Genomic DNA, 56,434 nt, shown 5'->3' on the forward strand with positions numbered 1-56,434 from the left:
CCTGATCCTCGTTCCTGATCATCTCGACCTCCTCGCTCATCGAGGGGGTCAGGTCCTCATGGCGTCAGGGGGTCAGTTTGCCGTGTCGCCTGACACCGCAGGAAAAGTCGGTTCCGTCTTCCACCAGCCTGGGCCTACGCCCTGTGCCAGGCGGCCTGAATGGCCAAAGTTGAGCTAAGATAGGTCGAGATCGGGCGTCGGATAGGGTCCGCTTACCTGCGCCACCCGCCGGAACCTGACAAGCCACAGACGGCCAGATTAAGTCATCGATCAAACGGCCGCTTTTCTGACTTCCGCGCCGCAAAGCGGACCAACTGAAAACCACCCTTCGCGGACGCCCCGAGTAGGTGCCAGGCGTTAGATTTTGAGCACTATAAACAGGAGTGCTGCACGCGCTTGGAATACCGCCCACCGGCACCCGTTGAAGATCAAGTCACTCAATTCACACTAGGGGTCTAGCCCCTTCGGGACCTAAGGGTCTCTCTCCAACGTCGCGCAAGCGAACCACGCAGCCCTAAATAACAGCTCTGACGACCGCTCCGTGGCGCTGGTAGGACTATTTTTCTACTTCAGACAGCTGCGCCCCGTTCACCGGAAAAAGTTCATCCTGGATTTTTCGGCGGCAGCCCCTTTTGCGGAAAAGGCCCTGGGGTGGGGGTCGAACAGGTTTTCCGGCGGAACTGGCGGGTAGGTTTCGCGTGACCACCACTGTAGCAGTCGGCCTGAGCCTCCTGGCCGGGGCGGGGGGCTAAATTGATATTTTCGCCTGAAGTTCAGTTCAGCGGGGTGCCAGGCCCAGTTCAAGTTGTCCGGTCCAGCACGCGCTTAACCTGCACGGCTGACCACTCGCCCCCGCGAGCTGCAGGGATGCCCCGCTCGTTAAGACCTGCCGCGATCTGGCGGAAAGACGCGGCGCCGGCTGCCTGGGCCTCAGCGATGACCGGCAGTAGGTCAACCGCTCGACCGGCAGCCTTCGCGACACGCGCCTTGACGCTCTTGGCCCGTGCATCAGCCGAAACGACGGAGCCGCGGTCTCCCCCCAGCTTCACGCCCCGGGCCTTTGCTGCGGCCAGCGCCGCCTTGGTACGAGCGGAAATCGCTCGGCGTTCCTCGTCAGCCACAAGGGCCATGATCCCGACCGTCAGGCGGTTGGCGTGCGGGTTGTCGGTGGCGACAAATTCGATGCCGGCCTTTTCCAGACCTAGCAGGAAATGCGCGTCGCGGCTGAGTCGGTCGAACTTCGCGATGAGGAGCTTGGCGCCAAAAAGTCGGCAGGCCGCAATAGCGCGCTGAAGCTGTAGGCGGTTCGTGTCGCTCTTGCCGCTCTCAACCTCGACGTACTCGCCACAGACCGTCCAGGCGCCGCCGTTGAGGTAGGTCTCGACGGCCGCCCGCTGAGCCTCAAGCCCGAGACCGCTATTACCCTGTCGCTTGGTGGAAACCCGAAGGTAGGTGACGAACTTGCCTTCGGCCATCGCCGGATCACCTGTTACGTCAATGACTACGTTCGATGACACAAATGTAACGGCCGGTCTCACCGTCCGCAAGCCCTCGCGGGCGAGTTTCCGCGCATCACCGGCTTAATTCGGCACCGGGCTCCAAATCGGTTTGCCGGCCGCCCGCGGTATCAAGCGCCCGGGGCCTGAATTAGCGGCGCGGGTCATAATTATCAGCTCGGGCGCGAACGCCCCTAATTACCACCGATCACGCGCGCGGACCCCGCACCGGACAAGGGGGGACAAGGGGGGACAAGGGTTTCGGCCGCGGCTGGCCGGGCCTGCGCACGACCCCAAACCGGTTTTGGTCGCGCTCGCGTTAGATTTGCACGTCGCAAATAGCCTCCTTTCTGATTTATCATTCATATCAATGGCTTGGCACAGAAACACCCTTGTCCCGATCCTTGTCCGAACCATGTCCGAACCTTGTGCCGACCCTTGTCTGTACCCTTGTCCGGTCGCGGAAACTCACCGTGCCGCTATTTCCGGAGATCGCGGGCGCCCTGCACAACCCGACCCGAACTATTTAATTTAGCAGCATCGGCCGATCGGGGCTTAATTAGCCGGACACCGCCGAGCCGGGCTTAACTAGCGATGGCTCACCCGCGGTGCTCGATCCGGGTGGGCATGGCATGGAGGGGGCATGTTCCCAACTGCACCGGAAAACTACCGTGTCGAAGTCAGCCACCGCGACCCGGCACCCAAGCCGTACCATTGGGAGATTTATCGCGGGGCTGATCCTCTGCCGATTGAGCGCTCTGCCGAGACGTTCCGCTCTCAAGGCGCTGCTGAGCGCGCCGGGCGCGAGGCTTTGATGCGTCGGGTCAGCGAACCCAAGGCGCCTATCGCCCAAGGCTGGACCTGATGAGCACGGCGCGAGCCCCCGAGGCGCCCCGGAGGCCCGCGCATGTCACCAGGATCGCGGTAGGCGCCTACCAGCTCCCCCCGTCGTCATCGTCCGACCGCGGCGGGTAGGCAAAGGCCGGCAAGGGGTGTTCCTCCGTCAGCCGGTGCCGCTCCCGATCGCGCTCTAGAGCGTCCTGCACTTCGCGGCGCCCGGCCCCTATAATCCGCCGAGCCGCTTCCGTGCCATTGATGGCGTAGACGGTCGGCAGGCGCGTTTTACCGTCAGCGCTCTTGAAGCTCTTGAGCTTCGTGACACGGCTGGCGAAGTATTGCAGCGCCGCCTGTTCCTGGCCGGTCGGCGCTCGCAGGCCATATTGCTTCCGGTCGTCCACTGTACCGCTGGAATTCCGGCACTCGTTGTCGCTCATATCTGACGCAAGTCTGGCCAATTCCAGCGCATCAAATATTCCACGACCCGATGCTACAAACAGCTCGAATGCCGCCGCAAAATGCCGTTCCGCGGGGTTTGGCATTTCGCAGATTTGGGCCTGTAGCTTCGCGTTCGAGACCGGGGGAGCCTTCGCAGGATTGTAGCCCCCGATATCCCGCTCATACAGCAGATATCGGTAAAAGGCGGCCAACCGCTCAGGGTCGCCAATGACGGCATTAATCCGATCATAGTAGGCCTGGACGGGCTTATTATCGATTGTGATACCGCAGCGAACATAGAGAATGCGTCGGTCGTTTTTCTCTACCTTCAGCGCTGTTTCGTAATTCGAGGCGATAACAAACCGACCATGATTTTCGATAGTCTCACTGTTTTTGCCCTTTTTCTCGATCGTGACGTAATCCGCGTCCCCACTGATATCGACGTGCTGCTTCAGCGTGGACGTAATTCGGGACATTGCAGTAGACGACGTGCCCTCCGGCAATTCCCGGACACTAATGATGCGGCACCCCTCGATACCGGCCAAGGCAAACCGCATGGCACTGTCATTCACCAGCTTCGTGCCGTCGATCTGGCCGCCCATATTTCGGCCGATCCCGTCGAACATGGTTCGCAGCAGCAGGACGTAGGTGGATTTGCCGACACCGCTATCCCCGACCAGGAATAGCAGGTTGCCGGGGCGCTTTCCCGTTTTCGCCATGTGCGCGAGGGTATCCAGCTCATAGTCAGCCAATTCGCCGAAAACCCGCCTCGTAAATTCTAGGACGGTTTCCACATCCGCTTGAGCCTGCTGCCGGTTTTTCGGCGGCCTTTGCGCATAGCGGATTGCCTGCGATTGGAACCGCATGTTGAGCTTTTGCGTCGTGGTACCATCGGGGTTTGTCTCGACCACGATTTCCCCGCGGTCGTAATTTGGGTGCAGGGTTTCACCGTTGAAAAAGCTTTTTGGACTGACCTTTTTCAAGTCGCGAAGCATAGTCCAAAAGCCGGCCTCGTTCGGCTGGTAGCACCCGATGCCCCGCAATTTCTCGACCGTCGCAACGTCCGCCCAATCGACGCGGTGCATCCATAAATCGAGACCCCGTACCGCCACATCCGGCTTTGCCTTTCGGCGGATTTCACAGATGGGGTTATTCGTGGCGAGGTTGACCCGACCGACAAGGTATTTCTCACCGAATTCCGCAAGGTAGATTTCCGCACGGGTCCGTTGCTCTTTTGCCTCTCTTTTGTTGGCTTCGATGTTATTCCGGTCGGCCTGTGTTAGGGGTTCCCGAAAATCCTGTCGTGCGCCTTCGAAAATGCCGTGGTCGCGGAAAAATAGCTCCAGTGAATTTCGACCTTGCTGCACCCCGCTGCTGAAACTTTCCCAGGTCTTTTCGAAATAATCATGCGGGCATAGCTCCAAATCCTCGCAAGCCCATTCTTCCACCCTATCGCGTTCGGCCTCCGCCTCGCATCCGAGAGCCGCTAGGATTTTGGCTAGAACGGCCACGAAGCTTTCGTGCGTCGGGAAGTCGGCTCGCGTGTTCGGAAGGCGCTCCAGCCCCCGGAAAATGGCCTCTACGGGCAAGGCAGGTTCGTCAGCCGTATAGTCGCGCAGTTCGCCTCCGCCGCTGCCACGGCCTCCTTGCTGCACTTCCCCGCCCACAGCCTCGATTATCTCGACCAGGACAGCCCGAAACCCGTGCATCCCGGCGTTGTCGATGCGCGCAAGCTTTTCCCGGTGGTATAAGTCCCGCAGGTCGTACCCCTGGCGCCACTCGTACAGATCGAGTCCGTTTTGATGGACACCAGCCGCCACGAACTGCTTGCCGTACCCGATGAAATCCACCCCGTGCGGAAACTCGCCTTCGGGATCATGAGGAAGCCGATACTGTAGCTTCCGGCAATGCACGCGGGCGATCGGGTCATCAGGATCGGTGCATTCGAGGGCATAAAGTCGGCGGGGCCCGGCACCGCGCAAGCGCTCGGCCACATAGTTCGCGTCCTCAGCGAAGAACTGCTCTAGCGCTTTCTCCACCACTTTGCGGGCGCCATCGCTGGCCGCATCGCTGTCGATTGCAGGGATGTACCGGCCAAGCACGCCCACGTTGGGAGTCGGCCACGTCGCACACGTCCGCACGTCCTGCGCGGTGCCGCCTTCCAGAATATATCGAGCACCGGTACTGTTATTCGCGAGACCGCACCATGCTCGTTCGCTTGGCAGATAGCGCCCGGGGGCTTTTCCAAGGCTATCGGGATGCAAATTGCCCTTACTGGAAATCTCCGCACCGGGCGGCGCGATAGGTATTAAGGCGTATTCAGGAATTCCAGCGTCACAAAAACGGTGTGTGGCTTCGCCGAAATTCGGCGTTGACTTGAGCGGGGCGTTCATTAGGGTAATTTCCGGTTACGAGAGCGGGCTTTAGCAAAGGTCTGTGCTCAGCGTGCCTTGGGGGCGGGGGCTTGTCTTAGCGGACAGGCCCCCGTTTCGTTTGAGCGATAGTCAGCTCAAGGCGGATGAGTGGAAGACCGTCGTCGCGCTCGGCGGCGAACCGGCGCAAAGCCCTTTCTCGACTGGCAACGTCCTGTGGTGTCCGGGGCTGGAACAGGCACAACAATAGGAAAGCCCGCTGCCGACGCTGCCTCACCTTCAGTTCGGTTATACCGGGAGCCAGCACGGTACGTGGCTCCTCCCAGTCACTCCCTTCCGTTTGTACGTAATATCCTTCGTAGAAAGCACATTCCCGACTTAGCGCAAGTTTCAACAGCTCTTCGTCAGTGATTTTATCTTCAGCGTTTTGTCCGTAATCTTCAAAGCACCAGCGATTTGACATGTGAAATCTTTCTGCAGACTAGTTCAAGTTTTGCTTGAGCCATCATGCGGAATGATCGTCGCACGCGAACGCTCGGCCAGCGCGATATGCGGTATTCAGTTACCACAATTGTCGCGACTGGATCTATTGGTTACACTAATTCTACGCCTGATAGAAGACGGAATGGAAACGGATCGTTGAGCAGCGAGGCAAAGCAGCCAAGCAAAAATGCTCGTCGAATTTCACATTAAGCTTTGCACAGGACGATTTAAGAAGGGGGCCGTTTAGCGCCCCATAAATGCCCCCTACGGGTTGCTTGCCTAAGCCGACGCTACACCGGTCGTGTCGCACGGGACCTCGACAATCGCCGCCGCGGTTTTCGTCTGGTAAAGCGTAATGCGATCAGCCGTACGGAGGGCAAATGTGCCAGCGGGAAGCTGCGGGCTGAGCGCGAACGAGCCCCCGCCGAATTCCCTGACGTGCGCTGTCCGAATGCCCCTCCGGATGATCCTGGCGAGGCTGCGGGAAATGAAGTCGATAGTCATATCCTCGCGCCCGGCGCCGAGCACGCCGTCAACATGCTGACCGCGAGCTCGATATGTGAGCACAGGGGCATTCTCGATCCCGGCCAGACGCCTTGGCGGCGATGTGACTTTCGGTGCCGGTGTATTTCTTGACCCTGAGTTGTTGCGCGCGGCGGGCTGTAGGTTTTCCATGGGCGTACCGTTCCCTTGTCGTACCAAGGCTGTGCGGTAGGCGCCGGTCTGATGTTGGAAGCATTGGCCGGCGCCGCTTCAGCGGTGAGGCGGCTCGGTCGCGCTTAGACCGGCGCTCACGGCTGTCGAAGTGGCCTCAGGCGAGGGAAGGGGCATCCTCGCGTTTGCGGCAGTTGGGGGCGCTTTGTGGGCCTGTGTGGCCCGCGGCATCAGCCTGCGCGGTGTGTGATGAAGTCTACCAGGGCGCCTTGCTGCCAGCCTAGCTTGCTCCCGCTCAGCCGCACGGCCTTGGGGACCTTGCCGGCACGATTGAGGCGGAGCCAGTGCTGGACGGAGAAGCCACAGAAGGCGGCTGCCTCCGCCGCGCCGACTACGCGCTTCCGCGCCATCTCGGGCGGCAGGCTGTCGAGATAGGCGCGGGCTACAGCTTCACTCCGGGGGGTAGGACGAGACATTCTCTTGCTCCGGGCCTCACATCACCGTGAGGCTTGGAGCAAGCTGCCGCGTTTGAGCGCCCATTGCAAGCAAAAACATTGATGGGACAGTCGGATGTTCTGCCTACAATGGGCTGATGAGGCGGTATCTATTGTGGTCAGATTTTTCTAGTGGCTCATTTTTCTCGGTAGGTGCGAATTAATTCGGCGACGTAATTCGACCAGGAATTCAATGCGGCCTTTTTCTCTGTCGCATAGGATGCTCGATTATAGACCCCGGCCACGCCCATTTTCGCGGGCCCCGTAACGTGATTTACGACGGCCTCGACCACGTGCGGCAAAATTCCAAGATTTTCGTTCATATGCGTGACGACGGTCCGCCGCAGGTCGTGAAGGCGCCACGGAGAAATGCCGATCGCGCCGTGTCCGAAAGTCCAAATTCGAGATTCGTTTATTCGATTGTCGAGCGAGATTTTCGCTCGGGACCAGCCCTGAAATGGGCCCTCTCGATCGCCGAAAATCAAATCCTTTGCATTTCTTATGGGTGCGCCGTCCAAAATGGCCATGGCATCCCCTGACAAAGGCACATCGTGCGGGAGGCCGTTTTTCGTGCGTTCAGCGGGAAGGCGCCAAAGGCCGGCGGCGCGATCAATCTCCGACCACCGTATCCCTGCAACCTCATTCCGACGCTGGCCAGTTAGCAGGAGCAAGCGCACGATGCGGCCGTGGTCGTCGTCACGACAAGCAACCCAAATTTGCCCGATCTCCTCCCGGGAAAGCACGCGGGTGCGGCTTGTTTCTTCGACGGCTTTCCCGGTTGCCACGACCGGGTTTAATTCGACCAACCCTTGCCGCATTGCCCACGAAAAAAGGGCAGACAGGCACGTGCGCCCGCGATTCGAGGCGTGGAGGCCATGTTGTGCGGCGACCTCGTTTAGCCATGCTGCTACGTCTCGGCGGGAAACCGAATGGGCCGGCATGTCGTGCAAGGAAACCAGATAGCGGCTTAGGTACCGGTCGGCTTCCGCATATGAAGTCGGCCGCAGGCGACTTTTCGCCTGTTTCAGGTAGTCCGTCGCAATGCCGGATAGGGTGACGGCAGCACGGGCACGGGCCTGCATTTTCTCCGTCTGCGGATCGCCCCCGAGCTGCGCCTTGGCGAGAATGTCCTTTGCGCGCTTGCGGGCTTCCTCGGGGTCAAGAGCGGCGGCGTTCGCCAGCGTAACCCGGCGGTGTTTGGTGCCAGCCCGGTACTGCACCACCCATGTGCGCTTCCCGCCCGCCCTGAGCCTAATCCCGAAGCCGGGCAGAGCATCATCAAAAACGATGCGCTCGCTTTTTCCCGGCGGAATTTCGAGCGTGGCGATATTAGCGCGGGACAGACGCATGGGGACTCGACTGGGAAGCATATGGGAAGCATGGCAGCGCTTCCCAGGTGCCCTTAAATGCCGCCGTTTGCTCTCGCCTGGAAGATGGTATGCCGTCCAACCCCTTGGCGCAGCGCAATTAAAATCAGCGGAAAATGCGGCGTGATGCCGAATGATCACACCGGCTCTCGGCTTTACACGGAGAGGGTCGGGGGTTCGAGTCCCTCACCGCCCACCAAGATTGTTTCTCGTTTTCCATTGTTTGCTGATGTGAGGCCGGCAAATTCCGGCCTCAACAACCGTTCTGACGGCGCCTTACGGCACCGTGTTCCGGCTAGGCCGCGGCCCACAGGAGAGGACTGGTGAAGCCGCGGTCGACGGCTCGAGCGCCTCGGTCATCTTCTGGCCGTCGCGCTTGCGCTGCTGCGCCTAGGACACGCCGAGCCGAACCGAGCTGGTGCGCCTCAAGGGCGAGATGAAGGCGCTGGAAAAGGTCTCCGTCCAGAAGACATGCGGGATTAGTTCGAGCGGCAGGCTGCCCGCTGACCGGCTTGGCGGGGCGTGCTAACCTAAGCCGCATGCCCCGCTGGCTCCAATTCGCCCTCGGCCTCGTCACGCTGATCGCGCTCGCCGCGGGCATCGTGCGTACGCTCGTGCGTCACATGCCGGGCGCGGTCGCATCGTGGCTCGGGCCGTGGGCTTACGAGGCGTTGATCCTGCTGCTGGCCGTCAGCGTCGTGGCGATCATCGTGCGGGCCGCCCAGGGCTATCGCTCTCCTCGATCTGATAAGGTGCGGTAATGCTCCGCCGGCTCGCGATCCTCCTCCCTTTGCTCGTCTCCACGGTCGCGCACGCTGCGGGCCCCGGAGCCAGGGCGGTGGGCACCTTCGAGCACCAGGAGGACGGCTACGAGCAGGGCGTCGAGGTGAAGGCCGCGGGCGCAGCCGGCTTCACGGCCCAGTTCTCAACGGGAACCAAGGGCTGCGGCGGTGAGGTGACGATGAAAGGGCGGCCGACCGGACCCGACACGGTCGTCTTCAGCAAAACCAACGGTGGGCAAACCTGCCGGATCACCGCCCGCTACGCTTCGGATTTCCGGTCCGTCGTCCTGGAAGAACAGGGCTGCACGATGTGGCACGGCGCCTCGTGTGAGTTCCAAGGGACGTTGAAGCGAACGGGACGCTAGCTGCCCCGCTACGAGGCGGCGCGCCTGTGGAGGCACCGATAAATCTGACGAGGGCGAATATCAGTACTAGGACACAATTACAGAGTGGGCCTGTTGCAAAAGCAGGAGGATCTACGGATGCTTCGCCCTGATTCGAGGGCGGGCTCACGTGTCGATGGCGTTCAATCAGATTTTATTTTCGATTTTTGTGTATCTAGGTGCCGCTATTTGCGGGGCAGTGGTGGGTGGAATACTGGGTTTTCTCGTCGGTGCTTGGTATGTTGACATCATGAAGGTAACTCAGCGAGAAGGCACGGCCGGCTATATGGTCGTTTTGCTTTTCACGCCAATCGGGGCGTCCTTGGGAGCCGTTGCTGCCCTCATCGCGCTGATCATTCGCCGTCACTATTATTGATGAGTTCAATCAGGCATTGTCGGGCGCCAACTCGACCTGGCTGAACTGCCGCGCGCACTGCGCCACACCTTCGCGACGGGGGGCATGAGGGCGGGCGTGCCGTTCGGCAAGGTTGCTCGAGCACTCGGCACCAACGAGCAGGACGTGGAGCAGGTTTATGGCCACCACCTCCCGGAGCATCTGCGCGGCGTTGTGGAGACCGTGTCTCGGGGTGGTCGGGCGGAAGGCAGACAGGAACTCCATCGAAAAGCGACACAGAATCATGCACATAAGTGCAGAATAACAATCTTGATTACGGCTTAAATATTACTTTGGCCGCGCTTTTATCACATGTTGAACTGAAAAAAGGGCGGGCGCGATCCTGCAGAGCTGGCCGAGCACAAAACTCTTCTGATCTTGAGGGAGAAAGCGAAAGGGCGTGTAGCGGTATACGCCCATCCAGCCACCCGCGGCACCGCGAATATCTTCAACTTCATATCCCGCCGCCTCGAACAAACGACGTACACTCCTGCGCGTGAACCATCGGAGATGTGTGGCATCCATTATCCCGGTCGGCTTGTAGTTAAAATTTCCGAATAATAATTGCGCTCTTACGGTCCAATGCGCAACATTTGGAATAGAGGCCAGCACGCGACCATCTGGCGCCAGCGAATTTTTTACTTCTCTCAACATTTCTGCTGGGTCTACAAGATGCTCTAAAACGTCTGCAAATAAGATGTAGTCAAATTTCTCGTTTCTCTGTGCGAAAGTTTGATCATAAACACCAGTGATGACATTTAATCCTTCTGTGCGCGCTTGCTCGGCTCTCTCGGGATGAGGCTCAACGCCAACTACATCAAGAGAGAGAGCGTCTCTCAGTGTGGATGTGATCGTCCCTGTTCCGCATCCAACATCTAATAGCTTTTTGTTTTTTTTCATAAACGAAATCAATAATCCCGTGCTTTCGTATCGATTATTGTTTCTGCTGTTATACCTCAGAGAAGAAACATTCTGTTTGCTGAGTCCGGCGACGGCCTCTCGAGTATGTGTCATGTTCGGAAGCTCCATTCTGTCGCCTGCGTTGTTATAGGCATTTTCGGAATCGGCTTAGGGCCGATCCGTCAGCAGATTTTGATGCTCAAAAATATGGAAAAATCAGCATTCATGAGTGACAAATAAACAAACAACAGTCAAGAAGTCAGAGGTCCGCCAATAGGGTTTTTCAATCGTCCATAGGTCTATACGAGAGCTTGCCGACAAGCTGGCCGAGATCCGCGCCGGGGTCGCGCAGTTGGAACGGACTGCGGCGATCGCGACGTGCCGGGAGGTCGGGTGCGATATACGGCGCGCCGGCGGGCGCAATGTGGCCGGCGGCGTCAGGTGCTGTTCCGCGCTCGACAGCGTCTGTACCCGGTGCGGCGATAGAGACGATGGCGACAAGGCCGAAGCAGTCGAGCGACAAGCCGGGTGCGACGACCGCGTGACCAATTACGGGCCGACATGGGTGCGCTGTAGAACACAGGGAGCATCCGACGAACCGGCCCGGAACAGGTCTCCGGACATTTTCCGGAAACGAAGGCCCGACGGGCCTCCAGATGGCCCGCTACGTTTTTTTTCCTGTGCCGTCGCTCTACGGCCTGGGAATGCCAATCCTTCCACGGAGAGGGTCAGGAGTTCGAGTCCCTCACCGCCCGCCGGCGCTCCGGCGCCCGCCTCCGTCGACGGTGAGGGCGGGCGGCTACCGGTAGCCGCCGTTCGGCAGCCGTCCGTGATACGGCGTGTTGCGGCAATGGCCCCACGGTCCGCGCCAGTAGCCGGGCGGGCAGCCGTTCCCCGCTCGCACCTGATACCAGCCGCCGGGCAGCGGACCGACATAGGGCGTGCTGCGGCAGTGGCCCCAGGGGCCGCGCCAGGCGCCCGGCCCACATCCCCCCGCCACGAGCGTGATCGGCGCCGCGAGGCCCGGATCGGCCACGACCGGCATCGCCTGCGCGGCCGAGACCGGCAGCGCCGCCAGGGCTACGGCCGCGGCAGCTTTCGTTAAGATATTCATCATCACTCTCCGGGAAATCGGTCCGTATTGATCGCCCCGATCTTTCACAGAACTCATCAATACCCCCCGCAGATGCATTAAATATCGGCCATGAAAGAAAATGGTTCCGGAAATGCGATCAATCCGATGCATTGGCGCGGCGCTTCCGCGCCGGCATCGCCGGTCAGCGGGAGCGCCGCTGGCGACCGGCAGCCGCGTCCGGCCCCGGAAAGAGCTGCAACCGGAAATCTCAACCGGAGGTGGTTCATGATGAAGCTGAAGGCAAATGCCTGAGGCCGTGACGCTCAGTCATACCTAAGAATCGGTACTGTAAGCCTCGGAATAGACGTGGGCATCTTCGCGGAATCACTTCGAAGCGGAGAGTGCGATGCCAGTCACGATTCCGGATCGCCTGGGGCTCGGCGTCGCCGATGCCGGGAACGGCCTCTCCGCCCGCGCGGCCGAGGCACGGTCGCGGCTCGTCCGCTGGATCGTGGGTAATCGCGCGCAGGCGCGCGTCCCGACGCGGATCCTGACCGACGACGAGATCGCCGCGTTCCGGCGCAACGGGTTCGTCACCGTCCCGGCGATCACTACCGCCGAGGAGCTCGACACCCTGCGCGGCGCCTATGACCGTCTGTTCGAGGAGGCGCGCGGCTGGAAGGACGGGAGCCTGTTCGACCTCGTCGACGTCGACCGCGGCGCCAGCGAGGCGCGCTCGCCCCAGCTACTCAACCCGTCCCGCTTCGAGCCGCTCCTCCGGGACATCCTGTTCCGGGCCAACGCCCAGGCCATGTCGCGCCAGCTCCTGGGGAACCGCGCGGCCCTCGTCTTCGAGCACGCGATCCGCAAGCCGCCGAAGATCGGCGCCGCCACCGCGTGGCACCAGGACGAGGCGTTCTACGCCGCCTACACGAATTACCGGGCGATCACGGTCTGGATGCCCCTGCAGGACGTCTCGCCGGAGAACGGCTGCATGCTCTACGTCCCGGGCAGCCACCGTGAGCCGCTCCTCCCCCATCGCAGCATCGGCGGCGACCCGCGGATCCACGGGCTCGAGGCCCTCGGCGTTCCGGTGGAGCGCGCGGTCCCGTGTCCGCTCCCGGCGGGCGGCGCCACCTTCCACGATTGCCGGACCCTGCACTGCGCCGGGCCGAATCTCAGCGCCGGACCGCGGCGCGCCTACGCCCTCGGCTTCGGGGTCCGCGCGCCGGAGCACACGCTCCGCCACGAGCATCCCTGGAACGCCGAGAAGCGCACGCTGCGGCAGGAGCGCGAGCGGCAGGCCCGCGGCGGGCTGGCCCGGTTGAAGGCGGGCGCCAAACAGCAGATCAAGGCGCTCATCCGCTGAGGGAGGCCCCGCCCGCGGGGCTCGTGACCGGGTCCGTCAGGCCTCCGACCGCACCGCCAGGGCCGCGCGCACGACCGCGTCGGTCTGCAGGTGGTGCAGCATGTGGCCGGCCCCCGGAAGGGACTCGAATCGCGCCCCGGGGATCAGGCCGGCCGCGCGCCGGCCGTGCAACTCGGTGTTCACCACCAGGTCGGCGCTGCCGCCCAGGATACGGGTGGGCCGGCGCAGGGACCGGTAGCCGAGGACGCTACGCGCGAGCCCCGGCCAGAGCCAGCCCGCATCCTCGCCCTCGGCGGTGATCTGCGCCGGGCGACCCGCGAGGGCGAAGGGGAAGTCCCGCGCGAAGCGCGCCGGCATCGCCTCGGGGAAGAACATCGCGTTCCACAGGAGCGGGAGCAGCGCCCGGTCGCTGCTGGCGCCCAGGAACGCCGACAGCGCGTCGCCGCCGAAGGGCAGCGCCCGCGGCCCGAACAGCACCTGCTCCAGCCGCGGCTCGGGGAAGCAGATCGGCGCCAGGGCGACGATGCCGGCCACCTCGTTCGGATGGAGCATGCCGTAGGCGAGGGCGACGGCGCCCCCGAACGAGTGGCCCAGGATGACCGGGCGCTCCAGGCCGAGGCGCCGCACCGCCTCCCGGATGGACGCCGCCTGATCCCAGATGTCGGCGCCGCCGCCGCGCGGCCGGCGGCTGAAGCCGTGGCCCGGGCGGTCGACGGCGACCACGCGGAAATGCTCGGCCAGAGCCGGCACGGGCCCGAGCCAGACGTCCTCCAGGCACATCAGCGTGCCGTGGATCGCCACGAGGTCCGACCCGGCGCCGGTCTCCGCGTAGGCGATCGTCCGGTCGTCGGCCAGGGACACGATCCGGCGCGGCACGATCCGGGGATCGGCCTCGGTGCCGGTCCCGGCCTCCCGCGCCGGTCGGGCGGGGCCGGGCAGGGTCTCCGTCGCGACAGCCATTTACAGGCGCCGCCGGCGCCCGGACGAGGTGCCGAGCACCGCGAAGGCCGTGGCCGCGCCGACGCCGAGGAGGCCGGCCGCCGCCGCGAGGGGGTGCAGGGTCGCGCGGGTATAGGCGCTGGTCCGCATGACCGGGACGGGCGGGTCGCCCCGCGTCTCGCCCGCCGAGACCGGCGAGTGCAGCGCGCCGTCCGGGTTGCGGGGCGCGCTCCGGCGCTTCTGGAGCGCGATGATGGCCGGGCCGAGATAGTCGTAGGCGCCGGGCGCGAATTCCTTGCCGGCCACGAAGGCCTTGCCGGCCCCGCCCACGAAGATGTCGCGCTGCGGGTGGACGGCCGCGTGCAGGATGGCGTTCGCCACCTCCTCCGGCGGGTAGATCGGCGGCGGCAGGCTCGGCTCGCGGTCCATGTAGTTGCGCGCCCGCTGGGGCAGGGGGGTGTCGATCGAGGCGGGCTTGATCAGCGTCACCGAGATCGGTGCGTTCTCGTCCATCAGCTCCATGCGCAGGGCGTCGGTGAAGCCCTTCACGGCGTGTTTCGAGGCCGCGTACATGCCCTGGAACGGGAAGGCGAGGTCGGAGGCGATGCTGCCGACGTTGATGAGGGCGCCGCCGTGTTGGCGCAGGTGCTCGGTCGCCACGAGGGAGCCGTAGACGGTCCCCCAGAAATTCGTCTGGATCAGGCGCTCGTGGTCGGCGTCGCTGATCTCGCGCAGCCGGCCGTAGATCGAGCCGCCGGCCACGTTCACCCAGGTGTCGAAGCCGCCGAAGGTCGCCTCGGCCCGGTCGGCGACCGCCTGCACGTCGGCCCGCCGGCCGACATCGGCGACGACGTCGATCGCCTTGCCGCCGACGCCCTCGATCTCGGCGCGGATGCGCGCCAGGGCGTCGCCGCTGCGCGCCGCCAGCACCACCCGGGCGCCGCGCTCGGCCGCCATCCGGGCCGTTGCGAGACCGATGCCCGACGAGGCGCCGGTGATCACGATGACCTGCTCGCGGAGCGGCTTGTGCTTCATGCGGTATCCCCAGCGCTGCGGCGCGGCCGCACGGGAGCGGCCACACGCTAGGCTATCGATCGGGGTGGCCGCATGTTCCGGGCGCGCCTGCGGGTGATCGGGTCGCAGGCTGCCCGGCCGGGCGCTCAGCGCCCGTAGATATCCTCGACGCGGATGATGTCGTCCTCGCCGGTGTAGGAGCCGACCTGGACCTCGATCAGCTCCAGCGGGATCTTGCCCGGGTTGGCCAGCCGGTGCATCGAGCCGATCGGCAGGTAGACCGCCTCGTTCTCGTGGACCAGCACCACCCGCTCGTCGATCGTGACCTCGGCGGTGCCGCGCACCACCACCCAGTGCTCCGCCCGGTGGTAGTGCTTCTGCAGCGACAGCCGCCCGCCCGGCACCACCTGGATCCGCTTCACCTGGAAGCGCTCGCCGAGGTCGATGCGCTGGTACCAGCCCCAGGGCCGATACATCCGCAGGTGCGCGTCCGCCTCCGGGGCGCCCTGCGCCCGCAGGGCGCCGACCAGCTCCTTCACCTTGCCCGAATGCGCCTTGGAGGCCACCAGCACCGCGTCGGGGGTCGAGACAACCACGACGTCCTCCAGGCCCACCACCGCGGTCAGGCCCTCGCCCTGGCTGTGCACGAGGCTGTTCTTCGTGCCGATCAGCGACACCCGGCCGCGCACGGCGTTGCCGGCCTCATCGTGGTCCAGCACCTGCCAGACCGCGTCCCAGGTGCCGACATCCGACCACGCGAACGACACCGGCAGCACGCCGGCCCGGGCGGTCCGCTCCATCACCGCGTAGTCGATCGAGATCTTGGGCGCCTGGGCGAAGGCCGCCGCGTCGAGGCGCACGAAGTCGAGGTCGGTCACCGCCGCCTCCAGGGCCGCGCGCGCGGCCGCTAGCACCTCGGGGACGAACGCCTCCAGCTCGGCCAGCATCAGGTCGGCGCGGAACAGGAAGTAGCCCGAGTTCCACAGGGCGCCGTCGGTGATCAGCGCCTCGGCGCCGGCCCGGTCGGGCTTCTCGACGAAGCGGGCGACGCGGGCCGCGCCCGGGGCCTCGGCGATCGGCTCGCCGCGGCGGATGTAGCCGTAATCGGTGGCCGGCCGGTCGGGCTCGATGCCGAGCGTCATCGTGTAGCCGGCCTGGGCGCCGGCGGCCGCGCGCCGCACGGCGTCGACGAAGGCCGCCGTGTCGGGCACGACGTGGTCGGCGGCCATGATCAGCACTACGGCCTGCGGGTCGCTGGCGGCGGCGTGCAGCGCCGCCACCGCCACGGCGGCGGCGGAGTCGCGGCCCTGCGGCTCGAGCAGGATGTCGGCGGAGAGACCGAGCTGGTCGCGCTGCTCGGCGACGATGAAGCGGGCCTCGGCCGAGGCGATGACGGTGGGCGTGGCGAAGACCGTGGCGTCCGACACCCGCGCCAGCGTCGCCTGGAAGGTCGAGCGCTCGGCGTCGACCAGCCGGGCGAACTGCTTGGGCATGCTCTCCCGCGAGGCCGGCCACAGCCGCGTCCCCGTCCCCCCGCACAGGATCATCGGGTGGATCTGGATCGAAGGTCGGGACATGGTGACGTCTCCCGAGAGGGCTCGGCGGGGTCGGCGCGGCCGAGCCCGCCCCGCGCGGGTGCGATGGACTCTCGGGCGCCGATTTCAGGATCTGCCCTTACCGTCGGGCCGGGACCGGAACAACCTGCGCGCATTATCCGCGCGTCGACGGGCTGGCTCCGTGCACCGGGATGGTTATCTCTGGCCTGCCATGAACGCGCCCGTCCCCACCCAGCAGGCCGACGACCCGGCGCCGTCCCCGCGCCGAATTCCCGCGGTGGAGCGCCTCGTCGGCGGCGCGCCGCCGGCGGAGCTCGAGACCTACGGGCGGACGGCCTTCACGGACGCGATCCGGGCGGTGCTGGCCGAGATCCGGGCCGGGGGCGGCCCCGTCCCGGACGCGGAGTCGATCCGGGCCGCGGCGTCGGCGCGGCTCGCCGCCGAGCGCCGGCCGTCGCTGCGGCCGGTCTTCAACCTGACCGGCACGGTGCTGCACACCAATCTCGGCCGCGCCCTGCTGCCCCGCTCGGCTGCGGAGGCGGTGGCCGCCGTGATGGTGCAGGCGAGCAACCTCGAGTTCGATCTCGAGACCGGCGCCCGGGGCGAGCGGGACGACCATGTCGAGGGCCTGATCTGCCGCCTGACCGGCGCCGAGGCCGCGGTGGTGGTCAACAACAACGCGGCCGCGGTGCTGCTGGTGCTGAACGCGCTCGCCATGCGCAAGGAGGTGGTGGTCTCCCGCGGCGAGCTCGTGGAGATCGGCGGCTCGTTCCGGGTGCCCGACGTGATGGTGCGGGCCGGCTGCCGCCTGCGCGAGGTCGGCACCACCAACCGCACCCACCTGCGCGACTACGCGGAGGCCCTGGGACCCCGCACCGGCCTCGTGATGAAGGTGCATCCGAGCAACTACGCCATCGCGGGCTTCACCGCGGCGGCCGATCCCGTGGCCCTCTACGCCCTCTGCCGGGAGCGCGGCGTGCCGCTGGCGGACGATCTCGGCAGCGGCAGCCTCGTCGACCTCGCGGCCTACGGGCTGCCCCCCGAGCCCACGATCCGCGCCGCCCTGGAGCGGGCCGACGTCGTCACCTTCAGCGGCGACAAGCTGCTCGGCGCGGTCCAGTGCGGCATCGTGGCCGGCCGGAAGGACCTGATCGCCCGCGTGCGAAAGAATCCGCTGAAGCGGGCCCTGCGCGTCGACAAGATGACCTACGCGGCCCTCGAGGCCGTGCTGCGGCTCTACCTGCACCCGGAGCGGCTGCGCGCGGAGCTCCCGACCCTGCGGCTCCTCACCTGCGACCGCGACAGCATCGCCGCCCAGGCCGAGCGCCTCGCCCCCGCAGTGGCGGAGCGGCTCGCCGGCCGCGCCGCGGTCACGGTCGCCGAGTGCATCAGCCAGATCGGATCCGGCGCATTGCCGGTGGAGACGCTGCCCAGCGCCGCCCTGGTCCTGGCGCCGGCCTCGGCGGGCAGCCGCGGGGCGGGCGGCCGGTGCCGGCAGCTCGCCGAGGAGTTGCGCCGGCTCCCCGTGCCGGTGATCGGCCGGATCAGCGACGAGGCCGTCCGCCTCGATCTCCGGACGCTCGAGGACGAGGCCGGCTTCCTCGACAGCCTGGCGGCGCTCCCGCCCGTCGCGGGCGGGGGACGAACACCGAGACGAACCCCATAGGGTTGTTAAGAGAACGGGCCGGACGACCGGAGCTTGCGCGCCGGTATCCCGTGTTATGGTATGGTGACGAACCCGCGGTCGCGGTCGAGAATGGCGGTGCGTGGACCGCGATGGGCAAACGATATGGCGTATATTGCCGATACGGCTGAGGCGCAGCCGGAGACGGATCCGCTGCTTCTCGATAATCAGCTCTGCTACGCGCTCTATGCTGCCGCGCATCGGATGACCAAGTCGTACCGGCCGCTGCTCGAGCGGCTCGGACTGACCTATCCGCAATATCTGGTCCTGCTGGTGCTGTGGGAACAGGACGGCGTCACGGTCTCCGAGATCGGCCGGCGCCTGCGCCTCGATTCCGGCACGCTGACACCGGTGCTCAAGCGCCTGGAGAGCGCGGGCTTCCTGCTCCGGACCCGGCGCCAGTCGGACGAGCGCGAGGTCGAGATCGCCCTGACGCCGGAGGGCGCCGCCCTGCGCGCCGACGCGGTCTCGGTCCGCGAGAGCGTGATGTGCCAGCTCGAACTCAGCGAGCCGGAGATCCGCGCCCTGCGCAAGGATCTGAGCCTCGTCATCGAGCGGCTCAGCGTGAACGACTGAGCGGCCCGGACGCGATCGGGGTCACCGCCGCAGGCGGTTGCCGAGGACGAAGCCGTACAGCCCCATCAGGATGATGCCGACGCCGCCCTCGATGCCGACCAGCAGGTTGGTGACGCGGCCGGTGGGCTTCAGGCCGATCTCGGGCGGGTTCGCGGTCATCATGTTGAGCGCGCTGTAGCTCAGGAGATCGAGGGGATTGTAGGTCGGCCCGGCCTCCGGTCCCTCCACGATGAACAGGCCGCCCGTCAGGCCGAAGAGCCCGCCGAACAGCACGATCAGCAGCGCGAAGGCGCGGGCGATGCGCGACAGGCTCTCGCCGTAATCGCACAGCCACTCGACGAAGCGGTCGGCGGTCCAGCGATAGCCGTGCCGCAGGAATCCGGACCAGTCCCGGTCGGACCAGGCGGCGCGGGCCTGCTGCCCGGCATGGAACCGGCCCATCCGGCGGCCGCGCTTGTAGGCCCAGCTCGCCGCGTCGTGGCTGCCGATGCTCTTCCAGTTCTGCTCCAGGGCGAGGTAGCTCGCCTGGGCGGCGTCGTAGGCGCCGGCCACCTCCTCGCCGACCGCGCCGCCGAGCTGCTCGACGCTCATCCGCGTGCCGTTCAGCCACGCGCCGGCGAAGCGCGCGTGCCGCAGCCGGCAGGTCGCGAGGTTGAGCCGCACGAGGTCGGTGTCGGAGAGATCCGCCCCCGAGAGATCGGCGCCGTCGAGCTTCGCGCCGGTGAAGTGCGCGCCCCGCAGCCGCGAGCCGGCGAGACTCGCCTTGGTCAGGCTGGCCTCGGCGAAATCCGCGTGGGTCAGGTTGGCGTCGGCGAGCTTGGCCTCGTCGAGCCGCGCCCCGCGGAAGACCGTGTCGTCCGCGTCCGCCCCGGAGAAATCCGCGCCCCACAGATCGGCGCCGGCGAAGTCGGTCCCGTCGAGCAGGGCGCCGGACAGGTCGGCGAAGCGCATCGCGGCCTGGCCGAACCGGGCATCCTCCAGCATCGCCCCGGCGAACTTCACCTGCCCGGCGACGATGCCGGTGAAGTCCGCCCCCGAGAGATCGGCCTCCGACAGGTCGGCCGCCTCCAGGATCGCCCCGGTGAAGCGGGTCGAGCGCCCGACCGCGCCGGACAGGCTCGCCCCGCGCAGGTTCGCGCCGGAGAGATCGGCCTCCTCCATGCGGGCGCGGGACAGGTCCGCGCCGGCGAGCGCCAGGCCGCCGGATTCGGCGTCGGTGACGAGGCCGGCCTCCGGCACATCCGCGAGGGCGCCCGGCCCGGCGCTCAGCTGCGACAGGTCCGCGCCCGGCTCGCGCAGGGGCGCCCCGGCGGCGATCCGGCCGACGAGCGCGCGCAGCCGCGATTCCACCGGAGCGTCCGGTCGCGCGTCGGGAGGAGTCGCCTGTTCCATGGTCGTTCCTTGCCGGAAGGCGCGACCGGACGCCAGACGCTCCGCTCAGGGTGCGGCGGTCGCGGCCGTCACCCGCACGGTGATCGCCTTGGCGGCGGGAGTCTTGGACTGCTCGTCGTAGTGCCAGAGCGGCAGCAGGACGTTCAACTCCGGGTAGTATCCGGCGCAGTTGCCCTCGGGGATGTCGTAGGCGATCACCCGCAGCCCGCCGACGCGCCGCGTCACCTGGTCGTCCGCCTCGGTCGCCACGTCGACGCTGATCCCGTCCCTCAGCCCCAGCCGCGCGATGTCCCGGCGGTTCATGAACAGCACGTCCCGGGTGCCCTTCACCCCGCGGAAGCGGTCGTCGTAGCCGTAGACCGTGGTGTTGAACTGGTCGTTCGAGCGCAGCGTGATGAGGTCGAGCACCTCCGGACCCCGGTCGGGCAGGTCCGGATCGGCCTCCAGGCCCTCGGGGACCGCGAAATTCGCCCTGCCGGTGTCGGTCTCCCACTTGCGGTCGCGGGCGCCCAGCGGCTTCAGCAGGCCGCCCGGGTGGAACATGCGGCCGTTCAGGTCGTGGAACACGCTCGGATAGGTCGCCTCGATCGCGTCGCGCACACGGGCGTAGTCGGCGACCCAGGCATCCCAGTCGATGCGGGGATTGGGCGGCAGGGTCGCCTTGGCGATCTCCGCCACGATCCAGGGCTCGGAGCGCAGGTGCGGTCCGACCGGGTCGGCCACGCCCCGCGAGCCGTGGAACTGGGCGGTGGAGCTCTCCATCGATACGGCCTGCGGGCCGCTCGCCTGCCGGTCGATCTCGATCCGGCCGAGGCAGGGCAGGATGTAGGCGACGGCGCCGGTCACGAGGTGCGAGCGGTTGAGCTTGGTCGAGATCTGCACGGTGAGCCGCTGCCGCCGCCAGGCCGGTTCCATCCGGGCGGTGTCGGGCACGGCCCGCAGGAAGTTGCCGCCGAGCCCGATGAACGCCTTCACACGCCCGTCGAGAACGCCCTCGCAGGTCTCGACGGTGTTGAGGCCCTTCTCCCGCGGCGGCTCGAAGCCGTAGAGTTCCCGCAGCTTGTCCAGCGGCGCCAGCTCCGGCTTCTCGGTGATGCCGACGGTGCGCTGGCCCTGCACGTTCGAGTGGCCCCGCACCGGGCAGATCCCGGCTCCGGGCTTCCCGATATTGCCGCGCAGCAGCAGCAGGTTCACGAGCATCCGGACGGTCTCGGTGCCCTTGCGGTGCTGGGTCAGGCCCATCCCGTAGATGCCGATCACCGCCTTCGCGCGGGCGTAGACCTCGGCGGCGGCCTCCAGAGCAGTCCGGGTGAGGCCGGAACGCCGCTCCAGCGCGGCCCAGTCCTGACCGTCACAGAAGGCGACGAAGGTCTCGAAGCCGTGGGTGTGCTCGGCGATGAAGGCGTGGTCGAGCACCCGCGGCCGGCCGGCGGCCTCCGCGGCCCGGTCGAGGGCGATCAGCGCCTTGCACAGCCCGGTGAGCGCCGCGAGGTCGCCGCCGGCCTTCACCTGATGGTACTGCGTCGAGATCTTCGTGGACGAGCGGGTGAGCATCTCGACCGGCGATTGCGGGTCGGTGAAGCGCTCCAGCCCGCGCTCGCGCAGCGGGTTGAAGGTGATGATCTGCGCACCCCGGCGCCGCGCCTCCTGGAGCGGGTGCAGCATCCGCGGCGAGTTCGACCCGACGTTCTGGCCGAAGAAGAAGATCAGGTCGGTGGTCTCGAAATCCTCCAGCAGCACCGTGCCGACCGGCGCGCCGATCGACTGCGGCAGCGCCACCGAAGTCGGCTCGTGGCACATGTTGGAGGAGTCGGGCAGGTTGTTGTTGCCGTAGAGCCGCGCGAGCAGGGCCCACATGTAGCTCGTCTCCAGCGACGCCCGACCGGAGGCGTAGAACACCACCGACCGCGGGTCTTGCGCGCGCAGCTCCTTCAGCTCACGGCCGATCTCGGCCAGGGCCTCCGCCCAGGCGACGGGCCGGTAGCGGTCCGTCGCCGGATCGTAGCGCATCGGGTGGGTCAGGCGGCCCTGCTCCTCCAGGGCGTAGTCGCTCCAGCCGAGAAGCTCCGTCACCGTGTGCGCGGCGAAGAAGTCCGGCGTCGCGCGGCGGCGCGTCTGCTCCCAGGCCGTCGCCTTGGCGCCGTTCTCGCAATACTCGAACGCCAGCGGCTTGGCGGGCTTCGCCCAGGCGCAGGAGGTGCACATGTAGCCGTCCGGCTTGTTCTGCTTGAGCAGCATCGCCGAGCCGGTGACCGGCACGCCCTCGCGGGTCAGGATCTCGACGAGGGAGCGGGCCGAGCCCCAGCCGCCCGCAGGCCCGTCATAGGGCTCGATCCGGACGTCGTCGGTGTTCTGATCGGCCATGGCGCCCTCCACCCGGCGCAGCGAGCACCGGACCTGGGGAACGCGCGAGCGGGCGAATGGGATCACGGGCGCGTCACCGCGCCCGGAGAAGGGTTTCCTCGCCGCCGCCGCGGCTCTAACGTCGACATGCGGACTGTCCCGCCGGAGGAGGAAATCATGGCCAGCGTCGACGTCGAGATGGTGAAGTGCGCCTGCCAGGACTGCGTCTGCGTGATCCCGGTCGCCAAGGCCGTGTCGCGGGACGGCAAGGCCTATTGCTGCGACGACTGCGCGAACGGCCACAAGGATCACGCCGGCTGCGAGCACGCCGGCTGCGCCTGCCACGGCTAGGGCTTTTCCCGGTCGCGTCGCGACGGTCCGGAGGACGCGTCACCGGTCGAGCCAGCCGCGACGCGCCCCTCTCCCGCACAAGCGGGGACCTGCACCTCATTCGGCGCGGCTTCGGAGAACGACCCCGGGATGACGCGCCGCGGCGGTCGCGGTCAGGAGACCGCGGCGAGCTTGTCGGCCATCGACTGGTCCTTGTCGCGGCGCGTCGAGAAGATCAGCGTGAAGAAGGTCCGCTGGACGCCGAGCTCGGCGAGCCTCGCCTCGCACCGCTCCGCCAGCGCGCAGATCTCCGACAGCTCGCCCTCGATGTTCGTGCCGTTGGGATGCATCGTGGCGGTGAGCCCGCTCGACTCGATGATCCCCTTGAGCTCGCGGACGTAGGGCGAGACCGACGGGCCGACGCCCATCGGCACGATGCAGAGGTCGGCCGAAACTCTCATGGTGCCTGCCTGATCCGGGAGGGGCGGCCCCGGCCGGCTGCGCGACCGGAAGCGGGGCGAGCGCGCAGCCTATCGCCGGCCGCACCGACTTTCCAGGCCGGCGCCGGCGGTCACGCCTCGCCGGTCTCCAGCGCCGCCGCCCGCACCGAGGGCAGGCAGGGATTGGCGTTGTCGCTGCGCCACGCGAGCCACAGCTCCGGCCCGGTCGTGGCCGGCAGGGCGATGGGCCGGAGCCGGATGTCGGCCATGCTGTTGCCCCGGGCGCTGCCCGGCACCAGCGCGACGCCGATGCCGGCGCCGACGAGGGCCAGCATCGCGTGGACCTGGTTCACCCGCTGCACGATCCGCGGCTGCACGCCCCCCGCCTCGAACAGCCGGTCGAGCAGGTCGATGAAGTAGCGCCCGCCCCGGGGTGACCACGTCACGAAGGCCTCGCCGTCGAGGTCCCGCAGGGTCGGGGCGCGCGCCGCCGCGAGGCGGTGCCCGCGCGGGACCGCGAGCAGGAGCCGCTCGCGCGCCAGCGGCGCTGTGGCGATCGCGGATTTCGGATCCTGCAGGACCGGGGCCGGCCGCAGGATCGCGAGATCGGTGCGGTTCTCGCCCAGCGCCAGGATCTGCTCGTCCGAGACCATCTCCTCCAGCACGAGGTCGACCTCGGGCAGCGTCCGGCGGACATGGGCAACGACCTGCGGCAGCGTCCGGTAGGCCGAGGCGGCGGTGAAGCTGAGTCGCAGCACCCCGCTCTCGCCCAGGGCGGCGCGGCGCGTGATGCGCGCGGCGTTCTCGGCCGCCGCCAGCACCCGGTAGGCCTCGGCCAGGAAGGTGCGGCCCGCCGGGGTCAGGCGCACCGCCCGGGTGGTCCGCTCCAGCAGCGTCACGTCCAGCGTCTGCTCCAGCATCTGGATCTGCCGCGACAGGGGCGACTGGGTCAGGTGCAGCCGGGCCGCGGCCCGGCCGAAATGCATCTCCTCGGCGACGGCGACGAAGCTGCGGGCATGGCCGAGATCGAACATTGATGCAGGATCCGGGATAATCCAGCCAAAATCAACGTTGGACGCATTTAACGCCGGCGCCTAACCCCGGACGCGACACCGAACGGTGCGTTCCAGGGAGAGAATCGATGGCGAGCATGACCCCGGCCGAGATGGCGCGCGTGCTGGGCTCCGGCCTGCTGTCCTTCCCGGTCACGCATTTCCGCGACGATCTCAGCTTCGACGAGACCGCCTACCGGGACAATCTCGGGCGGCTGGCCGACTACAGGGTTTCGGGCCTGTTCGCCGCCGGCGGCACCGGCGAGTTCTTCTCGCTGACGCCCGTCGAGATCGACCGCGTCCTGCGCGCCGCCGTCGAGGAGACCCGCGGCCGGACCCCGGTCATCGCCCCCGCCGGCCAGGGTACCGCCCTGGCGGTCGAGATGGCCCGGGCCGCCGAGGCCGCCGGCGCGGACGGGATCCTGCTGCTGCCGCCCTACCTGGTCGGCTCCGAGCAGGCCGGTCTCGCCGCCCATATCGAGGCGGTCTGCCGCGCGACCTCGCTCGGCGTCATCGTCTACAACCGCGCCAACGCCCAGCTCAACGAGCAGACGCTCGCCGGCCTGTGCGAGCGCTGCCCGAACCTCGTCGGCTTCAAGGACGGCGTCGGCGACGTCGAGCTGATGACCCGGGTCTACGCCGCTCTGGGCGACCGCCTGACCTATGTGGGCGGCCTGCCCACCGCCGAGACCTTCGCGCTGCCGTACCTGGAGATGGGCGTCACCACCTACTCCTCGGCGATCTTCAACTTCCTGCCCGAATGGGCGCTGTCTTTCTACGACAGCGTCCGCCGCCGGGACCGCGACGCGGTCTACCGGGAGCTGCGCGACTTCGTCCTCCCCTACATCGCGATCCGCAACCGCAAGCGCGGCTACGCGGTCTCGATCGTCAAGGCGGGCATGAGCGCCGTCGGCCGCCACGCCGGCCCGGTCCGGCCGCCGCTGACCGAACTCGACGCGGCCGAGCGCGCCGAGCTGACGGCCTTGATCGGCGACCGCCGCTGAGCCCCGCCTCGACACCCAAGACAGACCCGCCGAGCCAACGGCGGCCACGACCCGCCTCCCGGATCAACCGGGCGGCGACGAGCCTGGGAGAACGTCCATGAGTGCCAGTTCGACCGGCGCGCCGAGCACCCTGCTCGCCGCCGCCGACGCGGGTCGCCGCACCCGCGTCCGCCTGCTGATCGTCGCGATGCTGTTCGCCGCGACCACCATCAACTACGCCGACCGCGCGACCATCTCGATCGCCGGCCCCGACATGGCCAAGGAACTCGGCCTCTCGCCGGTTCAGATGGGCTACGTCTTCTCGGCCTTCGCGTGGTCCTACGTCCTCGCCCAGATCCCGGGCGGCTGGCTCCTCGACCGCTACAGCGTCAAGTGGGTCTACGCCGCCGCCGTCGCCCTCTGGTCGGCCTTCACGCTGGTCCAGGGCGCCGTCGGCTTCTTCACCGGCCTGACCGCCGTGGTGCTGCTCTTCGCCCTGCGGCTCGCCGTCGGCCTCACCGAGGCGCCGGTCTTCCCCGCCAACGCCCGGATCGTCGCCGCGTGGTTCCCGACCCGCGAGCGCGGCATGGCCTCGGCGTTCTTCAACTCGGCGCAGTACTTCGCCACGGTGCTGTTCACGCCGCTGATGGCGTGGATCGTCCACAACTTCGGCTGGCACCACGTCTTCACCAGCATGGGCCTGCTCGGCATCGCCTTCGCGGTCCTCTGGCTGCGCGTGGTCGACAGCCCGAAGAACCACCCGTCGATGAACCAGGCGGAGCGGGACTACATCGAGGCCGGCGGCGCCCTGCTCGACATGGACGGCCAGAGCCGGAGCAAGCAGGGCGATGCCGGCCGGACGCTGCGCCAGCTGCTCGCCAACCGGATGCTGCTCGGCATCTATATCGGCCAGTACTGCATCACCGTGCTGACCTACTTCTTCCTGACGTGGTTCCCGGTCTACCTCGTCAAGGAGCGCGGCCTGTCGATCCTGCAGGCCGGTTTCGCGGCGGTGCTGCCGGCGCTCTGCGGCTTCATCGGCGGCATCCTCGGGGGCGTGATCTCCGACCTGCTCCTGCGCCGCGGCTTCTCGCTGACGGCGGCCCGCAAGATCCCGATCGTCGGCGGCATGCTGCTGTCGATGAGCATCATCGGCTGCAACTACGTCCAGGCGGACGCCCTCGTGGTCGGCCTGATGGCGCTCGCCTTCTTCGGCAAGGGCATCGGCGCGCTCGGCTGGGCGGTCGTCGCCGATACCTCCCCGCGGGAGAGCGGCGGCCTCTCGGGCGGCCTGTTCAACACCTTCGGCAACACCGCCGGCATCACCACGCCGATCGCGATCGGCTACATCGTCCAGAGCACGGGCTCGTTCAACGGCGCCCTGGTCTTCGTCGGCCTGAACGCCCTGGTCGCCTGCTTCTGCTACCTCGTGGTGGTCGGCGAGATCCGCCGCGTCGAGCTCAAGGCCCACTGACCCGCACGCCGGACCGGCCCCGGCCGGTCCGGCCCCGCATCGATCCCGCCTCGCGCCCGGCGCAGACCGGCCGGGGGCCCCCGAGGAGGACGCCATGCTGAATGACAGTCGCCACGCCGCCCGCCACACGCCGACCGTGACCGCCATGACGGTGGTGCCGGTGGCCGGCCACGACAGCATGCTGCTCAACCTCTCGGGCGCGCACGGCCCGTACTTCACCCGCAACCTCGTGATCCTGACCGACTCCACCGGCGCCACCGGCCTCGGCGAGGTCCCCGGCGGCGAGGGCATCCGCAAGACCCTGGAGGATGCCCGGGACCTCGTCGTCGGGCAGCCGCTCGGCGCCTGGAACGCGGTGCTCAACGCCATGCGCACGCGCTTCGCCGACCGCGACGTCGGCGGGCGCGGCCTGCAGACCTTCGACCTGCGCATCACCATCCACGCGGTCACGGCCGTCGAATCCGCCTTCCTCGACCTGCTCGGCCAGTACCTCGACGTGCCGGTCGCGGCGCTCCTGGGCGAGGGCCAGCAGCGCGACGCCGTCGAGATGCTGGGCTACCTGTTCTACGTCGGCGACCGCACCCGCACGGATCTCGGCTACCGGGCGCCGACGGCCCGCGACGGCTGGTTCCGCCTGCGCGACGAGGAGGCGCTGACCCCGGAGGCCGTCGCCCGGCTCGCCGAGGCCGCCTACGACCAGTACGGCTTCAGCGACTTCAAGCTGAAGGGCGGCGTCCTGCGTGGCGAGGACGAGATCGCCGCCGTCACCGCGATCCACGAGCGGTTCCCCAAGGCCCGCGTGACGCTCGACCCGAACGGCGCGTGGTCCCTCGACGAGGCGATCCGCCTCTGCAAGGGCCAGGGCCACGTCCTGACCTACGCGGAGGATCCCTGCGGCGCCGAGGGCGGGTTCTCGGGCCGCGAGATCATGGCCGAGTTCCGCCGCGCCACCGGCCTGCCCACCGCGACCAACATGATCGCCACCGACTGGCGGCAGATGAACCACGCGATCCAGCTCGGCGCCGTCGACATCCCGCTGGCGGACCCGCACTTCTGGACGCTCGCCGGCTCGGTCCGGGTGGCCCAGCTGTGCCGGGACCACGGCCTGACCTGGGGCTCGCACTCGAACAACCACTTCGACGTGTCGCTCGCGATGTTCACCCACGTGGCCGCGGCGGCGCCGGGCAACGTCACGGCGATCGACACCCACTGGATCTGGCAGGACGGCGAGCGCCTGACCAAGGAGCCTCTGGCGATCCGCGGCGGACTCGTGCGGGTGCCGGAGCGGCCGGGCCTCGGCATCGAGCTCGACATGGCGGCGGTGGAGGCGGCCCACGCCCTCTACCGCGACCACGGCCTCGGCGCCCGCGACGACGCGGCCGCCATGCAGTTCCTGATCCCCGGCTGGACCTTCGACAACAAGAAGCCCTGCCTGGTCCGCTGAGGCCCGACCCGGGCCCGCGCCGTCAGACGCGCGAGCTCGGGCGGTAGAACGGCTCGTGCCGCGACGGGTCGATGTAGTCGGCGTAGAAGCGCCGCGCGTGGGGGAGCAGCGCCTTCGAGAGCTGGCGCCGCTCGACCTCGTCGTCCGAGAGCGCCCGCGCCAGGTCGTCGTGGAGCGCCTTCAGGGCGGCGTCGCGGTCGACCCGCGTGAAGCGCCCGTCCGCGTAGAGCACCTCGCCCTCGCACAGCACCGCGGTGACGCCGCCGGTCTTGGCCCGCTGGATCACCGCGTCGAGGAGCGGCGTCTCCGGGTCGAGATACGGGTAGGCGATCTGGTCCCAGTCGATCAGGACGAGGTCGGCGCCCTTGCCGACCTCGATCGTGCCGAGGCCGTCGCCGTAGGGGGTGGTGCGGGCGCCGCCGACGGTCGCCATCCGCAGCACCTGCGCCATGCTCGGCACGTCGGCCTCGTCCATGCCGGGCACCCGGTGGGCGCGCAGCACGAGGCGCATCTCCTGGAGCATGTCGCGGTCGTCGTTGATGCCGGCCTCGTCGAGGCCGATCGCCGTGTTGATGCCCTTCGCCTCGAACCGGTTGAGCGCCGCCACGCCGGAGCGCAGCCGGAAGTTCGACGAGCAATTGTGGCAGATGCAGGTGCCGGTGGCCGCCACCCGGTCGATGTCGGATTCGTTGAGCCAGACGCCGTGGCCGAGCGTCAGGCGCGGACCGAGCATCCCGAACCGGTCGAGGTACTCGAGGGCGGTACCGCCGCCGCGCTTCTCCGCGTAGGCCTTCTGGTAGGCGGTCTCGACGAGATGCATGTGCATCGGCACGTCGTAGGATTCGGACAGGCCGGCCAGCCCCTCGAGGGCCGCGTCCGAGCACCAGTGCAGGTTGGCGGGTGCGAGCTGGATCTTGGCCCGCGCGGCTCCGGCCTGGCCGCTATGCAGGCTGCGGAACAGCGAGAAATTGTCCTCCAGGGACATCTGGAAGCGCTCGAACCAGCGCTTCATCGGGTCCTGCAGCGGCGCCGGCAGGCTCGCCACGAAGTCCATGTCGGCCTGGTAGACGAGACGGTTCTGGTCGCGGACCGCGAAGCAGTACGAGACGCGCATGCCGATGTCGCGATAGGCGCGCAGCACCTCGTTGGAGCGCGCCTCGACCTCCTCCAGGCTGCCCGGCATCCAGCCGTGGATGTGCTGGACCGTGGTGATCCCGGAGCCGACCATCTCGAAGGCCGAGTAGAGGGTGTCGAGGTAGAGGTTCAGGTTGCGCGCCACCATGCGGGTGACGAACCACAGCTCCAGGGGCATGTCGGGTGAGCCGAGCTGCACCGGCGTCAGGCCGACATGGTGGTGGCCGTTGACGAAGCCCGGCAGCAGGATCTCGCGGCCGGAGCCGATCACCGGGGCGTCGGGGTAGCGGGCGTGCAGGTCCGCGTAGGTGCCGACCGCCGCGATGACCCCGTCCTTCTGAAGGACCGCGCCGTCGGCGATCTCCTCCCAGCGATCGTGGTCGAGGGTACGGGTGATCATCCGCCGGCTGCGGATCAGCGATGTGGCCATGGTCGTGTCCGTGTTGGGGGAGGGGGTCAGACGAGCGCTTCCTGCTCGGCGAAGGCCCGGTCGACCTCGTCGCGCAGGAGCTCGGTGAGGTGACGCCGCAGCGCCTCGGCCTCGGGCGAGAACGGGTCGCGCGGGCGGGCGAGGTCGTTGCGGACGATCGTCTTGATCCGACCGGGGCGGGCGGTGAACACCACCACGCGGTCGGCGAGCGCCACCGCCTCGTCGATGTGGTGGGTCACGAACAGCACCGAGGCGCCGCTGTCGCGCCAGACGTCGAGCAGGAAGTCCTGCATCTTCTGGCGGGTCTGGACGTCGAGCGCCGCGAAGGGCTCGTCCATCAGCAGCACCTTCGGGCGCATGGCCAGCGCCCGCGCCACGGCCACCCGCTGGCGCATGCCGCCGGACAGCTCGTCCGGCCGCTTGTCGAAGGCCTCGGCCAGGCCGACGCGCTGGAGCGCCGCCCGGGCGACGCTCCGGCGCTCGGCCTCCGGCACGCCCTTCAGCGACAGGCCGAAGCTGACGTTCTGCCAGACGCTGAGCCAGGGCAGCAGCGAGGTCTCTTGGAAGATCAGGCTGCGCTCCGGCGACGGGCCGGTGACCGGTTCGCCGAAGGCCAGGAGCTCGCCCCCGGAGGCGGGTTCGAGCCCGGCGATCAGGTAGAGCAGCGTGCTCTTCCCGCAGCCCGAGGGTCCGAGGAACACCACGAACTCGCCGGGCCGCACGGTGAGGTCGATGTCGCGCAGGGCCTCGTGGGCGCGGGCGGTGCCGGCCGCCCAGACCTTGGCGACGCCGCGGCAGGAGACGGCGTCCTGGGATGCAGGATCAGAGGCCAAGGGAGGACCCCGCGTCGCGCGGCAGCCAGTACAGCAGCCGCCGCTGGACCAGCCGGAACAGCAGGTCGAAGGCGAAGCCGAGCAGGCCGATCAGCGTGATGGTGAAGAAGACGAGCGACGGGTTGAACGTGTTGCGCGCCAGCATGATCACCTGGCCGAGCCCGTAGCCGACGCCCGTCGCCTCGGCGACGAGCACCACCATCCAGGCGCCGAACAGGTTGAGGCGCAGCACCGCGAGCAGGCCCGGCAGGATCGCCGGCACGATCACCCGGGCGTAGATCTGGCGCTTCGTCGCCCCCATGGTCCGGGCGACGTTGATGTAGTTCCGGTTGACCCCGTCGATCTGCTGGATGGTCGAGAGCACCATCGTGAAGAACAGGGCGATGAACACCATGAAGATCGCCGGGGCGTTGCCGATCCCGAACATGAAGATCGCCACCGGCAGCCACGCGATCGGCGAGACCGGCGCCAGGAGCGTGATGGTCGGCAGGGTCAGACGCTCGAACAGCTTGAAGTAGCGGATCCCGACGCCGACCAGGATCGACAGGGAGGCCGCCAGGGCGAGGCCCGCCAGCACGCGGCCGGTAGAGGCGAGCACCGTGATCAGCACCGCCATGGCGGGGCTCGGGCCGGTATTCATCCCGGTGCCGATCTGCCAGCGCTGCGCGGTGTTGAAGAAGCGCGCCTGCTCGGCGAGGTTGCCGAGGAAGATGTGCGGCGGCGGCAGGAGCTTGGCGTCGGCGATGCCGAGCGCCCAGAGCAGCTCCCAGAGACCGGCGAAGCAGCCGACCGAGACCAGCATCCAGCCGGTCCGCTGCAGGAGCGGGACGAGCCCGTCGGGCAGCGCGAGGCGCTGACCGAACGGGAGGCGCGGCCGGACGTGCGGGACGGCGGCGCGGGCGAGATCGACGGCCATCCGCTCAGGCCGACTTCAGCTTGAGCTTGCCGTAGAGGTCCGGGTTCTCGGCGATGACCTGCTCCAGCAGGGTCCAGTCGATCGCGTCGCGGCCGGGCTTCTTCTTGATGTAGCCCATCTCGGCCACGGAATCGGTCCGGTCGAGGATGAACTGCGTCTGATTGCGGGCGTCCACCACCGACGGCTGCCGGCCCATGGCGAGCTGGGCGTTGCTCATCGAGGTCTTGTAGTAGGAGCCGACGAGCTTGTTCAGGGCGGCCTGGGGGTCGCCCTCGGCCATGGCCTGGGCCTTCATCATGCCCTTGATCAGGGCCTTCACGGCGGCCGGGTTCTTGGCGATCAGCTCGTTGCGGACCGCCAGCACGCAGTCGGTGTAGCCCTTGCCGTAGATGTCGGTGCCGTCGGAGAGCTTCACCGCGCCCTTCACGTCGGTGAGCAGCGCGGTGCCGTAGGGCTCGATCGTCGAGATGATGTCCAGCGCCCCGGCGCGGAACGCCTCCACGGCCTCCGGGGTCGAGCCCATGTAGCGGACCGTGATGTCCTTGAAGGCGACGCCGTTCTTCTTCAGCCAGTCGTAGGGCAGGACCTCCAGCGTATCGAGCTGGAAGGTGCCGAGCGTCTTGCCCTTGAGCTTCTCGGGGCTGTCGAGGCCCGGCTGGGCCACGAGCACGCAGCCCTCGATGCCGCCGCCCGCCACGATCTTCACCGGGGCGCCGGCGTCGTAGAGCGCCATGAAGCTCGTGTAGGGCATCACGCCGGCATCGACCTGGCCCATCCCGAGGAAGGTGACCTGATCCGAGAAGGTCGGCGTGTTGACGAAGTCGATGGTGAGCCCGTCATCCTTGGCGAGCTGCATCGCCTCGGCCAGGAAGAAGTTCAGGTTGCAGAAGCCGGTGCCGTGGGTCGCCCGGATGCCGGTGGCCGCCGCGGCCGGGCTCGTCAGTCCCGGGCCCACCGCCAGGGTCAGCGCGGCGGCGGTCCCGCCGAGGAAGCGCCTGCGGCTGGGCTTGAACCGCGTGAGATCCGGGACGCGATAATCGCCGTGACGGTCGCACATATCGACTCTCCTCAGAGGGCGGATCGCGCGATCCGCCGGACGGCGCGTGCCGGTGCTGAATCGGAGGGATCGGAGCTCGGGACAGGCTCAAGGCAGTCGCGGAGATCCGGTCGCCCGGCACCTCACCACATCGACGGCACGCCAACCTCTAGCCGCCGCCGGGGCGACGCTGCGCTGGTGAATACGAACCAAGAAGCGTGCCAGACGCGGGAATCTGCGGTGTTGGCGGCGCACCTCGCCCGTCGGCGCTGTCGAGGAACGGCACCGCCGTCATTGCGAGCGGAGCGAAGCAATCCAGCCGCGCCACGCCTCCCGACATGGCGCTGCCCTGGGTCACTTCGCTCCGCTCGTGATGACGGAGGTGTCGCATCGACCGGTTCGACGCCCGCGAAAGCGGCTGTCTGCCGCCGGCGTGTTCAGCCGGGCTCTTCGGTCAATGCCGGTCCCGCGCGGGCGAAGAACGCGCGGAGCGGGCCCTCGGGCAGCATCCCGAGCCTCGCGCACAGGCGGTCGTCGGGCGCCCGGTCGGCGCCGCGCTACGCGGCCACGAGGTTGAAGGTGCGGTCGGACGGCGCGAGGCTCACCCGCCGCCCCCAGTCGAAGGCGACGAAATCCTGCTCGATCCCGTCCGAGAACACCACGCCGCCCTCGTTCATCCGCGACACCACGGTGAGGGGCGATCCGGCGAACTTGCCGCCGCGGAGGTCGGTGCCGGTGGCGACGCTCGGGAACGGCTCGCGCACCCAGTAGCCGAAGGCCGCCTCCTCGATGCCCACCTCCACGGTGAGGTGCGTCGCCTCGCTGATCGAGCGCGCCCAGCCGGTCAGGCCGGTGCCCGAGGCCACGATCAGCCCGCTCGACGAGTGGTCCTCCGCCCGCGCCCCGTCGTCGATGCGGTAGCGCGCCGATTGGTGGCTGCGGTGGCCGACGAAGATCTCGTTCAGGGCGAGCAGCCGCTCGCCACCGTCGAAGGTCGCCTGCACCATGGTGCGCCGCTGAAGGGGCACGGCGCCGGCCGCGCTGGCGGGCAGGAGCGCGCGCAGGGCCTCGACCCGCGCCCGGGCCAGCACGCCGTCGTAGAGGTCGGGCGCCGGGTTGACGCCGACCACCGGCTGCCCGTCGAGGTACTTGGCGACGTTGGCCACGAGCCCGTCCTGCCCCACCGCCACGACGACGTCCTCGGGGGCGAAGAGGAAGCGGTCGAGGTCGGGGCGCCGCACCAGGGCCTGCCGCCAGTCCAGCGGCACGGCGGACCGGGCCTCGGCGAGCACGGCCTGGAATTGCGCGTGGCGCGCCTCGACCTCGGCGAGCGTCTGGCCTCGGCTCTCCAGGAAGAACCGGACCTGGCCGCGAGTCGCGTGCCGGGCGATGAGCAGCTCGTAATCCGTGTCGCGGATGACGAAGACCACGCGGGGGGTGACGGCCGGCACGGCAGACCTCCTCAGCGCGGCGCGAGCCGCGGGGACAGCGCGCCCCGGAACTCGCCGAGGACGGCCGCCAGCAGGTCGGGCGTGACGTTGACGTGCTCGATCGTCTCCAGCTTGCCGGCGAGTTCCCGGGCCGCCAGCCCGAGCAGGACGGCGGGCGGCATGTCCCGGTAGACGGCGGCGCGGCGCTGCTCCGCGTCGGCCCGGGCGCCCTCGACGAGGCGGATCCGCTCGGCCTCCGCGGCCGCCTCCAGGCCCCGCGCCTCCGCGACGCCGGCGGCGCGGTCGCGGGCGTTCTCGGCCTCCTGCGCGATCAGCACGGTCTCGCGCCGGGCCAGCTCGGTCTTCGTGGCGAGCTCGTTCTCCGCGATGGCGCGCTCCTTCTCGACCGCCAGGGCGCGCCGCGCGAAGGTCGCCTCGTCGGCCTTCTGCTGCAGGGCCTCGAAGGTCGGGGTCTGGAGGGCGCGCTCCAGCTCGCTCGTCGGCGCGAGGTTGGTGAGCCGCACAGACACCGCCGCCACGCCGATCTCGGCCAGCGCCGGGGCGTCGGACAGCACCCGTTCCAGCACGGCGCGCAGCGGCTCCGGCCCGGCGTCGAGCAGGGCGCCGATCGGGCTCGCCCCGAGATACTGGAGCGCCGCCTGGCTCGCGATGCCGCCGAGGCGCGCCTCGATCCGCTCGATCGGCTCACCCTGCAGGCGCCCGGTGCGGAGGTCGATCGAGAAGTCGACCCGGCTCGCCAGCAGCTCCGGATCGACGACGCGCCAGCCGATCGTCCCCTGGACCACGACGGTCTGGAAGTCCCGGCTGCGGCCGCGGACGAAGAGCGTCATCTCGCGGTCGTCCACCGGCACCTCGCTGATGCTGGCGGTCTCGGGCCGGAACCAGAAGACCAGACCCCGCCCGCTCTGCCGGACACGACCGTTGCGGAAGCGGATGATGTGGCTGCTCGCCTCGCTCCGAAGCTGGGCGATGACACCGATGTTGCGGACCGTGGCCATGATGGGCTCCTCGAAGCGCTCTCCGCCGAAGTGGATACCGGTTCGGCTCAAGAGAGCGCGTTGAAACAAAGGCTTAGAACTGGCCTGACCTGTCGAAGCGGAAGAGTTCGGCGGGGCGGAACGCCGTCCCGGCCTCGCGGGCGCCTGTCGGCGCGATCCAGCCCCGGTCGCGCATGCGGCGCCGGAAGGCGGATTTGTTGAGGGGCACGCCGCGGATCGCCGCGTGCACGTCCTGAAGCTGCCGGAGGGTGAAGTGCTCCGGGAGCAGCGCGAAGCCGACATCCGTGTAGTCGAGCTTGCCGCGCAGCCGCTTCACGGCGAGCGCGAGGATGTCGGCGTGGTCGAAGGCGAGGGCGAGGGGCGCGCCGTCCTCCGCCTCGGCCGAGACCGGGCCGCCGGACTCGCCCGCCCAGGGCACGACCAGCACCGCCGCCGCGAGCCCGGCACCGCCCGCCAGGGCCTCGACGAAGGCCGCCTCCGGCAGCAGCGCGAGGTAGGCCACCGAGACGATCCGCATCCGCGGATCCCGATCAACGGCGCCGAAGGTGTAGAGCTGCTCGAGCCGCGCCCGCCCGATGCCGGCCTTGTCGCGCAGGACGCGCTCCGCGGCGGCGTCGAGGGTCTCGGCGATGCCCACGAACCCGCCCGGCAGGGCCCAGAGGCCCGCCTGCGGCTGCTGGCTCCGCCGCAGCAGGAGGGCGGCGAGCCGGCCCGCCCGGATCCCCAGCAGGACGAGATCGACCGCCAGGGCGGGCCGCTCGTAGGCCGCAGGATCGTAGCCTGCCAGGAACTCGGACTCGGTCATCGGTCTTTTCTGCTCAAGTTGAGCATAACTAAGACGCAGATTGCGCATATGTCAAGCCGAGAGCGGATTCGCCGGGAAGCGCCGCGGAACGCACAGCTCCGCACCGGCTCCGCACAGATCCGCCCGGGCACGGCCGGCCGGTGCGGTCTGAGCCTGGAAAAGGGCGAAGCTTCTCGTGGCGACCGAGGGGCTGGCGCGGGAGCTTCAGCGGCGAGCCGGCATCGATCCGCCGGTGCAGGAGGTTTCCCCGATGCCGTTCTTCGCTCCACGATCCGCGGTCGAGCCCCCCCGCAACGCCGCGCTGTCACCGCTCTTCCTCGCGCTGCTGGCGCTGCTCATCATGCTCGCCTCGGCCCACGCGGCGCCGGGCCGAGACCGGGGTGGCCTCACCCTGCGCGGGCCGGCCGGCACCGCGCCGGTCGAGGCCGTCCAACTGGCGACCGACATCAGCGTCGACGTCAGCGGCCCGACCGCCCGGGCCACCGTCACCCAGGCCTTCCGCAACGTCACGGCGGACTGGGTCGAGGGCACCTACCTGTACCCCCTGCCGGAGGACGCGGCCGTCGACGGGATGAAGCTCGTCGTCGGCTCCCGCGTGATCATCGCCGACATCCGCGAGCGGGCGGCGGCCAAGCGCGCCTACGAGGCCGCGAAGGCGGCCGGGCAGTCGGCGGCGCTGACCGCGCAGGAGCGGCCCAACGTCTTCACCAACGCGGTCGCCAATATCGGCCCCGGCGAGACGGTGGTGGTCCAGATCACCTATCAGCAGACGATCCCCGTCTCGGGCGAGACGCGGACGCTGCGCCTGCCCCTGGTGGTCGCGCCCCGCTACAATCCCGCCCCCGCCCCGGTGGACGCGGTCTCCCTCGACGGCGTGGCCGGAGCGGCCCGCGACCCGGTTCCGGATCGCGCCCGGATCAGCCCGCCGGTGCTCGACCCGGCCCTGTCGTCGCCGACCAACCCGGTCGCCGTCACCGTGCGGCTGAAGGCGGGCTTCCCCGTCGGTGACGTCCGCAGCGCGACCCACGCGATCCGCGTGACCGAGACCGGCCCGGAGGCGCGGACCGTCACGCTCGCCGACGGCGTCGTCCCGGCCGACCGCGACCTCGAGCTGACCTGGGCGCCGGTCCCGAGCCGGGTGCCCGGCCTCGGCCTGTTCCGCGAGACCGTGGCGGGCCGGACCTACCTGCTGGCCGCCGTGAGCCCGCCGGCGATCGAGACCGACACGGCCGCCCGGCCGGCGCGCGACGTCACCTTCGTCATCGACAATTCCGGCTCGATGTCGGGCGCCTCGATGCGGCAGGCCAAGGCCGGGCTGCTCGCCGGTCTCGCCCGCCTGACCCCGTCGGACCGCTTCAACGTCATCCGCTTCGACGACACCTGGGACGCGCTTCATCCCGCGCCCGTCCCGGCGACGCCGGAGGCCCTGGCGCAGGCCCAGGCCTTCGTCGCCGCTCTGGAAGCCCGCGGCGGCACCGAGATGCTGGCGCCGCTCAAGGCGGCCCTCGCCGACCCGCACCCCGAGGACGGGCGCGTCCGGCAGGTCGTGTTCCTCACCGACGGCGCCGTCGGCGACGAGGAGCGGATCTTCGCGGCGATCCACGCCAATCTCGGGCGCACGCGCCTGTTCATGGTCGGCATCGGCTCGGCGCCCAACGGCCACCTGATGCGCCACGCCGCCGAGATCGGACGCGGCAGCTTCACCGAGATCCGCGACCTCGCGCAGGTCGGCGAGCGGACCCGCGCGCTCTACGAGAAGCTGGAATCCCCCGCCGTCACCGACCTGACCGCGACCTTCTCGGTCTCGGGCGTCGAGGTCACGCCGGGCGCGCTGCCCGACCTGTATCGCGGCGAGCCGCTGGTCTTCGCCGCGCTTCTGCCGGGAGCGGCCGAGGAAACGGCCCGCGGGACCGTGACCGTCACGGGCCGGGTGGGCGGCCGGACATGGACCCGGACGCTCCCCCTCGCCGAGGCGGGTGCGGGCGCCGGCATCTCCAAGGTCTGGGCGCGCTCCCGGATCGGCGAGACCGAGACGGCGCGCATCACGGGGCGCCTCGGCGCGGACGCGGCCGACGCCGCGATCCTGGCGCTGGCCCTGGAGCACGGCCTGACGACGCGGCTGACCAGCCTCGTGGCCGTCGACGCCACGCCGCGCCGCGCGCCCGGCACGCCCCTCGTCGCCGCCGACCTGCCGCTGAACCTGCCGGCGGGCTGGGACTTCGCCAAGGTGTTCGGCACGGACCGGCCGGGCGCCACGCCCGCCGACGACGGGGCAGCGCGGATCGTGCCGATCCGGGCCGAGGGCGCGGCGGTCGACCTGCCGCGGACCGGGGCCGGCATCGTGGCGCAGCTCGGCCTGGGCCTGCTCCTCGCCCTGCTGGGTCTCCTGCTCGGCACCGGCCTGACGATCGGCGGCCGGCGGACCGGGGACGCGCGATGAGCCGGCGCACGGTGACCGGACTGGGGAGGGCCCTCGCGGCCCTCCTCACCCTCGCGGGGCTCGGGCTCGCGGCGCAGGCCGCCTGGATCCCCGCCAAGGCCGTCCTGGCCCAGCTGCTGCTGGAGCGCGCCTTCGCCCGCACCCTGGCCGAGGGTCGGCCCGCCCGGCCCTGGCCCTGGGCCGACACCGAGCCGGTCGCCCGGCTCACCGTCGCGGGCCGCAGCTTCGTGGTGCTGCGGGGCGGGAGCGGCCAGGCCCTGGCCTTCGGCCCCGGCCACCTGGACGGCACCCCGGAGGCCGGCGCGCCCGGCACCGCGGTCATCGCCGCCCACCGCGACACGCAGTTCGCGGTGCTGGGACAGCTCGGGCCCGGCGATCCCGTCACGGTGACCGGCCGCGACGGCCGGATTCTGCGCTTCCGCGTCACCGGCACGCGGGTGGCCCGCTGGGACGCCTCGGGCATCGACCCGGAGGCCCCGGGGCGGCATCTCGACCTCGTCACCTGCTGGCCCCTGGAGGCGCTGCAGGCCGGTCCGCTCAGGCTTATCGTCGAGACCGAGCTGGCCCCGGAGCCGGAGCGTTCCTGACGGCTCGGCGTGGACGGTCAGCTTGGCCGCGCTTGCGCGAATGTGCGGTTTCGTGCGGATCTGTGCGGGTCAAGCCCGTGCGAGCCGTGCCTGTGAGCGAGATTGAACTGTCCGAGGCGCAGAGCCGCGCCATTGCCCAGACCGTGCGCGAGGCGCTGGCCCGCCGGCGCATCTCGCGGCAGACGCTGGCCGAGGAGGCCCGGATCAGCATCTCGACCCTGGAGAAGGCGCTCGCCGGCCGCAGGCCCTTCACCCTGGCGACGACGATCCGGCTGGAGGAAGCCTTGGGCCAGTCCCTGCGCCAGGAGACGGCGCGCCCGGCCCCGGAGGCGGCCCGTCACGCGCCCGACGAGCTCGGCTCCTACTCGCGGGAGAGCGTCGCCTGGATCGAGGGGCGCTACCTCACCCTGCGGCCCTCGTTCGGGTCGGCGGACGCGATCTTCGCCTACCGCACCGAGATCGCCTGGGACGCGGACGCGGCCCGCCTCGTGTTCCGCGAGGCCGAGCGGCTCGACGCGCCCTTCGCGCAGTCCGGCAGCGTCGCCGTGCCGAGCCAGTCGGGCATGATCTACCTCGTGACCAACTGGCACGGACAGCACCGCCTCGCGGTGCTGTGCCGCCCCAACATCCAGGGCGAGATGTACGGGGTCCTGACGACGCTCCACGCCGGGCGCGGCACGCAGCTGACCCCGGCCGCGGCGCCCCTGGCGCTGTTGCCCGAGCAGGCGGGCGCGCACGGATACGGGCGGATCGGGCCGGAGGAGCCGGGCTACGGTCCGTACCGGGCCTATCTCGCCCGGGTGAACGACGACGGCTACGCCACCTTCTTCACGGGCGTCGCCTGACGGGATCTGACGGATGAGCCCGAAGGCGCGGCGCGCGGCGGGCTTGGAGCGGGTACCGGGAATCGAACCCGGGTATTCAGCTTGGAAGGCTGCTGCTCTACCATTGAGCTACACCCGCGCGGGCGGATCGTTAGCACGCCGGGTCGGCCGTGAGAAGGTGGGTCGGGATCGCCGCCGCGCGGGCGACGTCCCGAAACCGCGACGTCGCTGGCCGGCTCACAGACACGGATTCATGACCGGCTCGCGCGGGGTCGAGAGCAGGTCGTCGACCTGGGCGCGCAGGCCCGCGGCGCCGCCGGTCCGCAGGGCCTCGTACAGGGCCTCCGCGTCGCGGCCGCAGACCGCGCCGGGCCGCTGCTCCGGTTCCGTCGTCCCGTCGCGCGGCGGGCCGGCCCCGTCCGGGGCGTTGTCGGCGATGAAGCGATCGATGCGCGCGAGCGCGGCGCGCAATTCCTGCTGGAAGTCCGGGTCGGCGCCGGCGTGGCACGCCTGTCCGACGGCGCGCATCGCCTGCAGGATGCCGCGCATGCACAGCACCGCACCCTTGCCGGTCCGGTCGACCTTCGTGACGGTGTCGCCGCGCCGAATGGTCTGGATCCCGTTCACGAGCGCCTCCGCCGATCCCGGTCCGGCCTGACCGGGAGCCTCCGAGGACACGACCAGGAACGCGCAGGCCGCGGCGGCGCAGCCGACGATCAGGGATCGCGGTCGGGACGGCGTGCGTGTCGTGAGGCGCATGGATCCGGTGCCGTCTCCACCGCGCGACCGCGGCAACATCTGCGCCCGCTCAACCCAGGCCCAGGGCGGCGCGGGCCTCCGCGGGCGTGGCGACGCGGCGGCCGTGGCAGGCCACAGCCTCGGCGGCGAGGCCGACGAGCTCGGCGTTGCTCGCCGCCAAGCGGTCCTTCGTCACCCGGATGTTGTCCTCCAGGCCGGTGCGGACCGCGTCCGCCCCGCGGGCGAGTGCCCAGTCCATCACGATCGCCTGGTTGCGCCCGATCCCGGCCGCCGTCCAGGTCGCCTCCGGCAGGATCCGCCGGGTCTCGGCGAGCAGGATGTCGAGGAGGTGCTCCTCGGCCGGCATCGCGTTCTGGACGCCCATGACGAACTGCACGTGCGGGCGCGCGTCGATCAGGCCCGCCTCCACCAGCCGCTTGGCGCCGTGCAGGTGCGAGAGGTCGAAGATCTCGATCTCGGGCCGGACGCCGTACTGCTTCATCTGGCCGGCGAGGTCGGTCACGAGGCTCGCGGAATTCTCGTAGACGATCGTCGGGAAGTTCACCGAGCCGGTGGACAGGGAGGCCATGTCGGGCCGGTGCTTGAGCGAGAGGCCGCGGGCGGCCGGGTCGCGCCCGCGCCCGCCCGTCGAGAACTGCACGATCATCCCCGGGCAGTGCCGGCGCAGCCCCTCCTGCACGGCGGCGAACCTGTCCGGATCGGAGGAGGGCGACTCGTCGTCGTTGCGCACGTGGATGTGGCAGAGCGTGGCGCCGGCCTCGAAGGCCTGCTGCGTCGACTCGATCTGCTCGGGCACGGTGACCGGAACGGCCGGGTTGTCGGTCTTGCGCGGCACCGAGCCGGTGATCGCCACCGCGATCACCACGGGCGCGTCGCTCCGGGATCCTGCCATTCGCCTGTCCTCCCTGCCGCATCGGGCTTCCGCGACCGGGATAGCGCCGCGGGATCCGGATCTGAACCGCCCGGCGCGGGCGGCAGCTCCGTGTGCGGGACATCTCCGGCCGGATGACAGCCCGGACTTGAGTCTTGCGGGCGCTTGCCGCACCTCTCGACCCGCGAGGCACACGATGAACGACACCGTCCTGGTCCTGAACGGGCCGAACCTGAACCTGCTCGGCAAGCGCCAGCCGGAGATCTACGGCCGCGAGACGCTGGCCGACGTCGAGGCCCTGTGCCGCGAGACGGCCGCCGGCCTCGGCCTCGCGGTCGATTTCCGCCAGAGCAACGCCGAACATGTGCTGATCGACGCGATCCACGAGTACCGCGTCGGCTCGACCGGCATCGTCATCAATGCGGGCGCCTACACCCACACCTCGGTCGCCATCCTCGACGCGCTGAACACCTGCGAGGTGCCGGTGATCGAGTGCCACATCTCGAATGTCCACCGCCGCGAGGCGTTCCGCCACCATTCCTACCTCTCGCTCGCGGCCACGGCCGTGCTGGCGGGATTCGGCACGCACGGCTACGCGCTGGCGATCCGGCACCTCGCGCATCTGCGGGCCGGCAGACCTGCGTGAGGCGCGGATAGCGCCGCGATCAGGGTTGACGCTGGCGGAGACAGGGCGGAGGAGGGCGGTCAGGCCCTATTCCCACGCGATCTCTCTGGCCGGACCGGTTCTCAAGGCCCCGGAGAGCGCCCCAAGCGGAGCGCGCACGCCGCATGACCAGCCCCTTCCTGCCCCTCGACCGGAAAGTGATCGCCCGCGAGGCGGCCAAGATGTTCCTCGAGATCGAGGCGGTGCTCTTCTACAAGGACGAGCCGTTCAAGTTCACCTCGGGCTGGGCGAGCCCGGTCTACACCGACAGCCGGAAGATCATCTCGTTCCCGCGCCTGCGCTCGACGCTGATGGATTTCGCCACCGCCACCATCGTGCGCGAGATCGGCTACGAGAAGCTGACCCACATCGCCGGCGGCGAGACCGCCGGCATCCCCTTCGCGGCCTGGATCGCCGACCGGATGATGCTGCCGATGCAGTACATCCGGAAGAAGCCTAAGGGGTTCGGCCGCAACGCCCAGATCGAGGGTGAGATCGTCGAGGGCGCCCGGACGCTGCTCGTCGAGGACCTCGCCACCGACGGGCGCAGCAAGGTCAATTTCTGCAAGGCCCTCCGCGATTCGGGCGCCCAGGTCGAGCACTGCTTCGTGCTGTTCTACTACGACATCTTCCCTGACAGCGCCGCGCTGATGGAGGAGATCGGTATCAAGCTCCACTACCTCACCACGTGGTGGGACGTGCTGGCGGTGGCCAAGGAGATGGGCACCTTCGACCCGAAGACGCTGGCCGAGGTCGAGCGCTTCCTCAACGCGCCGGCGGAGTGGTCGGCGGCCCACGGCGGCATCTCCGCCTTCGGCCAGGCCTGAGGGGCATCCCGCGATGAGCGTCGCCGACCTGTTCCCCGCTGAGCGCCAGGACGCGAAGACCGTCGACCGGATCACGATCCGGCGGCCTGACGACTGGCACATCCACCTGCGCGACGGCGCGATGCTGAAGGCGGTGCTGCCCTACACGGCGGCGCAGTTCGCCCGGGGCATCATCATGCCGAACCTCGTGCCGCCGGTGACCACGGTGGCGGCCGCCAGCGCCTATCGCGAGCGTATCCTTGCCGCGCTGCCGGAAGGCCAGGACTTCACGCCGCTGATGACCTGCTACCTGCGGGACGACACCGACCCGGACGAGATCGAGCGCGGATTTCGGGAGAAGGTCTGGGTCGCTGCGAAGCTCTACCCGGCCGGCGCGACCACGAATTCGCACGCGGGCGTCACGGACCTCGTCGGCATTACCCCCGTCCTGGAGCGCATGGAGCGGATCGGCATGCCGCTCCTGATCCACGGCGAGGCGACCGACCCGGAGATCGACATCTTCGACCGGGAGGCCGCCTTCATGGAGGGCAGCCTGATCCCGCTGCTCGGCCGCCATCAAGGGCTGAAGGTCACCGTGGAGCACGCCACCACGGCGGAGATCCTCGACGTGGTCCGGGAACACCGGAGCCGGTGCGCGGCGACGATCACGCCGCACCACCTCGTGATCAACCGGACGCACATCTTCCAGGGGGGGCTGCGCCCGCACCTGTACTGCCTGCCGGTGGCCAAGCGCGAGCGGCACCGTTTGGCCCTGCGCGAGGCCGCGACCTCCGGCGAGGCCTGCTTCTATCTCGGCACCGACACCGCGCCGCATGTCCGCGGGGCCAAGGAGGCGTCCTGCGGCTGCGCCGGCGTGTTCTGCGGGCCTTCCGCGCTCCAGACCTACGTGCAGGTCTTCGACGAGGAGGGGGCGCTCGACAAGTTCGAGGCCTTCGCGTCGCTCAACGGAGCCCGCTTCCACGGGCTGGAGCCGAATGCCGGGACCGTGACCCTGGAGCGGCGGGAGAGCCGCATCGCCGAGGCCGTCGCGGTCGACGACACGGCAGTCGTCGTGTTCCGCGGCGAGGAGACGCTGCCCTGGTCGGTGGTATAGCGAATCAGGGCGATGGGTGCGCTCCGTCATCGCGAGCGCAGCGAAGCGACCCAGGGATGCGCGACATCGGTGATCGTCGCGCGACACTGGATTGCTTCGCTGCGCTCGCAACGACGATGATCGGCACTCCATCCAATCAGCCAGAGCCATCTTTGCCTGGATCCAACCTCCGGTTACCGATCTTCCGTCGATCCGGGGGAGGGCAAGATGCAGGACGCGCGACAGGATGGCATCACGGCGCTCGGCGCCGTGGACCTCGCCGCCGCCATCCATGGCCGAGTGATCTCCTGCGTGGAGGTGATGCGCGCCTATCTGGAGCGGATCCATCGGATCAACCCGCAGGTGAACGCCCTCGTGGGCCTCGCCGACGATGCCGCGCTCCTGCGGGAGGCCGAGGCCGCCGACGCCGCGCTGGCGCGGGGGGACGCCGTCGGGCCGCTGCACGGCTTCCCGCTGGCCGTGAAGGATCTCGACCCAGTCCGCGGCCTGCGGTTCACGCAGGGCTCCCCGATCTTCGCCGACCGGGTCGCCGACACCGACTCGATCATGGTGACGCGCCTGCGCGCCGCCGGGGCGATCTTCATCGGCAAGACCAACATCCCCGAGTTCGGCCTGGGCTCGCACAGCTTCAACCCGGTCTACGGCGCCACCGGCAACGCCTACGATCCGGCCAAGACCGGGGGCGGCTCGAGCGGCGGCGCCGCGGTCGCAGTCGCCTTGCGGATGCAGCCGGTCGCCGACGGCAGCGACCATGCCGGCTCCCTGCGCAACCCGCCGGCCTTCAACAACTGCTACGGCCTGCGCCCGAGCTGGGGCCGGATCCCCGCCGAGGCCAAGGACGTGTTCAGCCCGAACCTCGGCGTGCTCGGGGCGATCGGGCGCACGCCCGGCGATATCGGCCTGATGCTCTCGGTGCTGGCGGGCTACGACCCGCGCTGCCCGAACGCCATTCGGCAGGACCCGTCCGCCTTCGCGAGCCCGCTCGCCCGCGATTTCCGCGGGACCCGGATCGCGTGGCTCGGGGATTGCGGCGGCCAGATCCCGTTCGATCCCGGCGTGCTCGACGTCGGGCGTTCGGCGCTCGCCACCTTCGCGGAGATCGGCTGCACCGTCGAGGAGGCGATGCCGCGCTACGACATGGAGACCCTCTGGCAGGACTGGCTGGTGCTGCGGGCCTTCACCGTCGCGGCGAACCTCCGCCCGTTCTACGACGAGCTCCGCCACCGGGTCCTGCTGAAGCCGGAGGCGGCCTGGGAGGTCGAGCGGGGGCTGGCGCTCGGCGCCGACCGGATCATCGCGGCGCTGGAGGGCCGCACCCGCTGGTACGAGACCCTGCGCCGCTTCATGAAGACCTACGACTACGTGGTCATGCCCAGCGCCCAGGTCTTCCCGTTCGACAAGGGCCTGCGCTGGCCCGAGACGGTGGGCGGACGGGCGATGGACACCTACCACCGCTGGATGCAGATCACGATCCCCGCGACGATGTCGGGCCTCCCGTCGCTCGCCGTGCCGGCGGGCTTCGGCGAGGCCGGTCTGCCCACTGGCATCCAGATCGTCGGTCCGAACCACGGCGAGCTCGCCTGCCTGCAGCTCGGCGCCGCCTACGACGCGGCGAGCGGCTGGGTGCGCCGCTACCCGCCGCCGCTGCAGTGAGCCGCGGCTCCGGCACTCAACCGGCGCGGAACCAACGCGATTGCACGCACGGACGCGTTGACCGGCTCCGCGCTCTCCGCTAAGAGGCCCGACACTTCGCGCGCCGACTATGAGCCAGTTCCGGATCATGGGGCCGCCGCGGGGCAGTTTCGGGTTTCCGATGACGACGGTCCTTATTGTAGCGGTAGCGTCACCGACGGGGCGGCCCTGAACGAGGGTCGCGATCCGAGCGGTGGCGCATGCAGGGTCCCTCGGGGCCCTTTTTTGTTGCCCGCTCCAGGGCGGCATGGGATCGGCGCAGACGGGTGACCGAGGCGAGAGGCACCTTCGGGCGAGGCGGAGACCGCCCCGCGTGACGGGGGTGCCGGGAGAGAGGACGGGGCAGGGCGGCGATCATGGGATCGCGGTGGCCTCGGAGAGCGCGAGGAGACGAGCATGGGCGGCGAGGTCATGACCGGGGCCGAGATGGTCATCCGGGCCTTCCAGGATCAGGGTGTCGACACGCTGTTCGGGTACCCGGGCGGCGCCGTACTTCCGATCTACGACGCGCTCTTCCACCAGAACGCCGTCAAGCACATCCTCGTCCGCCACGAGCAGGGCGCCGTCCACGCCGCGGAGGGCTACGCCCGCTCGTCCGGCAAGGTCGGCTGCGTCCTCGTCACCTCGGGCCCCGGCGCGACCAACATCGTCACCGGGCTCACCGACGCGATGCTGGATTCGATCCCGCTGGTCTGCATCACCGGCCAGGTTCCGACGCACCTGATCGGCACCGACGCGTTCCAGGAATGCGACACGGTCGGCATCACGCGCCACTGCACGAAGCACAATTACCTGGTCAAATCGATCGACGACCTGCCGCGCATCCTGCACGAGGCGTTCTACGTCGCGGCGAACGGCCGGCCGGGCCCGGTCGTCGTCGATCTGCCCAAGGACATCCAGTTCGCCTCCGGCCTCTACGAGCGTCCGGAGATCGCGAGCCACAAGACCTACCGCCCGGCCGTGAAGGGCGACGCCGACCGGATCCGCGCGGCCGTCGAGCTGATGGCGACCGCACGGCGGCCGGTCTTCTACACCGGCGGCGGCGTGATCAACTCGGGCCCGGAGGCCTCGCGGCTGCTGCGCGAGCTCGTCCGCGAGACCGGTTTCCCGATCACCTCGACGCTGATGGGGCTCGGCGCCTATCCGGGCACGGACGAGAAGTTCCTGGGCATGCTCGGCATGCACGGGACCTACGAGGCCAACCTCGCGATGCACGAGTGCGACGTGATGATCTGCGTCGGCGCGCGGTTCGACGACCGGATCACCGGCCGGCTCGACGCGTTCTCGCCCTTCTCCAAGAAGATCCACATCGACGTCGACGCCTCCTCGATCAACAAGGTCGTGAAGGTCGATGTCGGGATCGTCGGCGACTGCGCCTCGGTGCTCGCCGACATGCTGGAGGCGTGGCGCGCCGTGCCGTCGCGGCCCGACAAGTCGAACCTCGATCCGTGGTTCCAGAAGATCAGCGCCTGGAAGGCGCGGGACTGCCTCGCCTACTGGCCGTCGGGCACGATCATCAAGCCGCAATACGCCGTGCAGCGCCTCTACGAGGCCTGCAAGGACCGCGAGACCTACATCACCACCGAGGTCGGTCAGCACCAGATGTGGGCCGCCCAGTACTTCAAGTACGACGAGCCGAACCGCTGGATGACGTCGGGCGGCCTCGGCACGATGGGCTACGGCCTGCCGGCGGCGATCGGCACCCAGCTCGCGCACCCGAACGGGCTCGTGATCGACATCGCGGGCGAGGCCTCGATCCTGATGAACATGCAGGAGATGTCGACGGCGGTGCAGTACCGCCTTCCGATCAAGGTGTTCATCCTGAACAACGAGTACATGGGCATGGTCCGCCAGTGGCAGGAGCTGCTGCACGGCTCGCGCTACTCGCAGAGCTACTCGGAGAGCCTGCCGGACTTCGTGAAGCTCGCGGAGGCCTACGGTGCCAAGGGCATGCGCTGCGAGAAGCCTGGCGACCTCGACGGCGCCATCGCGGAGATGCTCGCCCATGACGGCCCGGTGATCTTCGACTGCATCGTCGACAAGACCGAGAACTGCTTCCCGATGATCCCGTCGGGCAAGGCGCACAACGAGATGCTCCTGTCCGATTACCTCGGCGAGACCGGCGTCGAGCTCGGCGACGTGATCTCCGAGGAAGGCAAGATGCTGGTGTGAGGGCGGGCGGCCCGGCGTCACCGCCGGGCCGCGATCCGCCGCTGCGGCGGCGATGGGTCGAACGACGAGGACGAGGCCGGCGATGAACGCGATGAACACCCACTACCCCGATGCCGTCCGCGTCGAGCCGGTGAACCGGCACACGCTGGCGGTGATCGTCGACAACGAGCCCGGCGTGCTCGCCCGCATCTCGGGCCTGTTCTCCGGCCGCGGCTACAATATCGAGAGTCTGACCGTCTCCGAGACCGAGGAGGCGCGCCACATCTCGCGCATCACCATCGTGACCACCGGGACGAACGCCGTGATCGAGCAGATCAAGGCGCAGCTTGACCGGCTGGTGCCGGTGCATCGGGTCGTGGACCTCACGCTCCAGGGCAACGCCATCGAGCGCGAGATCTGCCTCGTGAAGGTGAAGGGCGAGGGCGAGCACCGCAGCGAGGCCCTGCGGCTGGCCGCCGCCTTCGGCGCCAAGACGCTGGACGCCACGCTCAACTCCTTCGTGTTCGAGCTGACCGGCGCTACCGAGGATGTCGACCGGTTCGTGCGCCTGATGAGCGTGATCGGGCTGGTGGAGATCTGCCGGACGGGCATCTCCGCCATGGGGCGCGGGGCGGAGCCGCTCTGAGCTTCTGGCGCGCGGCCAGTCGGTGCTCGGGGGAGCCGGAAGACGTTACCGGCTCTGAAGGCGACAGCCGGCTGGCCGTTGTCGCTGAAAACGCCGCGCCCGTATTCGTCGATCAAGGACCCCCCATGACCGCCCGCAACCTCTACTACGCCCCCGGCGCCTGCTCGCTCGCCGCCCACATCATCCTGGAGGAATCCGGGCTGCCCTACGAGGGCCTCAAGCTCGATCTCGCCGCGGGCGACCAGCGCCGGCCGGAATACCTCGCGATCAACGATCGCGGCCGTGTCCCGGCGCTGACCGAGGACGGCTGGGTGCTCACCGAGTGCGCGGCCATCATGCGCCATGTCGCCCGTCAGGTGCCGGAGAAGGGGCTCTGGCCCACGGATCTCCGCGAGCAGGCCGCCGCCGACGAGTGGCTCGGCTGGCTCGCCTGCAACCACCACGTGACCTACGCCCATGTCCGCCGGCCCGAGCGCTACACCGAGGACGAGAGCGCCCTCGAGGGCATCAAGGCGAAGGCGGCCAACACCTACGCGGACCTCGCCACCATGACCGAGGTGCGCCTGTCGCACGGCGGGTGGGCGGTGGGCGACCGGTTCAGCGTCGTCGACGCCTACCTGACGGTCTTCTGGTTCTGGGCCAACGGCCCGGTGCTCCGGTTCGACATGGCCGGTCGCTTCCCGGCCTGGACCGCCCATGCGCGCCGGGTCGCCGAGCGCCCGGCTGTCCAGGCCGTCTTCGCCCGCGAAGGACTGCCGCTCCCCCGCTAGCGAGGTGCGAGCGCGACCCCCCTTGCCGCGCCCCACGAATCGGCCTACAGCGCGTACCGTACGGTACGGTACGCCATTCGAGATGATGCAGGCCAGCGCGACAGCAGAGCGGGAAGAGCCGTCGGCACGCCAGCAGGCAGTGCTGGACGCCGTGCTCGGCCTCATGGTCGAGGACGGCGAGCAGCTCACCATGGACGCCGTCGCGCGCCGGGCGAGCTGCTCGAAGGAGACGCTCTACAAGTGGTTCGGCGACCGGGACGGGTTGCTGACCGCGACGGTGCGCTGGCAGGCCTCCCGGGTCCATGCCGGGAACGACAGCGCTCAGGTGCTCGACGGCGCGACCCTGCGGGAGCGCCTGCAGGACTTCGCCGTGACGTGGCTGGAGGTCATCACCGGCCCGACCTCGGTGGCGCTGAACCGCATCGCCATCGCGCATGCGGGCTCGCGCAAGAGCAATCTCGGCGGCATCGTCCTGGCGAACGGGCGCTTCGCGATCGGCGAGCGGGTGAAGCCCGTGCTGGAGGCGGGGCGCGCCGCCGGCCTGCTGAGCTTCGCCGACAGCGAGGCTGCCTTCCGCACCTTCTTCGGCCTCGTCGGCCGGGATATCCAGATCCGCCTTCTGCTCGGCGAGACCCTCGACCTCGACGGGGCCGGGATCCGGCGCGACGCGGGCCGCGCCGTCGAGCAGTTCCTGGCCCTGTACGGCCGGGCCAAACCCGACCCGAAACACCAAGTCTAAGAGGAGACAGACATGCGGGTGTATTACGATCGCGACGCCGACCTGAACCTGATCAAGGGCAAGAAGGTCGCCATCGTCGGCTACGGCAGCCAGGGCCACGCCCACGCGCTCAACCTGCGCGATTCCGGCGTGAAGGACATCGTCATCGCGCTGCGCGAGGGCTCCGCCACCGCCAAGAAGGCCGAGCACGAGGGCTTCAAGGTCCTGTCGGTCGCCGAGGCCGCCAAGTGGGCCGACGTGGTGATGATGCTGACCCCCGACGAGCTGCAGGGCGACATCTACCGCGAGTCCCTCGAGGGCAACATGAAGCAGGGCGCCGCGCTCCTGTTCGCCCACGGCCTCAACGTCCACTTCAACCTGATCGAGCCGCGCAAGGACCTCGACGTCCTGATGGTCGCCCCGAAGGGCCCCGGCCACACCGTGCGCTCCGAGTACCTCCGCGGCGGCGGCGTGCCGACCCTGATCGCCATCGCGCAGGACGCCTCCGGCAACGCCCACGACCTCGGGCTGTCGTACGCCTCGGCCAACGGCGGCGGCCGCGCTGGCATCATCGAGACGACCTTCAAGGAGGAGTGCGAGACCGACCTGTTCGGCGAGCAGGCCGTGCTCTGCGGCGGCCTCGTCGAGCTGATCAAGGCCGGCTTCGAGACCCTGGTCGAGGCGGGCTACGCCCCCGAGATGGCCTATTTCGAGTGCCTCCACGAGGTGAAGCTGATCGTCGACCTCATCTACGAGGGCGGCATCGCCAACATGAACTACTCGATCTCCAACACGGCCGAGTACGGCGAGTACGTCACCGGCCCGCGCATCGTGACGCCCGAGACCAAGGCCGAGATGAAGCGCGTGCTCAACGACATCCAGTCGGGCACCTTCACCCGCAACTGGATGCTGGAGAACAAGGTCAACCAGACCTCGTTCAAGGCGACCCGCGCCAAGCTCGCCGCCCACCCGATCGAGGAGGTCGGCGCCAAGCTCCGCGGCATGATGCCGTGGATCTCCGAGAAGGCGCTGGTCGACAAGACCCGCAACTGATCCGCATCCGCGCGGTCGGGCCCGGCCCGGCCGCGCACGCGCGGGGCCGGTCACGCGGAGGCGTGGCCGGCCCTTCGCGTTCCGGGTTGCCCGACACAGGGTGTCCCGGCCATAAGCCCGCCAGCGGTCCCGCGCGTACGAGGACCGGCAAGCGGAGAGGACACGCATGGCATCGCTCTATTCCGACGCGCACCGGGCGCTGCAGGAGGAGTTCGGCACCACCAAGCTCGCCGTGCGTCTCGACGAGGACTGGGTCCACGAGACCGTCCAGCCGGACGAGGCCGCCTTCATCGGCTCCCGCGACATGTTCTTCCTCTCGACCGTCGACCCGGACGGGATGCCGACGGTCTCCTACAAGGGCGGTCCCACGGGCTTCGTGAAGGTGCTCGACGACAAGACGCTTGTCTTCCCGGGCTTCGACGGCAACGGCATGTTCTACTCGATGGGCAACATCGAGGGGCAGGCCAAGGTCGGCCTGCTGTTCATCGACTTCGAGACGCCCCACCGGATCCGCGTCCAGGGCCACGCGACGCTGCTGCGCGACGACGCCCTCTTGGCCGCGTACACCGAGGCCAAGTACCTGGTGAAGGTCGCGGTGACGAAGATCTGGATCAACTGCCCGCGCTACATCCACAAGTACCAGAAGCTCGAGCAGAACAAGTACGTGCCGCGGCCCGGCCGCGAAACGCCGCTCGCCGCCTGGAAGCGCCTCGACCTCGCGGGCGACGTGATCAGCGATGCCGACAAGGCCCGCGTCGCTCAGGAGGGCCGGCTGGAGGTCGCGGAGTACGAGGCGCTGATGGCCCGCGGCGAGGCCTGATCGTCCATTGCGGCCGCCCCGCAGTCCCGGGCGGCCGGTGCGGAACTCAAATTGCGTCAAATCAGATTTTTCCGAGTATAAATCTGCCGTACAAAATACTAATAAAGCATAACTTCTGTGTTCTATAGTTTAATGGTCTAAAAAATTCTTGACGATGTGAGTGCCGAGCCATAAATTTCGTGCAGATTTTGCCGATCGCATCTTTGCTCGGACCGTTAAGATCATGGTTTCGCTCCCGCTGCGCGTCGCATTGATCTGCAGCATCCTGATCGCTGCGGTGTTCGCGGGTGGGACGACTTTTCTCGCCCGCCGAATCGACGCTTCCTTCGATGAGCAGGCCGCAGAGATACAGTCGGAGACGCTGTCGAACGAGGCGCGCGAGGTCCGCTTCCGCCTCGCGGTAGCGGCCAAGACTGCCGAGAGCATCGCGGCCTCCGCGTCGGCCCTGCGCGCCGGCCGCATCCAGGACCGGGACATCTACGACGCGCTGCTGCGCGAGCTTCTGCGCGCCAACCCCGAGCTGATCGCGACCTGGACGGGCTGGGAGCCGGACGCCCTGGACGGGCGCGACCGCGCGTTCGCCGGCACGGCCTCCTCGGACGCGAGCGGCCGCTTCATGCCTTACTGGAACCGCGGGAGCGGCACGATCAAGCGCGAGGTCCTCACGGGCTACGAGGCCGAGCCGGACGGCGCCTATTACCTCCGGCCGAAGCAGCTGAACCGCTTGGTCGCCATCGAACCCTACATCTACCCGGTGGCCGGGAAGGACGTCGTCATGATGTCGTTCGGCGCACCGATCACCGTGGACGGCACGTATCGCGGCACCGCCGGCGTCGACATCGATCTCGGGTCCCTGAACGCCGCCCTCGGGGCGGTGAGGCCGTTCGGGACCGGCTACCTCGCCGTGGTCTCGGCGAACGGAACGACCGTCGCGCATCCGACCGGCGCGGCGGCCGGGAAGCCGATGCACGGCTTCGACGCGTCGGCGGCGGACGCGGCCCGGCAGGCGATCGCGGCGGGAGCCGTGGTGGTGACCGACGCGCCGGGCCCGGACGGGGCGCCGTGGCGCTACATGGCGCAGCATATCCAGGCGGGCGAGACGCCCGACCGCTGGGCGATCGTCGTCGCAGTTCCGGTGGCGACGCTCACGGCCGCCGCCGTTCGGGCGCGCGCGACGCTGATCGGCATCTCGGTCCTCTGCGTGCTGATCGGGTGCGCGGCCGTCTTCGGCGCGCTGCACCGTCTCGTGGGGGCGCCGATCCGCGGCCTCGGCCGCACCATCGGCGACATGGCCGCGGGCGATTACGGGGCGGATGTACGCGAGGCGCGGCGCCGCGACGAGGTCGGACTGGTCGGGCGTGCCGTGCTGAAGCTGCGTGACGGCCTGCGGGCGCAGGCGGAGGCCGACGCGCGGACGCGGGCGGAGGCTCAGGCGGCGGCCGACCGGGACCGCAAGCGGGTGACCGCGGACTTGGCGAACAGCTTCGAGCAGGCCATCGGCGGCATCGTCGCGACGGTCACGGACGCGGCCACCGCGCTGCAGGCCACGGCCGGGGCGCTGGCCGCCACGGCGTCGGAGACCGCCGGCCAGTCGACCACCGTCGCGGCCGGGGCCGAGGAGGCCGCCGCCAACGTCCGGGCCGCGGCCTCGGCGGCCGAGGAGCTTGGCAGCTCGGTGCAGGAGATCGGGCGTCAGGTTCAGGGATCCGCGCAACTCGCGCGGGCCGCGGCCGACGAGGCCGGGCGCACGGTGCGGCTGGTGGAGGATCTGAGCGCGGCGGTGATGAAGATCGGGGATGTTGTGGCGCTGATCAGCGGCATCGCCGGCCAGACCAACCTGCTGGCGCTCAACGCCACGATCGAGGCGGCCCGCGCCGGCGAGGCCGGCCGGGGCTTCGCGGTCGTGGCCGCCGAGGTGAAGGCGCTGGCCGAGCAGACCGCACGGGCCACCGAGGAGATCGCGGGCCAGATCGCCCGCGTCCAGGCCTCGACCGAGCAGGCGGCCTCGGCGATCGGCAGCATCACGACGCGCGTCGACGAGATCAGCGGGGCGGCCACGACGATCGCGGCCGCGGTCGAGCAGCAGGGCACGGCAACCCAGGAGATCGTCCGCAACGTGACCCAGGCCGCCGCCGGCACGGGCGAGGTGACGACGAACATCGCCCGCGTGGCCGAAGCCGCCGACATGACCGGCTCTGCCGCCGGTCAGGTGCTGGAATCGTCCGCGGACCTGTCGCGGCAATCCGCGCATCTCCGGGCGGAGGTCGGCCGCTTCCTCGGAACGGTGCGCGCGGCCTGATGGTCGCCGTGCCGGCCCGCGCTACGGCGCCTTGCGGGCGACGATGAACACGCGCGGGAAGGCGAGCAGGCGCCGCCCGTCGCTGCGCGGCGGGTAGGCGGCGTCGATCGCGCGGGTGTAGGCCGCCAGGAAGCCGGCCCGCTCCTCCGGATCCAGCGGGTCGAGGAACGGCCGAAGCCCGGTCGCGCTGACCCAGTCCACGATGGCGGTCGCGTCCGCCATGCGGTGGTGGTAGGCGGTGCGCCAGACATCGACCTCGGCGGCGCGCGGTGCCAGCAGGTCGTAGTAGGCGGCGGGTTCCAGCATCCGTCCCAGGCGGCCGACCACGGCCGGATCGCCGATCGCGGCCGCCCAGGGACCGTCCGCCGCGACCGCGCGCATCAGGCGATGGGTCGGCTCGGCGAGGTTGTCGGGCATCTGCACGGCGAGCACGCCGCCCGGGTCGAGGAGACCGAACAGCCGCGGCAGCAGGGTCGCGTGGTCCGGCAGCCATTGCAGCACGGCGTTGGCGTAGATCAGGTCCGGGGCCCGCTCGGGTACCCAGGTGGCGGCGTCGGCCAGCGCGAAGGACAGGCCCGGCAGGCGGGCGCGGGCGCTCTCCAGCATCGCCGGGGAGGTGTCGAGGCCGATCACCTCCGCGTCGGGGAAGCGCGCCGCGATCAGCGCGGTCGAGTTGCCCGGCCCGCAGCCGAGATCGACGGCGAGCCGCGGTGCGTCGAGGGGCACGCGGGCGAGGAGCTCGGCGGCGGGGCGGGTCCGCTCGTCCTCGAAGCGGGTGTAGAGGGCGGGGTTCCAGTCGGCCATGGCACCCTTCCGTGAAAAGTCCTCAGCAGCCGAGCCGGTCGGCGAGGTCTGCCAGATCCCGCGCCGCGTGGGTGACCGGCACCGTCGGCGCGGTCTCGCCGCCGGCCGGGCCGTGCTCGTGCGGGCGAGCGATGTGGGCGGTGGCGAGCCCGTGGCTGGCGGCCGCCGCGAGGTCGTTCGAGTGGGCGGCGACCATCATGGTCTCTCCCGCCGCGAAGCCGAAGGCCGCGACCGCGTCGCGGTAGAGCGCCGGCTTCGGCTTGTAGTCGCGGGAATAGCCGGCGCCGAGCACCGCGTCGAAGATCAGGCCGTTGCGGCGGGCCAGGTCGGCCATCAGCCGGACATGCCCGTTGGAGTTCGGTGCCAGGAGGTGCTTCTCGCGCAGGCGTCGCAGCGCGTCCGGCACCTCGGGCCATGCGTCGAGCCGGTGCCATGCCTGGACAAGCTCGCCCCGCACGGCCTCGGAGACGCCCGCGAGGCCGAACTGCGCCAGCACGCCGGGCAGCGACTCGGCCTGGAGCGTGTCGAGGTCGACGTAGGGTCGGGCGCCGGAGCGCACCGTCTCCATCGACGGGTTGTAGCGGGCCCGCCACGCGTCCGCGAAGGCGCCGGCATCGAGGTCCGGCGCGACGGGCGCGAGCAGCCGCGACGCCTCGCGGGCGACGCCGGAGCGCCAGTCGACCAGCGTCCCGAAGACGTCGAAGACCAGCGCCCGGACGGTCACCGCACCGCCTGCAGGCTGGGACCGCGCCGGACGAAGCCGACGATGTCCTTGACCGCGTCGAGGGTCTGCGCCGCGATGGTCTCGGCCCGGGCGCCGCCGTCGGCCAGCACGGCGTCGATATGGCCCGGATCGGCGGTGAGGCGGCGCATCTCCTCGGCGATCGGCGCGAGGCTCGTCACCGCGAGGTCGGCCAGAGCGGGCTTGAAGGTCGAGAACTGCGCCCCGCCGAAATCGCGCAGAACGTCCTCGCGGGTGATCCCGGCGAGCGCCGCGTAGATCCCCACGAGGTTGTCGGCCTCGGGCCGCTCCTTCAGGCCCGCCACCTCGGAGGGCAGGGGCTCGGGGTCGGTCTTCGCTCTCCGGATCTTCTGCGCGATGGCGTCCGCGTCGTCCGTGAGGTTGATGCGGGCGTTGTCCGACGGATCCGACTTCGACATCTTCTTGGTGCCGTCGCGCAGCGACATGACCCGGGCGGCCGGGCCGCCGATCAGCGGCTCCGTGATCGGGAAGAACGCGTCGCCGTGGCCGTGCGCCGTGATCGACCCCGAGAAATCGGTGTTGAACTTCTGTGCGATGTCCCGAGTCAGCTCCAGGTGCTGCTTCTGGTCCTCGCCGACCGGCACATGGGTCGCCCGGTAGGCCAGGATGTCGGCCGCCATCAGCACCGGGTAGTCGTAGAGGCCGATCGAGGCGTTCTCCCGGTCCTTGCCGGCCTTCTCCTTGAACTGGGTCATGCGGTTCAGCCAGCCGAGACGGGCGACGCAGTTGAACACCCAGGCGAGCTCGGCGTGCTGCGGCACCTGGCTCTGGTTGAACAC

Annotated in this window: 49 protein-coding genes and 1 tRNA gene (1 of these 50 cut by a window edge); 24 read left to right on the plus strand and 26 right to left on the minus strand. The window is 69.2% G+C overall.

From position 1 onward, the window contains the following. Positions 1-800: 800 nt before the first annotated feature. The 4 genes from ABIC30_RS23815 to ABIC30_RS23830 form a co-directional block, all read right to left on the minus strand. Complete coding sequence (locus tag ABIC30_RS23815; protein WP_354456134.1) at positions 801-1,475, minus strand: recombinase family protein; 675 nt, start codon at positions 1,473-1,475, stop codon at positions 801-803. Between the two features lie 953 nt (positions 1,476-2,428). After that, positions 2,429-5,164: a DUF5906 domain-containing protein gene (locus ABIC30_RS23820; RefSeq protein ID WP_354456135.1), complete on the minus strand. Its 2,736-nt coding sequence runs from the start codon at positions 5,162-5,164 to the stop codon at positions 2,429-2,431. Positions 5,165-6,510: 1,346 nt separating this feature from the next. After that, on the minus strand, positions 6,511-6,756 hold the full coding sequence (locus ABIC30_RS23825; protein WP_354456136.1) for a helix-turn-helix transcriptional regulator: 246 nt from the start codon (positions 6,754-6,756) through the stop codon (positions 6,511-6,513). A gap of 155 nt (positions 6,757-6,911) precedes the next feature. Beyond that, on the minus strand, positions 6,912-8,123 hold the full coding sequence (locus tag ABIC30_RS23830; RefSeq protein ID WP_354456137.1) for a tyrosine-type recombinase/integrase: 1,212 nt from the start codon (positions 8,121-8,123) through the stop codon (positions 6,912-6,914). A 557-nt stretch (positions 8,124-8,680) separates the two neighbouring features. On the opposite strand from ABIC30_RS23830, the gene ABIC30_RS23835 reads away from it, so the two are divergent. From ABIC30_RS23835 to ABIC30_RS23845, 3 genes are all read left to right on the plus strand, one after another. Beyond that, positions 8,681-8,902 carry a hypothetical protein gene (locus ABIC30_RS23835; RefSeq protein ID WP_020090759.1) on the plus strand — a complete coding sequence of 74 codons (222 nt, stop codon included), beginning with the start codon at positions 8,681-8,683 and terminating at the stop codon, positions 8,900-8,902. A 77-nt stretch (positions 8,903-8,979) separates the two neighbouring features. Beyond that, the gene (locus ABIC30_RS23840; RefSeq protein ID WP_128083349.1) at positions 8,980-9,288 is read left to right on the plus strand and encodes a hypothetical protein; all 309 of its coding nucleotides are present in this window, start codon (positions 8,980-8,982) and stop codon (positions 9,286-9,288) included. 148 nt (positions 9,289-9,436) lie between these two features. Next, the gene (locus tag ABIC30_RS23845) at positions 9,437-9,682 is read left to right on the plus strand and encodes a hypothetical protein (protein WP_128083348.1); all 246 of its coding nucleotides are present in this window, start codon (positions 9,437-9,439) and stop codon (positions 9,680-9,682) included. Between the two features lie 306 nt (positions 9,683-9,988). Here ABIC30_RS23845 and ABIC30_RS23850 read toward each other — a convergent pair whose 3' ends face one another. Both ABIC30_RS23850 and ABIC30_RS23855 read right to left on the minus strand, forming a co-directional pair. Further along, positions 9,989-10,729, minus strand: a complete 741-nt coding sequence (locus tag ABIC30_RS23850) for a class I SAM-dependent methyltransferase (protein ID WP_081636425.1) — start codon at positions 10,727-10,729, stop codon at positions 9,989-9,991. 670 nt (positions 10,730-11,399) lie between these two features. Further along, positions 11,400-11,717 (minus strand): GCG_CRPN prefix-to-repeats domain-containing protein, encoded by a 318-nt coding sequence (locus tag ABIC30_RS23855; protein ID WP_170855074.1) that lies wholly within the window; start codon positions 11,715-11,717, stop codon positions 11,400-11,402. Between the two features lie 364 nt (positions 11,718-12,081). On the opposite strand from ABIC30_RS23855, the gene ABIC30_RS23860 reads away from it, so the two are divergent. Next, positions 12,082-13,044: a phytanoyl-CoA dioxygenase family protein gene (locus ABIC30_RS23860; protein ID WP_020090755.1), complete on the plus strand. Its 963-nt coding sequence runs from the start codon at positions 12,082-12,084 to the stop codon at positions 13,042-13,044. 36 nt (positions 13,045-13,080) lie between these two features. Here the strand turns inward: ABIC30_RS23860 and ABIC30_RS23865 are convergent, their stop codons facing one another. The 3 genes from ABIC30_RS23865 to ABIC30_RS23875 all read right to left on the minus strand — a co-directional run bounded on the left by ABIC30_RS23865 (position 13,081) and on the right by ABIC30_RS23875 (position 16,574). Further along, on the minus strand, positions 13,081-14,004 hold the full coding sequence (locus ABIC30_RS23865; RefSeq protein ID WP_020090754.1) for an alpha/beta fold hydrolase: 924 nt from the start codon (positions 14,002-14,004) through the stop codon (positions 13,081-13,083). Next, positions 14,005-15,018, minus strand: coding sequence for an SDR family oxidoreductase (locus ABIC30_RS23870; RefSeq protein ID WP_234081977.1), 1,014 nt, complete (start codon positions 15,016-15,018; stop codon positions 14,005-14,007). Between the two features lie 125 nt (positions 15,019-15,143). Next, positions 15,144-16,574 (minus strand): mannose-1-phosphate guanylyltransferase/mannose-6-phosphate isomerase, encoded by a 1,431-nt coding sequence (locus ABIC30_RS23875; RefSeq protein WP_026604556.1) that lies wholly within the window; start codon positions 16,572-16,574, stop codon positions 15,144-15,146. A 190-nt stretch (positions 16,575-16,764) separates the two neighbouring features. Between ABIC30_RS23875 and selA the strand changes: the two genes are divergently transcribed. Both selA and ABIC30_RS23885 read left to right on the plus strand, forming a co-directional pair. Then, positions 16,765-18,219, plus strand: coding sequence for an L-seryl-tRNA(Sec) selenium transferase (gene selA / locus ABIC30_RS23880; protein WP_020090751.1), 1,455 nt, complete (start codon positions 16,765-16,767; stop codon positions 18,217-18,219). Positions 18,220-18,342: 123 nt separating this feature from the next. Next, positions 18,343-18,813, plus strand: a complete 471-nt coding sequence (locus tag ABIC30_RS23885) for a MarR family winged helix-turn-helix transcriptional regulator (RefSeq protein WP_020090750.1) — start codon at positions 18,343-18,345, stop codon at positions 18,811-18,813. 21 nt (positions 18,814-18,834) lie between these two features. Here ABIC30_RS23885 and ABIC30_RS23890 read toward each other — a convergent pair whose 3' ends face one another. Then, the gene (locus ABIC30_RS23890; protein ID WP_205833820.1) at positions 18,835-20,205 is read right to left on the minus strand and encodes a pentapeptide repeat-containing protein; all 1,371 of its coding nucleotides are present in this window, start codon (positions 20,203-20,205) and stop codon (positions 18,835-18,837) included. Between the two features lie 45 nt (positions 20,206-20,250). Continuing rightward, the gene (locus tag ABIC30_RS23895; RefSeq protein WP_026604554.1) at positions 20,251-22,569 is read right to left on the minus strand and encodes an FdhF/YdeP family oxidoreductase; all 2,319 of its coding nucleotides are present in this window, start codon (positions 22,567-22,569) and stop codon (positions 20,251-20,253) included. A 156-nt stretch (positions 22,570-22,725) separates the two neighbouring features. Between ABIC30_RS23895 and ABIC30_RS23900 the strand changes: the two genes are divergently transcribed. Further along, positions 22,726-22,899: a metallothionein gene (locus tag ABIC30_RS23900; protein ID WP_020090747.1), complete on the plus strand. Its 174-nt coding sequence runs from the start codon at positions 22,726-22,728 to the stop codon at positions 22,897-22,899. 152 nt (positions 22,900-23,051) lie between these two features. Here ABIC30_RS23900 and ABIC30_RS23905 read toward each other — a convergent pair whose 3' ends face one another. Further along, complete coding sequence (locus ABIC30_RS23905; RefSeq protein ID WP_020090746.1) at positions 23,052-23,339, minus strand: MTH1187 family thiamine-binding protein; 288 nt, start codon at positions 23,337-23,339, stop codon at positions 23,052-23,054. Positions 23,340-23,449: 110 nt separating this feature from the next. Continuing rightward, entirely contained in the window at positions 23,450-24,352 is a 903-nt protein-coding gene (locus ABIC30_RS23910; RefSeq protein ID WP_020090745.1) for a LysR family transcriptional regulator, read from the minus strand. 107 nt (positions 24,353-24,459) lie between these two features. Between ABIC30_RS23910 and kdgD the strand changes: the two genes are divergently transcribed. The 3 genes from kdgD to gudD all read left to right on the plus strand — a co-directional run bounded on the left by kdgD (position 24,460) and on the right by gudD (position 28,271). Next, the gene (kdgD, locus tag ABIC30_RS23915; RefSeq protein WP_042673399.1) at positions 24,460-25,374 is read left to right on the plus strand and encodes a 5-dehydro-4-deoxyglucarate dehydratase; all 915 of its coding nucleotides are present in this window, start codon (positions 24,460-24,462) and stop codon (positions 25,372-25,374) included. 97 nt (positions 25,375-25,471) lie between these two features. Then, the gene (locus tag ABIC30_RS23920; protein WP_020090743.1) at positions 25,472-26,827 is read left to right on the plus strand and encodes an MFS transporter; all 1,356 of its coding nucleotides are present in this window, start codon (positions 25,472-25,474) and stop codon (positions 26,825-26,827) included. A 94-nt stretch (positions 26,828-26,921) separates the two neighbouring features. Further along, positions 26,922-28,271, plus strand: coding sequence for a glucarate dehydratase (gene gudD, locus ABIC30_RS23925; RefSeq protein ID WP_354456138.1), 1,350 nt, complete (start codon positions 26,922-26,924; stop codon positions 28,269-28,271). A gap of 22 nt (positions 28,272-28,293) precedes the next feature. Here the strand turns inward: gudD and ABIC30_RS23930 are convergent, their stop codons facing one another. The 7 genes from ABIC30_RS23930 to ABIC30_RS23960 form a co-directional block, all read right to left on the minus strand. Next, the gene (locus ABIC30_RS23930) at positions 28,294-29,835 is read right to left on the minus strand and encodes an amidohydrolase family protein (RefSeq protein WP_354456139.1); all 1,542 of its coding nucleotides are present in this window, start codon (positions 29,833-29,835) and stop codon (positions 28,294-28,296) included. A 26-nt stretch (positions 29,836-29,861) separates the two neighbouring features. Next, entirely contained in the window at positions 29,862-30,668 is an 807-nt protein-coding gene (locus ABIC30_RS23935; protein WP_012322055.1) for an ABC transporter ATP-binding protein, read from the minus strand. Beyond that, positions 30,658-31,584 (minus strand): ABC transporter permease, encoded by a 927-nt coding sequence (locus ABIC30_RS23940; protein ID WP_012322056.1) that lies wholly within the window; start codon positions 31,582-31,584, stop codon positions 30,658-30,660. Before ABIC30_RS23940 ends, ABIC30_RS23935 begins: the two co-directional genes overlap by 11 nt. Positions 31,585-31,588: 4 nt before the next feature. Next, positions 31,589-32,641 carry an ABC transporter substrate-binding protein gene (locus tag ABIC30_RS23945; protein ID WP_354456140.1) on the minus strand — a complete coding sequence of 351 codons (1,053 nt, stop codon included), beginning with the start codon at positions 32,639-32,641 and terminating at the stop codon, positions 31,589-31,591. Between the two features lie 536 nt (positions 32,642-33,177). After that, positions 33,178-34,071 carry an NAD(+)/NADH kinase gene (locus ABIC30_RS23950; protein ID WP_020090737.1) on the minus strand — a complete coding sequence of 298 codons (894 nt, stop codon included), beginning with the start codon at positions 34,069-34,071 and terminating at the stop codon, positions 33,178-33,180. A gap of 11 nt (positions 34,072-34,082) precedes the next feature. After that, positions 34,083-35,069: an SPFH domain-containing protein gene (locus ABIC30_RS23955; RefSeq protein ID WP_354456141.1), complete on the minus strand. Its 987-nt coding sequence runs from the start codon at positions 35,067-35,069 to the stop codon at positions 34,083-34,085. Between the two features lie 73 nt (positions 35,070-35,142). Then, a complete protein-coding gene (locus ABIC30_RS23960; RefSeq protein WP_020090735.1) occupies positions 35,143-35,874 on the minus strand; it encodes an NUDIX hydrolase in 732 nt (243 codons plus the stop codon). A 250-nt stretch (positions 35,875-36,124) separates the two neighbouring features. Here ABIC30_RS23960 and ABIC30_RS23965 point away from each other — a divergent pair, with 250 nt between their 5' ends. The 3 genes from ABIC30_RS23965 (at position 36,125) to ABIC30_RS23975 (ending at position 39,746) form a co-directional block, all read left to right on the plus strand. Next, on the plus strand, positions 36,125-38,314 hold the full coding sequence (locus ABIC30_RS23965) for a marine proteobacterial sortase target protein (RefSeq protein WP_234081992.1): 2,190 nt from the start codon (positions 36,125-36,127) through the stop codon (positions 38,312-38,314). Then, on the plus strand, positions 38,311-38,901 hold the full coding sequence (locus ABIC30_RS23970; protein ID WP_020090733.1) for a class GN sortase: 591 nt from the start codon (positions 38,311-38,313) through the stop codon (positions 38,899-38,901). The genes ABIC30_RS23965 and ABIC30_RS23970 overlap by 4 nt, the downstream gene beginning before the upstream one ends. A gap of 92 nt (positions 38,902-38,993) precedes the next feature. After that, on the plus strand, positions 38,994-39,746 hold the full coding sequence (locus ABIC30_RS23975) for a helix-turn-helix domain-containing protein (RefSeq protein WP_020090732.1): 753 nt from the start codon (positions 38,994-38,996) through the stop codon (positions 39,744-39,746). A gap of 44 nt (positions 39,747-39,790) precedes the next feature. Here ABIC30_RS23975 and ABIC30_RS23980 read toward each other — a convergent pair. From ABIC30_RS23980 to ABIC30_RS23990, 3 genes are all read right to left on the minus strand, one after another. Further along, positions 39,791-39,864 (minus strand) — tRNA-Gly (locus tag ABIC30_RS23980). A gap of 98 nt (positions 39,865-39,962) precedes the next feature. Beyond that, a complete protein-coding gene (locus ABIC30_RS23985; protein WP_020090731.1) occupies positions 39,963-40,484 on the minus strand; it encodes a hypothetical protein in 522 nt (173 codons plus the stop codon). A gap of 49 nt (positions 40,485-40,533) precedes the next feature. Further along, the gene (locus ABIC30_RS23990) at positions 40,534-41,376 is read right to left on the minus strand and encodes a 3-oxoadipate:acetyl-CoA acetyltransferase (RefSeq protein ID WP_026604553.1); all 843 of its coding nucleotides are present in this window, start codon (positions 41,374-41,376) and stop codon (positions 40,534-40,536) included. 175 nt (positions 41,377-41,551) lie between these two features. Here ABIC30_RS23990 and aroQ point away from each other — a divergent pair, with 175 nt between their 5' ends. From aroQ to ABIC30_RS24045, 11 genes are all read left to right on the plus strand, one after another. After that, on the plus strand, positions 41,552-42,001 hold the full coding sequence (aroQ, locus tag ABIC30_RS23995; protein ID WP_020090729.1) for a type II 3-dehydroquinate dehydratase: 450 nt from the start codon (positions 41,552-41,554) through the stop codon (positions 41,999-42,001). Positions 42,002-42,144: 143 nt separating this feature from the next. Next, positions 42,145-42,846, plus strand: a complete 702-nt coding sequence (locus ABIC30_RS24000; RefSeq protein ID WP_020090728.1) for an orotate phosphoribosyltransferase — start codon at positions 42,145-42,147, stop codon at positions 42,844-42,846. 13 nt (positions 42,847-42,859) lie between these two features. Next, positions 42,860-43,939 carry a dihydroorotase gene (pyrC, locus tag ABIC30_RS24005; RefSeq protein WP_205833819.1) on the plus strand — a complete coding sequence of 360 codons (1,080 nt, stop codon included), beginning with the start codon at positions 42,860-42,862 and terminating at the stop codon, positions 43,937-43,939. 207 nt (positions 43,940-44,146) lie between these two features. Further along, positions 44,147-45,592 carry an amidase gene (locus tag ABIC30_RS24010; RefSeq protein WP_020090726.1) on the plus strand — a complete coding sequence of 482 codons (1,446 nt, stop codon included), beginning with the start codon at positions 44,147-44,149 and terminating at the stop codon, positions 45,590-45,592. Positions 45,593-46,027: 435 nt separating this feature from the next. Then, complete coding sequence (locus ABIC30_RS24015) at positions 46,028-47,803, plus strand: acetolactate synthase 3 large subunit (RefSeq protein ID WP_354456142.1); 1,776 nt, start codon at positions 46,028-46,030, stop codon at positions 47,801-47,803. An 82-nt stretch (positions 47,804-47,885) separates the two neighbouring features. Beyond that, positions 47,886-48,428: an acetolactate synthase small subunit gene (gene ilvN, locus ABIC30_RS24020; RefSeq protein ID WP_020090724.1), complete on the plus strand. Its 543-nt coding sequence runs from the start codon at positions 47,886-47,888 to the stop codon at positions 48,426-48,428. Between the two features lie 125 nt (positions 48,429-48,553). Beyond that, a complete protein-coding gene (locus tag ABIC30_RS24025) occupies positions 48,554-49,198 on the plus strand; it encodes a glutathione S-transferase family protein (RefSeq protein WP_042673010.1) in 645 nt (214 codons plus the stop codon). Between the two features lie 82 nt (positions 49,199-49,280). Next, entirely contained in the window at positions 49,281-49,937 is a 657-nt protein-coding gene (locus tag ABIC30_RS24030) for a TetR/AcrR family transcriptional regulator C-terminal domain-containing protein (protein ID WP_085986784.1), read from the plus strand. 12 nt (positions 49,938-49,949) lie between these two features. Continuing rightward, positions 49,950-50,969, plus strand: coding sequence for a ketol-acid reductoisomerase (gene ilvC, locus ABIC30_RS24035; RefSeq protein ID WP_012322218.1), 1,020 nt, complete (start codon positions 49,950-49,952; stop codon positions 50,967-50,969). A gap of 166 nt (positions 50,970-51,135) precedes the next feature. Further along, a complete protein-coding gene (locus ABIC30_RS24040; protein ID WP_020090721.1) occupies positions 51,136-51,789 on the plus strand; it encodes a pyridoxamine 5'-phosphate oxidase family protein in 654 nt (217 codons plus the stop codon). 223 nt (positions 51,790-52,012) lie between these two features. Continuing rightward, positions 52,013-54,088, plus strand: coding sequence for a methyl-accepting chemotaxis protein (locus tag ABIC30_RS24045; RefSeq protein WP_354456143.1), 2,076 nt, complete (start codon positions 52,013-52,015; stop codon positions 54,086-54,088). A 21-nt stretch (positions 54,089-54,109) separates the two neighbouring features. On the opposite strand, the gene tam is transcribed toward ABIC30_RS24045, so the two are convergent. The 3 genes in view from tam to trpS are tightly spaced (at most 22 nt apart) and all read right to left on the minus strand, a layout consistent with a single transcriptional unit that may run on beyond the window. Continuing rightward, positions 54,110-54,892, minus strand: coding sequence for a trans-aconitate 2-methyltransferase (tam, locus tag ABIC30_RS24050; RefSeq protein WP_234081995.1), 783 nt, complete (start codon positions 54,890-54,892; stop codon positions 54,110-54,112). A 22-nt stretch (positions 54,893-54,914) separates the two neighbouring features. Beyond that, positions 54,915-55,616, minus strand: a complete 702-nt coding sequence (locus tag ABIC30_RS24055) for a haloacid dehalogenase type II (protein WP_234081999.1) — start codon at positions 55,614-55,616, stop codon at positions 54,915-54,917. Beyond that, a protein-coding gene (trpS, locus tag ABIC30_RS24060; RefSeq protein WP_020090717.1) for a tryptophan--tRNA ligase crosses the window boundary here: on the minus strand, positions 55,613-56,434 show its 3' portion. 243 nt of this gene lie beyond the right edge of the window; only the last 822 of its 1,065 coding nucleotides appear in the window; its start codon lies beyond the right edge, outside the window; it ends in the stop codon at positions 55,613-55,615. The genes ABIC30_RS24055 and trpS overlap by 4 nt, the downstream gene beginning before the upstream one ends.

Origin of the sequence: Methylobacterium sp. 1030 (genome assembly GCF_040544715.1) — a bacterium.
Taxonomy (GTDB): domain Bacteria; phylum Pseudomonadota; class Alphaproteobacteria; order Rhizobiales; family Beijerinckiaceae; genus Methylobacterium.

What these genes read in the sequence shown, in the direction of transcription:
- ABIC30_RS24010 (WP_020090726.1), top strand. Translation starts at nt 44,147, where the DNA reads ATGCAGGACGCGCGACAGGATGGCATCACGGCGCTCGGCGCCGTGGAC.
- ABIC30_RS23930 (WP_354456139.1), bottom strand. Translation starts at nt 29,835, where the DNA reads ATGGCCACATCGCTGATCCGCAGCCGGCGGATGATCACCCGTACCCTC.
- ABIC30_RS23905 (WP_020090746.1), bottom strand. Translation starts at nt 23,339, where the DNA reads ATGAGAGTTTCGGCCGACCTCTGCATCGTGCCGATGGGCGTCGGCCCG.
- pyrC (WP_205833819.1), top strand. Translation starts at nt 42,860, where the DNA reads ATGAGCGTCGCCGACCTGTTCCCCGCTGAGCGCCAGGACGCGAAGACC.
- ABIC30_RS24040 (WP_020090721.1), top strand. Translation starts at nt 51,136, where the DNA reads ATGGCATCGCTCTATTCCGACGCGCACCGGGCGCTGCAGGAGGAGTTC.
- ABIC30_RS23860 (WP_020090755.1), top strand. Translation starts at nt 12,082, where the DNA reads ATGCCAGTCACGATTCCGGATCGCCTGGGGCTCGGCGTCGCCGATGCC.
- ABIC30_RS23900 (WP_020090747.1), top strand. Translation starts at nt 22,726, where the DNA reads ATGGCCAGCGTCGACGTCGAGATGGTGAAGTGCGCCTGCCAGGACTGC.
- ABIC30_RS23850 (WP_081636425.1), bottom strand. Translation starts at nt 10,729, where the DNA reads ATGGAGCTTCCGAACATGACACATACTCGAGAGGCCGTCGCCGGACTC.
- ABIC30_RS23875 (WP_026604556.1), bottom strand. Translation starts at nt 16,574, where the DNA reads ATGTCCCGACCTTCGATCCAGATCCACCCGATGATCCTGTGCGGGGGG.
- ABIC30_RS23910 (WP_020090745.1), bottom strand. Translation starts at nt 24,352, where the DNA reads ATGTTCGATCTCGGCCATGCCCGCAGCTTCGTCGCCGTCGCCGAGGAG.
- ABIC30_RS23985 (WP_020090731.1), bottom strand. Translation starts at nt 40,484, where the DNA reads ATGCGCCTCACGACACGCACGCCGTCCCGACCGCGATCCCTGATCGTC.
- ABIC30_RS24015 (WP_354456142.1), top strand. Translation starts at nt 46,028, where the DNA reads ATGGGCGGCGAGGTCATGACCGGGGCCGAGATGGTCATCCGGGCCTTC.
- tam (WP_234081995.1), bottom strand. Translation starts at nt 54,892, where the DNA reads ATGGCCGACTGGAACCCCGCCCTCTACACCCGCTTCGAGGACGAGCGG.
- selA (WP_020090751.1), top strand. Translation starts at nt 16,765, where the DNA reads ATGAACGCGCCCGTCCCCACCCAGCAGGCCGACGACCCGGCGCCGTCC.
- ABIC30_RS23990 (WP_026604553.1), bottom strand. Translation starts at nt 41,376, where the DNA reads ATGGCAGGATCCCGGAGCGACGCGCCCGTGGTGATCGCGGTGGCGATC.
- ABIC30_RS23945 (WP_354456140.1), bottom strand. Translation starts at nt 32,641, where the DNA reads ATGTGCGACCGTCACGGCGATTATCGCGTCCCGGATCTCACGCGGTTC.
- kdgD (WP_042673399.1), top strand. Translation starts at nt 24,460, where the DNA reads ATGGCGAGCATGACCCCGGCCGAGATGGCGCGCGTGCTGGGCTCCGGC.
- ABIC30_RS24025 (WP_042673010.1), top strand. Translation starts at nt 48,554, where the DNA reads ATGACCGCCCGCAACCTCTACTACGCCCCCGGCGCCTGCTCGCTCGCC.
- ABIC30_RS23825 (WP_354456136.1), bottom strand. Translation starts at nt 6,756, where the DNA reads ATGTCTCGTCCTACCCCCCGGAGTGAAGCTGTAGCCCGCGCCTATCTC.
- ABIC30_RS23865 (WP_020090754.1), bottom strand. Translation starts at nt 14,004, where the DNA reads ATGGCTGTCGCGACGGAGACCCTGCCCGGCCCCGCCCGACCGGCGCGG.
- ABIC30_RS23835 (WP_020090759.1), top strand. Translation starts at nt 8,681, where the DNA reads ATGCCCCGCTGGCTCCAATTCGCCCTCGGCCTCGTCACGCTGATCGCG.
- ABIC30_RS23870 (WP_234081977.1), bottom strand. Translation starts at nt 15,018, where the DNA reads ATGAAGCACAAGCCGCTCCGCGAGCAGGTCATCGTGATCACCGGCGCC.
- ABIC30_RS23815 (WP_354456134.1), bottom strand. Translation starts at nt 1,475, where the DNA reads ATGGCCGAAGGCAAGTTCGTCACCTACCTTCGGGTTTCCACCAAGCGA.
- ABIC30_RS24045 (WP_354456143.1), top strand. Translation starts at nt 52,013, where the DNA reads ATGGTTTCGCTCCCGCTGCGCGTCGCATTGATCTGCAGCATCCTGATC.
- ilvC (WP_012322218.1), top strand. Translation starts at nt 49,950, where the DNA reads ATGCGGGTGTATTACGATCGCGACGCCGACCTGAACCTGATCAAGGGC.
- ABIC30_RS23890 (WP_205833820.1), bottom strand. Translation starts at nt 20,205, where the DNA reads ATGGAACAGGCGACTCCTCCCGACGCGCGACCGGACGCTCCGGTGGAA.
- ABIC30_RS23970 (WP_020090733.1), top strand. Translation starts at nt 38,311, where the DNA reads ATGAGCCGGCGCACGGTGACCGGACTGGGGAGGGCCCTCGCGGCCCTC.
- ABIC30_RS23855 (WP_170855074.1), bottom strand. Translation starts at nt 11,717, where the DNA reads ATGATGAATATCTTAACGAAAGCTGCCGCGGCCGTAGCCCTGGCGGCG.
- ABIC30_RS23885 (WP_020090750.1), top strand. Translation starts at nt 18,343, where the DNA reads ATGGCGTATATTGCCGATACGGCTGAGGCGCAGCCGGAGACGGATCCG.
- gudD (WP_354456138.1), top strand. Translation starts at nt 26,922, where the DNA reads ATGCTGAATGACAGTCGCCACGCCGCCCGCCACACGCCGACCGTGACC.
- ABIC30_RS23820 (WP_354456135.1), bottom strand. Translation starts at nt 5,164, where the DNA reads ATGAACGCCCCGCTCAAGTCAACGCCGAATTTCGGCGAAGCCACACAC.
- ABIC30_RS23960 (WP_020090735.1), bottom strand. Translation starts at nt 35,874, where the DNA reads ATGACCGAGTCCGAGTTCCTGGCAGGCTACGATCCTGCGGCCTACGAG.
- ABIC30_RS24000 (WP_020090728.1), top strand. Translation starts at nt 42,145, where the DNA reads ATGACCAGCCCCTTCCTGCCCCTCGACCGGAAAGTGATCGCCCGCGAG.
- ABIC30_RS23895 (WP_026604554.1), bottom strand. Translation starts at nt 22,569, where the DNA reads ATGGCCGATCAGAACACCGACGACGTCCGGATCGAGCCCTATGACGGG.
- ABIC30_RS24030 (WP_085986784.1), top strand. Translation starts at nt 49,281, where the DNA reads ATGATGCAGGCCAGCGCGACAGCAGAGCGGGAAGAGCCGTCGGCACGC.
- ABIC30_RS23830 (WP_354456137.1), bottom strand. Translation starts at nt 8,123, where the DNA reads ATGCGTCTGTCCCGCGCTAATATCGCCACGCTCGAAATTCCGCCGGGA.
- ilvN (WP_020090724.1), top strand. Translation starts at nt 47,886, where the DNA reads ATGAACGCGATGAACACCCACTACCCCGATGCCGTCCGCGTCGAGCCG.
- ABIC30_RS23920 (WP_020090743.1), top strand. Translation starts at nt 25,472, where the DNA reads ATGAGTGCCAGTTCGACCGGCGCGCCGAGCACCCTGCTCGCCGCCGCC.
- ABIC30_RS23965 (WP_234081992.1), top strand. Translation starts at nt 36,125, where the DNA reads ATGCCGTTCTTCGCTCCACGATCCGCGGTCGAGCCCCCCCGCAACGCC.
- ABIC30_RS23955 (WP_354456141.1), bottom strand. Translation starts at nt 35,069, where the DNA reads ATGGCCACGGTCCGCAACATCGGTGTCATCGCCCAGCTTCGGAGCGAG.
- ABIC30_RS23940 (WP_012322056.1), bottom strand. Translation starts at nt 31,584, where the DNA reads ATGGCCGTCGATCTCGCCCGCGCCGCCGTCCCGCACGTCCGGCCGCGC.
- aroQ (WP_020090729.1), top strand. Translation starts at nt 41,552, where the DNA reads ATGAACGACACCGTCCTGGTCCTGAACGGGCCGAACCTGAACCTGCTC.